The organism is Pseudonocardia lutea (assembly GCF_042658055.1).
Classification (GTDB): domain Bacteria; phylum Actinomycetota; class Actinomycetes; order Mycobacteriales; family Pseudonocardiaceae; genus Pseudonocardia; species Pseudonocardia lutea.
The window spans coordinates 1-55733 of the sequence record NZ_JBHSQK010000005.1; the positions used below are offsets into that span (position 1 = coordinate 1).

57 protein-coding genes (1 of these 57 running past the window's edge) are annotated in these 55733 nt (G+C 74.0%); 27 read left to right on the top strand and 30 right to left on the bottom strand.

Annotated elements, in window-relative coordinates; all coding sequences use genetic code 11:
- Both ACFQH9_RS01295 and ACFQH9_RS01300 read right to left on the bottom strand, forming a co-directional pair.
- Nucleotides 1–1205, bottom strand: a 1205-nt coding sequence (locus ACFQH9_RS01295; protein ID WP_379563261.1) for a helicase-related protein, incomplete at its 3' end; no start/stop codon positions are given.
- Between the two features lie 162 nt (nt 1206–1367).
- Nucleotides 1368–1730 carry a DUF3040 domain-containing protein gene (locus ACFQH9_RS01300; RefSeq protein WP_379563263.1) on the bottom strand — a complete coding sequence of 121 codons (363 nt, stop codon included), beginning with the start codon at nt 1728–1730 and terminating at the stop codon, nt 1368–1370.
- Nucleotides 1731–1881: 151 nt separating this feature from the next.
- On the opposite strand from ACFQH9_RS01300, the gene ACFQH9_RS01305 reads away from it, so the two are divergent.
- Together ACFQH9_RS01305 and ACFQH9_RS01310 are read left to right on the top strand one after the other, a co-directional pair.
- Nucleotides 1882–3075 carry an acyl-CoA dehydrogenase family protein gene (locus ACFQH9_RS01305; protein ID WP_379563265.1) on the top strand — a complete coding sequence of 398 codons (1194 nt, stop codon included), beginning with the start codon at nt 1882–1884 and terminating at the stop codon, nt 3073–3075.
- On the top strand, nt 3068–4333 hold the full coding sequence (locus tag ACFQH9_RS01310; RefSeq protein WP_379563267.1) for an acyl-CoA dehydrogenase family protein: 1266 nt from the start codon (nt 3068–3070) through the stop codon (nt 4331–4333). The genes ACFQH9_RS01305 and ACFQH9_RS01310 overlap by 8 nt, the downstream gene beginning before the upstream one ends.
- Here ACFQH9_RS01310 and ACFQH9_RS01315 read toward each other — a convergent pair.
- Nucleotides 4315–4545, bottom strand: coding sequence for a hypothetical protein (locus tag ACFQH9_RS01315; protein ID WP_379563269.1), 231 nt, complete (start codon nt 4543–4545; stop codon nt 4315–4317). The two genes, ACFQH9_RS01310 and ACFQH9_RS01315, sit on opposite strands and share 19 nt — an antisense overlap.
- A gap of 11 nt (nt 4546–4556) precedes the next feature.
- The gene (locus tag ACFQH9_RS01320; RefSeq protein ID WP_379563271.1) at nt 4557–5696 is read right to left on the bottom strand and encodes an inorganic phosphate transporter; all 1140 of its coding nucleotides are present in this window, start codon (nt 5694–5696) and stop codon (nt 4557–4559) included.
- Nucleotides 5697–5978: 282 nt separating this feature from the next.
- Between ACFQH9_RS01320 and ACFQH9_RS01325 the strand changes: the two genes are divergently transcribed.
- From ACFQH9_RS01325 to ACFQH9_RS01335, 3 genes are all read left to right on the top strand, one after another.
- A complete protein-coding gene (locus tag ACFQH9_RS01325; protein WP_379563273.1) occupies nt 5979–6446 on the top strand; it encodes a DUF1059 domain-containing protein in 468 nt (155 codons plus the stop codon).
- Nucleotides 6447–6514: 68 nt separating this feature from the next.
- Nucleotides 6515–7534 carry an NAD(P)-dependent alcohol dehydrogenase gene (locus ACFQH9_RS01330; RefSeq protein ID WP_379563275.1) on the top strand — a complete coding sequence of 340 codons (1020 nt, stop codon included), beginning with the start codon at nt 6515–6517 and terminating at the stop codon, nt 7532–7534.
- Between the two features lie 17 nt (nt 7535–7551).
- Nucleotides 7552–8160, top strand: a complete 609-nt coding sequence (locus tag ACFQH9_RS01335; RefSeq protein ID WP_379563277.1) for a TetR/AcrR family transcriptional regulator — start codon at nt 7552–7554, stop codon at nt 8158–8160.
- Here ACFQH9_RS01335 and ACFQH9_RS01340 read toward each other — a convergent pair.
- Genes ACFQH9_RS01340 through ACFQH9_RS01355 form a run of 4 tightly spaced genes read right to left on the bottom strand, consistent with a single transcriptional unit; the run spans nt 8130 to nt 12668 of the window.
- Complete coding sequence (locus ACFQH9_RS01340) at nt 8130–9131, bottom strand: TIGR03842 family LLM class F420-dependent oxidoreductase (protein WP_379563279.1); 1002 nt, start codon at nt 9129–9131, stop codon at nt 8130–8132. The two genes, ACFQH9_RS01335 and ACFQH9_RS01340, sit on opposite strands and share 31 nt — an antisense overlap.
- A gap of 14 nt (nt 9132–9145) precedes the next feature.
- On the bottom strand, nt 9146–10537 hold the full coding sequence (gene hydA / locus ACFQH9_RS01345) for a dihydropyrimidinase (protein WP_379563281.1): 1392 nt from the start codon (nt 10535–10537) through the stop codon (nt 9146–9148).
- Nucleotides 10534–11829: an aspartate aminotransferase family protein gene (locus tag ACFQH9_RS01350; RefSeq protein WP_379563283.1), complete on the bottom strand. Its 1296-nt coding sequence runs from the start codon at nt 11827–11829 to the stop codon at nt 10534–10536. The genes hydA and ACFQH9_RS01350 overlap by 4 nt, the downstream gene beginning before the upstream one ends.
- Nucleotides 11826–12668, bottom strand: a complete 843-nt coding sequence (locus ACFQH9_RS01355) for a nitrilase-related carbon-nitrogen hydrolase (protein ID WP_379563285.1) — start codon at nt 12666–12668, stop codon at nt 11826–11828. Before ACFQH9_RS01355 ends, ACFQH9_RS01350 begins: the two co-directional genes overlap by 4 nt.
- A 403-nt stretch (nt 12669–13071) precedes the next feature.
- Here ACFQH9_RS01355 and ACFQH9_RS01360 point away from each other — a divergent pair, with 403 nt between their 5' ends.
- The 9 genes from ACFQH9_RS01360 (at nt 13072) to ACFQH9_RS01400 (ending at nt 22702) form a co-directional block, all read left to right on the top strand.
- Nucleotides 13072–13674, top strand: coding sequence for an ABC transporter permease (locus ACFQH9_RS01360; RefSeq protein WP_465269508.1), 603 nt, complete (start codon nt 13072–13074; stop codon nt 13672–13674).
- Between the two features lie 111 nt (nt 13675–13785).
- Nucleotides 13786–14583, top strand: coding sequence for an ABC transporter ATP-binding protein (locus ACFQH9_RS01365; RefSeq protein WP_379563289.1), 798 nt, complete (start codon nt 13786–13788; stop codon nt 14581–14583).
- A complete protein-coding gene (locus ACFQH9_RS01370; RefSeq protein WP_379563291.1) occupies nt 14580–15407 on the top strand; it encodes an ABC transporter permease in 828 nt (275 codons plus the stop codon). Before ACFQH9_RS01365 ends, ACFQH9_RS01370 begins: the two co-directional genes overlap by 4 nt.
- Entirely contained in the window at nt 15404–16561 is a 1158-nt protein-coding gene (locus tag ACFQH9_RS01375; RefSeq protein ID WP_379563293.1) for an ABC transporter substrate-binding protein, read from the top strand. Before ACFQH9_RS01370 ends, ACFQH9_RS01375 begins: the two co-directional genes overlap by 4 nt.
- Nucleotides 16562–17259: 698 nt before the next feature.
- Nucleotides 17260–18405 (top strand): thiolase family protein, encoded by a 1146-nt coding sequence (locus ACFQH9_RS01380; protein ID WP_379563295.1) that lies wholly within the window; start codon nt 17260–17262, stop codon nt 18403–18405.
- 80 nt (nt 18406–18485) lie between these two features.
- Nucleotides 18486–19247: a 3-hydroxyacyl-CoA dehydrogenase gene (locus tag ACFQH9_RS01385; protein ID WP_379563297.1), complete on the top strand. Its 762-nt coding sequence runs from the start codon at nt 18486–18488 to the stop codon at nt 19245–19247.
- 12 nt (nt 19248–19259) lie between these two features.
- The gene (locus tag ACFQH9_RS01390) at nt 19260–20411 is read left to right on the top strand and encodes an acyl-CoA dehydrogenase family protein (RefSeq protein WP_379563299.1); all 1152 of its coding nucleotides are present in this window, start codon (nt 19260–19262) and stop codon (nt 20409–20411) included.
- Nucleotides 20412–20427: 16 nt separating this feature from the next.
- Nucleotides 20428–21051, top strand: coding sequence for a TetR/AcrR family transcriptional regulator (locus ACFQH9_RS01395; RefSeq protein WP_379563301.1), 624 nt, complete (start codon nt 20428–20430; stop codon nt 21049–21051).
- A 277-nt stretch (nt 21052–21328) separates the two neighbouring features.
- A complete protein-coding gene (locus ACFQH9_RS01400; protein ID WP_379563303.1) occupies nt 21329–22702 on the top strand; it encodes a lysine N(6)-hydroxylase/L-ornithine N(5)-oxygenase family protein in 1374 nt (457 codons plus the stop codon).
- Between the two features lie 158 nt (nt 22703–22860).
- Here ACFQH9_RS01400 and ACFQH9_RS01405 read toward each other — a convergent pair whose 3' ends face one another.
- Entirely contained in the window at nt 22861–23856 is a 996-nt protein-coding gene (locus ACFQH9_RS01405) for an ABC transporter substrate-binding protein (RefSeq protein ID WP_379563305.1), read from the bottom strand.
- Nucleotides 23857–24222: 366 nt separating this feature from the next.
- Between ACFQH9_RS01405 and ACFQH9_RS01410 the strand changes: the two genes are divergently transcribed.
- Nucleotides 24223–24825, top strand: coding sequence for a cysteine hydrolase family protein (locus ACFQH9_RS01410; RefSeq protein WP_379563307.1), 603 nt, complete (start codon nt 24223–24225; stop codon nt 24823–24825).
- Here the strand turns inward: ACFQH9_RS01410 and ACFQH9_RS01415 are convergent.
- The 7 genes from ACFQH9_RS01415 to ACFQH9_RS01445 form a co-directional block, all read right to left on the bottom strand.
- Nucleotides 24822–26255, bottom strand: a complete 1434-nt coding sequence (locus ACFQH9_RS01415; RefSeq protein ID WP_379563309.1) for a pyridoxal phosphate-dependent decarboxylase family protein — start codon at nt 26253–26255, stop codon at nt 24822–24824. The two genes, ACFQH9_RS01410 and ACFQH9_RS01415, sit on opposite strands and share 4 nt — an antisense overlap.
- A gap of 51 nt (nt 26256–26306) precedes the next feature.
- Complete coding sequence (locus ACFQH9_RS01420) at nt 26307–27884, bottom strand: long-chain-fatty-acid--CoA ligase (RefSeq protein ID WP_379563311.1); 1578 nt, start codon at nt 27882–27884, stop codon at nt 26307–26309.
- A 184-nt stretch (nt 27885–28068) separates the two neighbouring features.
- The gene (locus tag ACFQH9_RS01425; RefSeq protein ID WP_379563313.1) at nt 28069–29607 is read right to left on the bottom strand and encodes an acyl-CoA synthetase; all 1539 of its coding nucleotides are present in this window, start codon (nt 29605–29607) and stop codon (nt 28069–28071) included.
- 172 nt (nt 29608–29779) lie between these two features.
- Nucleotides 29780–29971, bottom strand: coding sequence for a hypothetical protein (locus ACFQH9_RS01430; RefSeq protein WP_379563315.1), 192 nt, complete (start codon nt 29969–29971; stop codon nt 29780–29782).
- A 269-nt stretch (nt 29972–30240) separates the two neighbouring features.
- Nucleotides 30241–30579 (bottom strand): histone-like nucleoid-structuring protein Lsr2, encoded by a 339-nt coding sequence (locus ACFQH9_RS01435; RefSeq protein ID WP_379563317.1) that lies wholly within the window; start codon nt 30577–30579, stop codon nt 30241–30243.
- A gap of 299 nt (nt 30580–30878) precedes the next feature.
- Nucleotides 30879–32030, bottom strand: a complete 1152-nt coding sequence (locus ACFQH9_RS01440) for an MBL fold metallo-hydrolase (protein ID WP_379563319.1) — start codon at nt 32028–32030, stop codon at nt 30879–30881.
- 389 nt (nt 32031–32419) lie between these two features.
- On the bottom strand, nt 32420–33334 hold the full coding sequence (locus ACFQH9_RS01445) for a TIGR03620 family F420-dependent LLM class oxidoreductase (protein ID WP_379563321.1): 915 nt from the start codon (nt 33332–33334) through the stop codon (nt 32420–32422).
- A 23-nt stretch (nt 33335–33357) separates the two neighbouring features.
- Between ACFQH9_RS01445 and ACFQH9_RS01450 the strand changes: the two genes are divergently transcribed.
- The 3 genes from ACFQH9_RS01450 to ACFQH9_RS01460 all read left to right on the top strand — a co-directional run bounded on the left by ACFQH9_RS01450 (nt 33358) and on the right by ACFQH9_RS01460 (nt 36283).
- Nucleotides 33358–34131, top strand: a complete 774-nt coding sequence (locus tag ACFQH9_RS01450; protein WP_379563323.1) for an enoyl-CoA hydratase-related protein — start codon at nt 33358–33360, stop codon at nt 34129–34131.
- Between the two features lie 10 nt (nt 34132–34141).
- On the top strand, nt 34142–34618 hold the full coding sequence (locus tag ACFQH9_RS01455) for a MarR family transcriptional regulator (protein ID WP_379563325.1): 477 nt from the start codon (nt 34142–34144) through the stop codon (nt 34616–34618).
- A gap of 105 nt (nt 34619–34723) precedes the next feature.
- On the top strand, nt 34724–36283 hold the full coding sequence (locus ACFQH9_RS01460) for an acyl--CoA ligase family protein (protein WP_379563711.1): 1560 nt from the start codon (nt 34724–34726) through the stop codon (nt 36281–36283).
- A gap of 68 nt (nt 36284–36351) precedes the next feature.
- Here ACFQH9_RS01460 and ACFQH9_RS01465 read toward each other — a convergent pair whose 3' ends face one another.
- Complete coding sequence (locus tag ACFQH9_RS01465) at nt 36352–37569, bottom strand: L,D-transpeptidase (RefSeq protein WP_379563327.1); 1218 nt, start codon at nt 37567–37569, stop codon at nt 36352–36354.
- A 316-nt stretch (nt 37570–37885) separates the two neighbouring features.
- The gene (locus ACFQH9_RS01470; RefSeq protein WP_379563329.1) at nt 37886–39385 is read right to left on the bottom strand and encodes a carboxyl transferase domain-containing protein; all 1500 of its coding nucleotides are present in this window, start codon (nt 39383–39385) and stop codon (nt 37886–37888) included.
- 226 nt (nt 39386–39611) lie between these two features.
- On the opposite strand from ACFQH9_RS01470, the gene ACFQH9_RS01475 reads away from it, so the two are divergent.
- Nucleotides 39612–40892, top strand: coding sequence for an MFS transporter (locus tag ACFQH9_RS01475; RefSeq protein WP_379563331.1), 1281 nt, complete (start codon nt 39612–39614; stop codon nt 40890–40892).
- A gap of 19 nt (nt 40893–40911) precedes the next feature.
- Nucleotides 40912–42132 carry a cysteine desulfurase-like protein gene (locus ACFQH9_RS01480; protein ID WP_379563333.1) on the top strand — a complete coding sequence of 407 codons (1221 nt, stop codon included), beginning with the start codon at nt 40912–40914 and terminating at the stop codon, nt 42130–42132.
- A 175-nt stretch (nt 42133–42307) separates the two neighbouring features.
- Here the strand turns inward: ACFQH9_RS01480 and ACFQH9_RS01485 are convergent, their stop codons facing one another.
- Entirely contained in the window at nt 42308–42973 is a 666-nt protein-coding gene (locus ACFQH9_RS01485) for a response regulator transcription factor (RefSeq protein WP_379563335.1), read from the bottom strand.
- A 13-nt stretch (nt 42974–42986) separates the two neighbouring features.
- Nucleotides 42987–44174, bottom strand: a complete 1188-nt coding sequence (locus ACFQH9_RS01490; protein ID WP_379563337.1) for a sensor histidine kinase — start codon at nt 44172–44174, stop codon at nt 42987–42989.
- Nucleotides 44175–44366: 192 nt separating this feature from the next.
- Here ACFQH9_RS01490 and ACFQH9_RS01495 point away from each other — a divergent pair, with 192 nt between their 5' ends.
- A complete protein-coding gene (locus tag ACFQH9_RS01495; protein WP_379563339.1) occupies nt 44367–44789 on the top strand; it encodes a DUF1707 SHOCT-like domain-containing protein in 423 nt (140 codons plus the stop codon).
- Between the two features lie 26 nt (nt 44790–44815).
- On the opposite strand, the gene ACFQH9_RS01500 is transcribed toward ACFQH9_RS01495, so the two are convergent.
- Complete coding sequence (locus ACFQH9_RS01500) at nt 44816–45454, bottom strand: class II aldolase/adducin family protein (RefSeq protein ID WP_379563713.1); 639 nt, start codon at nt 45452–45454, stop codon at nt 44816–44818.
- A gap of 269 nt (nt 45455–45723) precedes the next feature.
- On the opposite strand from ACFQH9_RS01500, the gene ACFQH9_RS01505 reads away from it, so the two are divergent.
- Both ACFQH9_RS01505 and ACFQH9_RS01510 read left to right on the top strand, forming a co-directional pair.
- The gene (locus tag ACFQH9_RS01505) at nt 45724–46587 is read left to right on the top strand and encodes a L,D-transpeptidase (RefSeq protein WP_379563341.1); all 864 of its coding nucleotides are present in this window, start codon (nt 45724–45726) and stop codon (nt 46585–46587) included.
- Nucleotides 46588–46610: 23 nt separating this feature from the next.
- A complete protein-coding gene (locus tag ACFQH9_RS01510; RefSeq protein WP_379563343.1) occupies nt 46611–47459 on the top strand; it encodes a hypothetical protein in 849 nt (282 codons plus the stop codon).
- A gap of 72 nt (nt 47460–47531) precedes the next feature.
- Here the strand turns inward: ACFQH9_RS01510 and ACFQH9_RS01515 are convergent, their stop codons facing one another.
- Nucleotides 47532–48476, bottom strand: coding sequence for a DNA polymerase domain-containing protein (locus ACFQH9_RS01515; protein ID WP_379563345.1), 945 nt, complete (start codon nt 48474–48476; stop codon nt 47532–47534).
- A gap of 59 nt (nt 48477–48535) precedes the next feature.
- The gene (locus ACFQH9_RS01520; RefSeq protein ID WP_379563347.1) at nt 48536–49111 is read right to left on the bottom strand and encodes a type 1 glutamine amidotransferase domain-containing protein; all 576 of its coding nucleotides are present in this window, start codon (nt 49109–49111) and stop codon (nt 48536–48538) included.
- Between the two features lie 179 nt (nt 49112–49290).
- Here ACFQH9_RS01520 and ACFQH9_RS01525 point away from each other — a divergent pair, with 179 nt between their 5' ends.
- Nucleotides 49291–49674 carry a hypothetical protein gene (locus ACFQH9_RS01525; protein WP_379563349.1) on the top strand — a complete coding sequence of 128 codons (384 nt, stop codon included), beginning with the start codon at nt 49291–49293 and terminating at the stop codon, nt 49672–49674.
- Between the two features lie 18 nt (nt 49675–49692).
- On the opposite strand, the gene ACFQH9_RS01530 is transcribed toward ACFQH9_RS01525, so the two are convergent.
- From ACFQH9_RS01530 to ACFQH9_RS01550, 5 genes are all read right to left on the bottom strand, one after another.
- Nucleotides 49693–51045: a sodium:proton exchanger gene (locus ACFQH9_RS01530; RefSeq protein ID WP_379563351.1), complete on the bottom strand. Its 1353-nt coding sequence runs from the start codon at nt 51043–51045 to the stop codon at nt 49693–49695.
- On the bottom strand, nt 51045–51536 hold the full coding sequence (locus ACFQH9_RS01535) for a universal stress protein (RefSeq protein ID WP_379563353.1): 492 nt from the start codon (nt 51534–51536) through the stop codon (nt 51045–51047). The genes ACFQH9_RS01530 and ACFQH9_RS01535 overlap by 1 nt, the downstream gene beginning before the upstream one ends.
- A gap of 95 nt (nt 51537–51631) precedes the next feature.
- A complete protein-coding gene (locus ACFQH9_RS01540) occupies nt 51632–51832 on the bottom strand; it encodes a hypothetical protein (RefSeq protein WP_379563355.1) in 201 nt (66 codons plus the stop codon).
- A complete protein-coding gene (locus ACFQH9_RS01545; protein WP_379563357.1) occupies nt 51829–52263 on the bottom strand; it encodes a DUF5313 family protein in 435 nt (144 codons plus the stop codon). The genes ACFQH9_RS01540 and ACFQH9_RS01545 overlap by 4 nt, the downstream gene beginning before the upstream one ends.
- A 42-nt stretch (nt 52264–52305) precedes the next feature.
- A complete protein-coding gene (locus tag ACFQH9_RS01550; RefSeq protein WP_379563359.1) occupies nt 52306–52737 on the bottom strand; it encodes an ATP-binding protein in 432 nt (143 codons plus the stop codon).
- Nucleotides 52738–52970: 233 nt separating this feature from the next.
- On the opposite strand from ACFQH9_RS01550, the gene ACFQH9_RS01555 reads away from it, so the two are divergent.
- The 3 genes from ACFQH9_RS01555 to ACFQH9_RS01565 all read left to right on the top strand — a co-directional run bounded on the left by ACFQH9_RS01555 (nt 52971) and on the right by ACFQH9_RS01565 (nt 54492).
- Nucleotides 52971–53507, top strand: coding sequence for a DUF6328 family protein (locus ACFQH9_RS01555; protein ID WP_379563361.1), 537 nt, complete (start codon nt 52971–52973; stop codon nt 53505–53507).
- Nucleotides 53508–53568: 61 nt separating this feature from the next.
- Nucleotides 53569–54060: an SRPBCC family protein gene (locus ACFQH9_RS01560; protein ID WP_379563363.1), complete on the top strand. Its 492-nt coding sequence runs from the start codon at nt 53569–53571 to the stop codon at nt 54058–54060.
- A gap of 102 nt (nt 54061–54162) precedes the next feature.
- Nucleotides 54163–54492 carry a DUF4235 domain-containing protein gene (locus ACFQH9_RS01565; RefSeq protein WP_379563365.1) on the top strand — a complete coding sequence of 110 codons (330 nt, stop codon included), beginning with the start codon at nt 54163–54165 and terminating at the stop codon, nt 54490–54492.
- Between the two features lie 39 nt (nt 54493–54531).
- On the opposite strand, the gene ACFQH9_RS01570 is transcribed toward ACFQH9_RS01565, so the two are convergent.
- Together ACFQH9_RS01570 and ACFQH9_RS01575 are read right to left on the bottom strand one after the other, a co-directional pair.
- Nucleotides 54532–55020: a beta-class carbonic anhydrase gene (locus tag ACFQH9_RS01570; protein WP_379563367.1), complete on the bottom strand. Its 489-nt coding sequence runs from the start codon at nt 55018–55020 to the stop codon at nt 54532–54534.
- A gap of 256 nt (nt 55021–55276) precedes the next feature.
- Nucleotides 55277–55733: the final stretch of a cation:proton antiporter domain-containing protein gene (locus tag ACFQH9_RS01575; protein ID WP_379563369.1), read on the bottom strand. The gene runs 860 nt beyond the window's last position; only the last 457 of its 1317 coding nucleotides appear in the window; its start codon lies off the right edge, out of view; its stop codon occupies nt 55277–55279.

The window sequence follows — 55733 nt, forward strand, 5'->3', positions numbered from 1 at the left end:
ACCGCCCCGAGCGCCCGCAGCACCTCGCGGCCGGCCGCCAGCGGGCCCTCCGGCGGGGCGTCCCACCAGCGCAGGCCGGAGCCGTCGGGCGTGCCCCAGGCGGCGAGGTCGAGGGCGAGGCGGGTCAGGTCGGCGGTACGGATCTCCGGCTCCGGGAACGGGGTCAGCACCTGCCCCTCGGCCCAGCAGCGGTACGCCTCGCCCGGCGCCTCCCGCCCCGCGCGGCCCGCCCGCTGCTCGGCCACGGCGGCCGACTCCGGGATCGTGACCAGCCCGGCGAGGCCGCGGCGGTGGTCGACCCGGGGCACCCGCGCCAGCCCCGAGTCGACGACGGCGCGCACGCCGGGCACGGTCAGGCTCGACTCGGCGATCGAGGTCGCCAGTACCACCCGCCGTCCGACGCCGTGCAGGGCGGCGTCCTGTTCGGCCGGTTGCAACCGCCCGTGCAGGGGCAGCACCGGAACCCCGAGCCCGGCCAGGGCGGCCTCGGTGCGGCGGATCTCCGGCACCCCGGGCAGGAAGGCGAGCACCGCCCCGTCGGTCCGGTCGAGCGCCGCGCGGACCCCGCGCGCCACGCACGCCTCGATCCGCTCGCCCCGCTGCGGCGGCAGGTGCCGGACCGCGACCGGATGCGTCCGGGCCTCGACCTCGACGACCGGGGCGGGCTCCGTGCCGCCCAGGAGCGCCGCGAGCCGGCCGGCCGCGACGGTGGCCGACGCGGCGAGCAGCGGCAGGTCCGGACGGAGCCCCTCCCGCGCGTCGAGCAGCAGGGTGAGCAGCAGGTCGGCGTCGAGGTGCCGCTCGTGGCACTCGTCGAGCACCACCGCCCCGATCCCCGGCAGCTCGGGATCGCGGGCCAGCCGGCGCAGCAGCAGCCCGGAGGTCACCACCTCGACGCGGGTCTCGGCCGAGGTGCGCGAGTCACCGCGCACGGAGTAGCCGACGCGGCCGCCGACCTCCTCGCCGAGCAGCGCGGCCATCCGCCGTGCGGCGGCCCGGGTCGCCACCCGCCGGGGCTCGGCGACGACCACCCGGCCGTCGACGGCGTCGGCCAGCGCGAGCGGGACGAGGGTGGTCTTGCCGGTGCCCGGCGGCGCGACGAGGACGGCGGTGCCGTGCGCGGTGAGCGTGCCGGTGACCGCGGGGAGCGCCGCCCGGACGGGCAGGTCGGGGAGCACGCCGGGATCGGCGACGAGGGCGGGCACGACCCGCAGTGTGCCCGCAGGGCCGGTGAGCGACGGCGGCGGGCACGGCGGGGCCGGGAGCGGGCGACCTGGTCGCGGGCACACGGCGGGGCAGGAGCGGGCGCCCGCGTGCGCCGGTCTCCGCGGTGGGCCGGGGCGGCCCGCCGGTTCGGGTGGGTCCGGTCAGACCTCGGTGCCGCTGTCGGCGCGGCGTCGGGTGGTGGCCTCCACCGCGGCGCGGGCGCGGGCGAGGTTGCGGCCGACCAGGGCGAGGATGCCGACGGTGCCGCCGATGCTCAGCAGCACGGCCAACGCCCCGCCGGCGCCGTCCACCCCGGCGGCCACGACCACCATGACCAGGGCGATCACGGCGAAGACGGCGCGGGCGGTGCGGAGCTCGGCGGGCGCGGCGTGGGCGGCGCCGCCGGTGTCGCTGAAGCGGTGGTCGAGATCGGGGAACTGGCCGACCAGGCGGCGCTCGAGCTCCTCGAGCTGCTGGCGTTCGGCATCGGTCAGGCGCGGGGGACGGGACTCCGGGACGCTCACCCCTCCTGCATACCCCTGACGTGCGGATCCCGACACTCCAAGGGTGCTGCGACCCCCGGCCGGTCGGTGAACAGCCGTCCGCGCGGGGCGAGCGGCCCGGGAGGGAGGAGGGCCCTATCTTAACGAGCGTTCATCACATATCGTTCGCGGCATGAGCACCGCTGCCGACTCGTCCCGGGTCGCGGACGCCGCGCGGAAGGTCGTGCAGGAGCACGACCCGACGAGCGTCCCGACGCGGGAGTTCCTCGCCGCCTGTTTCGATGCCGGCCTCTCCTGGGTCCACTTCCCCGAGGGCCTCGGCGGCCTCGGCGTCTCCCGCGGCCTGCAGGCCGTGGCGGACGGCATCCTGCAGGACGCGGGCGGACCGGTCCCGTTCGCCCTGAACCCCATCGGCTACGGCATGGCCGCGCCGACGCTGCGCGAGCACGCCCAGACGGACGAGCTCAAGCGCGAGTGGCTGCGCCCGCTCGCGACCACCGAGCACATCTGGTGCCAGCTGTTCTCCGAGCCCGGCGCCGGTTCCGACCTGGCCGGGCTGGCCACCTCCGCCGTCCGCGACGGCGACGACTGGGTGGTCAACGGGCAGAAGGTGTGGACCTCGCTGGCGCACGAGGCGGGGTGGGCGCTGCTGCTGGCCCGCACCGACCCGGACGCGCCGAAGCACAAGGGCCTGAGCTACTTCGTCGTCGACATGAAGGGGCCGGGCGTCGAGACCCGGCCGCTGCGGCAGATGACCGGCCAGGCCGAGTTCAACGAGGTCTACCTGTCCGACGTCCGCATCCCCGACGCCCACCGGCTCGGGGCGGTCGGCGACGGCTGGCGGGTCGCGATGACCACGCTGATGAACGAGCGCAGCTCGATCGGCGCGAGCGGCAGCCGCCGCGGCACCGGCACGATCGCCGACGCGGTCGCGCTCTGGGCCGCGCGCCCCGACCTGCACACCCCGGTGCTCGAGGACCGGCTGGCGAAGCTGTGGCTGCGGGCCGAGGCCCAGCGGCTGACCTCCGAGCGCTCCCGCGCCACCGCCACGGTCGGCGGTCCGGGCCCGGAGGGCTCGGTGGGCAAGCTCGTCGGCGCCGAGCTGAACCAGCAGGTCTACGAGTTCTGCATGGACCTCCTCGGGCCCGAGGGGATCCTGTACCACGACTACACGATGCGGGACATGGAGCGCACGGACGACTGGCGCGGCCCGCTGCAGCAGCGCTTCCTGCGCAGCCGCGCCAACACCATCGAGGGCGGCACCTCCGAGGTGCTGCGCAACATCCTCGGCGAGCGGGTGCTGGGCCTGCCCGGCGACCTGCGCGCCGACGCCGGCAAGCCCTGGAAGGAGATCCCCCGTGGCTGACCAGCAGGAGGCCCGCCCCTTCGTCTTCTCGGAGGAGCAGCGGGAGCTGCGTTCCGCGGTGCGGAGGTTCGCGGCGGACAACGCCGACGAGCAGACGGTCCGGCGGCTGATGGAGTCCGAGCCCGGGTTCGACCCCAAGGCGTGGACGCGGCTGGGCTCCGAGCTCGGCGTGCTGGGGCTCTCGGTGCCGGAGGAGCAGGGCGGGGTCGGCGGCACGCTCGTCGACCAGGCCGTCGCGGTCGAGGAGCTGGGGGCGGCGCTGTACCCGGGCCCGGTGTTCGGCACGGTCCTCCTGGCGATCCCCGCGCTCGTCGCCGCCTCGGACGGCCCGGTGCGCTCGGAGCTGCTCGGCCCGCTCGTGGAGGGCACCCGGACCGCCGCGGTCGCCGTCGCCGACCGCGCGGGCGGGTTCGACGCCTCCGCGGTGGCCGTGGAGGCCACCCGCGCGGGCGACGACTGGACGCTGTCCGGCACCGTCGAGCGCGTGGTCGACGCGGCCGCCGCCGACGACCTGCTGGTGGCCGCCACCGGCCCGGACGGCGTGGCGCTGTTCGCCGTCGACGCGGCCGCGAACGGGGTGGAGCGGACGCCGCTGACCACCCTGGACCTGACCCGCCGGCAGGCCACGGTGCGCCTCACCGACGCCCCGGCCCGGCTGCTCGCCGGCCCGGACGAGGCGGAGCGGGTGATCGGGCACGCGCTCGTCGTGGGCTCGGTGCTGCTGGCCGCGGAGCAGGTCGGCGCCTCGCAGCACCTGCTCGACCTCACCGTGGAGTACGCGAAGGGGCGGCTGCAGTTCGGCCGGCCGATCGGCTCGTTCCAGGCCGTGAAGCACCGCCTGGCGGACATGCTGGTGGACCTCGAGCACGCCCGCTCGGCGGCCTACCACGCGGCGTGGGCGCTCGGTGACGGCTCGGACGACCCGGCGCTGGCCGCCAGCATCGCCCAGGGCACCGCGTCGGAGGCCTTCGCGCGCATCGCCGCCGACACCGTCCAGCTGCACGGCGGCATCGGCTTCACCTGGGAGTACCAGGCGCAGCTGTACTACAAGCGGGCCGTCACCGACGCCGCCCTGCTGGGCAGCGCCGAGCAGCACCGGGCGCGGATCGCCCGGCTGGTGCTGGACACCGCGTCGGGCGACGACTCCCCGCAGGTCCAGCCCGATCAGCCCGAACGCGACGCCGGTGACCAGCAGCTCCACGACGTCCCAGAACGAGCGCNTCCGGGGAGCGGAGCGGGTCACGACACGATGACGTAGAGCCCGTAGCCGACGATCAGCGCGGTGGCGGCCAGGCACAGCCCGGCGACGACGGTGCCGGCGGCCGGGCTCAGCCCCCGGCGTCCGACGACGGCGGGCTGGCTCCGGGCGGACAGCCCGACCAGGGCGAACGCGACCAGCGCGATGACGGCGACCCCGACGACCAGCGACGCGACCACGACGGTGCCGAGGGCACCCCAGGCGATGCTCATGCGTTCCTCCCTCAGGCCGCGAGCCGCACCGGCTGCGCGGCCGGCTGCGGGGCGGGGACGTCGTTGACGTTCTCGGCGGTGACCGGCCTGCGCCTGGACGCCGCGTAGATCCCGGCGGCCACGGCCACGCCGACGACCGCCACCACCACGGTGCCGACGGTGCCGCTCGACGCGACCCACGCCGCCGCGGCGCCGACGATCCCGGCCGCGGGCAGGGTCAGGATCCAGGCGATCGCCATCTGGCCGGCGACCCCCCAGCGCACCCCGGCGAGCCGGCGCCCGGCGCCCGCGCCGAAGATCGCGCCGGTCGCGACCTGGGTGGTGGACAGCGCGAAGCCCAGGTGCGAGGAGGCGAGGATGACGGCGGTCGCGGAGGTCTCGGCCGCGAAGCCCTGCGGCGACTCGATCTCGCTGACCCGCTTGCCGAGCGTGCGGATGATCCGCCAGCCGCCGAGGTAGGTGCCGAGCGCGATCGCGAGGCCGGCCGAGGCGATCACCCAGAACGGCGGACCGGAGTTCGGCGCCAGCACGCCGGCGGTGATCAGCGTCAGCGTGATCACTCCCATGGTCTTCTGCGCGTCGTTGGTGCCGTGGGCCAGCGCGACCATGGACGCGGACACGATCTGCCCGGCCTTGAAACCCTTCGTCACCGTGCCGCGGTCGGCGCGGGCGGTGGCGCGGTAGCCGATGTAGGTGCCGATCAGGGCGACCAGCCCCGCCAGCACGGGGGAGATCAGCGCCGGGATGACGACCTTGGTGAGGACGGTGCCGAAGTGGACGGCGCCGACGCCGGCCGCGACCAGCGAGGCACCGATCAGCCCGCCGAACAGGGCGTGCGAGGAGCTCGAGGGCATCCCCAGCAGCCAGGTCAGCAGGTTCCACACGATCGCGCCGACGAGCCCGGCGAAGATGACCACCGGGGTGATCTTCGCCTCGTCGATCATGCCGCTGGAGATCGTCTTGGCGACCTCCACGGACAGGAAGGCGCCGACCAGGTTGAGCACGCCGGCCACGGCGACGGCGACCTTGGGCCGCAGGGCCCCCGTGGCGATGGAGGTGGCCATCGCGTTCGCGGTGTCGTGGAAGCCGTTGGTGAAATCGAAGATCAACGCGGTCACCACGACCACGATGACGATGAGGGACAGATCCATGACCCCGCCGCTTCTCCAGAGGTATTGCCGGACGAAACGGTAGGTTCACCGGATGAACGGAGGGTGAACGGACGGCGAAACCGAGACGCGGCGGCTGCGCCGTCGATCACCCCCGCCAGGTCCGCCGTTGCTCCTTCCGGAGGTCCGGACACGGCCGGACGGCTCCGTCCGGAACTACGTACAGACGGCGCCACCGGCCCGGTGTGCAGTGAGGCCCCCCGCGCGCCGCGCGAGCCGGACCGGGAGGACGCCATGGCGAGGATGACGGTCGACTGTCGCACCATGCCGAGCGACTCGAACTGCACCCTGACGATCGCGGGCGAGCCGGAGGAGGTGCTGCGCGCCGCCGTCGCGCACGCGGTCGACGTGCACGGCCACACGGACGACGAGGAGCTGCGGGACGGCATCCGGGGGGCGATGACGCCGGCCGCCGAGCCGCTGGAGGTCGCCGAGGGCGGTTTCGTCCAGGTCATCGAGTTCGACGCGGACGACATCGGGCGGTTCGCGGAGCTCGAGGCGGAGTGGCTGGAGGGCATCGGCGACGCGCGCACGGCGGGCTGGTCCGTGATGACGGTCGACCGGGACCGGCCCGGCCGGTACGTGCAGTTCGTCGGCTTCCCGGACTACGAGGCCGCGATGCGCAACTCGAAGCACCCCGCCACGCAGCGGATCGCCGAGCAGCTGACGGCCCTGGCGAAGGGCGAGCCGACCTTCCGCAACCTCGACGTCACGCGGGTCATGGCGCCCTGAGCGCCGGGCCTACCGGTCCGCGTCCGCTCCGGGGCGACGGATCCCGGTCCGGCGGGCACCCTGGGGACATGCCTGCCTCGATGCGGACCGCGGTGCTGCGGCGGATCGGCGAGATCGTGCTTGAGGAGCGGCCGGTCCCCGAGCCCGGCCCCGGCGAGGTGCTGGTCCGGGTGGCCGCGGTCGGGGTGTGCGGCTCGGACGTGCACTACTACGAGCACGGCCGGATCGGCGACTTCGTGGTCGAGGCGCCGCTGGTGCTCGGGCACGAGCCGTCCGGCGAGGTCGTCGCGCTGGGGGAGGGGGTGACCCGGGTCGGGCGGGGCACGCGGGTGTCGATCGAGCCGGGCCGCCCGGACTTCACCTGCGCACAGTGCCTCGCGGGCCGCTACAACCTCTGCCCGCGGATGGAGTTCTTCGCGACGCCCCCGGTCGACGGCGCCCTCGCCGAGTACGTCGTGGTCCACGAGGCCTTCGCCCATCCCGTGCCGGACTCCCTCGACGACGACCGGGCGGCCCTCCTCGAACCGCTCTCCGTCGGGGTGTGGGCCGCGCGCAAGGGCGGGGTCGGCCCCGGCAGCCGCGTGCTGGTCAACGGCGCCGGTCCGATCGGGCTGGTCGCCACCCAGGTCGCATTGGCGGCGGGCGCCGCCAAGGTCGTCGTCGCCGACGTGAACGCGCACCGCCTGGAGGTGGCCGCCGGGCTGGGCGCGACGGCCACCGTGGACGTGTCCCGCTCGCACCTGGACGGGCTCGAGCCGGAGGTGCTGCTGGAGTGCTCCGGACACCCCGGCGCCACCCGCGCGGCGCTGGAGGTGCTGGCGCCGGCGGGCCGCGCGGTGCTGGTCGGCAGCGGATCGGCCGACCTCGCGCTGCCGCTCGGCTCCCTGCAGCGCAGGGAGATCGAGCTGACCGCCACCTTCCGCTACGCCAACACCTGGCCCGCGGCGATCGCGCTCGCCGCCTCCGGCCGGGTCGATCTCGACGCGCTCGTCACGGGCCACTACGGGCTGGCCGACACGGAGGCGGCCCTCACGGCTCCGAGCCGTGACCGTACCGCGATCAAGTCGGTGATCCGTCCCGGCGACTGAGCTGCGAGAATGCCGGTGTGGACGTGCGTACGCGGATACTCGACGCCGCGGTCGAGTGCCTCGCCGCCACGGGGTTCGACGGCACGTCGCTGAGCGCCGTCGCCGGGCGGGCCGGGGTCTCGCGGCCCACGGTGTACCGGCACTTCGGCTCGCGCGAGCAGCTCGTGGAGTCGGCCCTGCTGCGGCTGTCCGAGCAGATCGTGGAGCGGATCTGGGAGAGCGCACGCGGGGCGGGCTCGGCGGCCGAGCTCGTCGTGGAGACCACGCTGCGCGCCCGCTACGAGTTCCGCACCCAGCCGGCGCTGGCCCCCGTCGCCTTCCCGGACCGGTCGACGTTCGCGCTGGCCAGGGCCAGCCTGTCGGCCGAGGCGCTGGCGATGACGAAGCGGTTCCTCAGCCCGGTGCTCCGGTTCCAGCCGGAGCTGGAGGCCGAGCTCGACGAGATCGCCGAGACCGTCATCCGGTTCCTGCTGTCCCTGGTGTGGTTCGACGGCGACGCCGCGGACGAGGACGCCCTGCGCGGCTACCTGCACCGCCGGCTGGTCCCCGCGCTCGGCATCCGGCCGGCCGCGGACGGGCCCGGGGACCGGCGCGCTCACACCCGCCCGATGACCTCCGCCCCGTAGGCCTCGATCGTCGCCCCCCGGTCGTCGTGCATGGCGTAGACCGCGAACTGGTCCACGCCGAGCGCGGCCAGCTCGGCGAGCCGCTCCCGCTGCGCCGCGGGCGGCCCGAGCAGGCAGAACCGGTCGACGACCTCGTCGGGCACGAAGTCGGTCGAGCGGTTGCCGGCCCGGCCGTGGTGGCTGTAGTCGTAGCCCGCGCGGCCCCTGATGTAGCCGGTGAGCTCGGCCGGCACCGCCGCGGAGGTCTCGCCGTAGCGGGTCACCAGGTCGGCGACGTGGTTGCCCACCATGCCGCCGAACCAGCGCGTCTGGTCGCGGGCGTGCGCCAGGTCCTCGGTGACGTACGCGGGCGCGGCCACGCACATGGTGATCGCGTCGGGGTCGCGGCCCGCGTCGGCGGCGGCGGCGCGCACGGTCTTGACCGTCCACTCCACGAGGTACGGGTCGGCCAGCTGGAGCACGAACCCGTCGGCGCACCGCCCGGCCAGCGCGAGCGCCTTCGGCCCGTACCCCGCGACCCAGACCGGGACGGCCGGCGCGCCCTCGCGCACCCACGGGATCCGGACCTGGGTGCCGCCCAGGTCGACCGCTTGCCCGGCCGTGAGCCCGCGGATCACCGCGATCGACTCCTCGAGCCGGGCCAGCGTGGTCGGCGGCCGGCCCTGCACCCGCATCGCCGAGTCCCCGCGCCCGATGCCGCAGATCGTGCGCGGGCCGAACATGTCGTCGAGCGTGGCGAACAGCGAGGCGAGCACGGTCCGGTCCCGGGTGCCCGGGTTGGTGACCATCGGCCCGACGACCAGCCGGGAGGTCCGTTCGAGGATCCGGCTGTAGATCACGAACGGCTCCTGCCACAGCACGTGGGAGTCGAAGGTCCAGCCGTGGGTGAACCCGAGCCCCTCGGCCCGGGCCATGAGGTCGACGACCGTCGACGCCGGCGGGTCCGTCTGCAGCACCAGGCCGATGTCCATCGCCCTCACTCCGATCAGCGCAGGTACTGGCAGGTGTCGCGGGGCAGGAACGTGCCGTGCCCGGGTGAGCCGAGGTACTCGCCGCCCGCGATGATCACCTTGCCGCGGGAGAGCACGGTCTCGACCCTGCCGGTGGTGGTCCGGCCCTCGTAGCAGGAGTAGTCGACGGCCATGTGGTGCGTGGCCGCCGAGTGCGTGTGTTCCGCGGTCGGGTCGTAGATCACGATGTCGGCGTCGGACCCGGGCGCGATCGTGCCCTTGCGGGGGTAGAGGCCGAACATCCGCGCCGGGGTGGCGCACGCGAGCTCGATCCACCGCCGCCGCGAGATGTGCCCGTCGACGACGCCCTGGTGCAGCAGGTCCATGCGGGTCTCGACCCCCGGCAGCCCGTTCGGGATCTTCGTGAAGTCCCCGCGCCCCAGCTCCTTCTGCCCCTTGAAGCAGAAGGGGCAGTGGTCGGTGGAGACCACCGAGAGGTCGTCGTTGCGCAGCCCCCGCCACAACGCGGCCTGGTGCTCGGCCGGCCGCAACGGCGTGGAGCACACGTACTTGGCCCCCTCGAAGTCCGGCCGCGCCAGGTCCTCCGTGGACAGGAACAGGTACTGCGGGCAGGTCTCGGCGAAGGCGTTGACGCCGGTCTCGCGGGCGTGCGCGATCTCCGCGAGCGCCTGCTGGGCGGACAGGTGCACCACGTACAGCGGCGCGCCGGCGACCCGGGCGAGCTGGATGGCGCGGTAGGTCGCCTCGGCCTCGAGCAGCGCGTGCCGGACGTCGCCGTGGTAGCGCGGGTCGGTCTGCCCGCGCGCGAGCGCCTGCTCCGCCAGCACGTCGATCGCGATGCCGTTCTCCGCGTGCATCATGATCAACCCGCCGGTCTCGCCGGCCTTCTGCATGGCGCGCAGGATCTTCCCGTCGTCGCTGTAGAAGACGCCGGGGTAGGCCATGAACAGCTTGAAGCTGGTCACGCCCTCGCCGACGAGCACCTCCATCTCCTTGAGCGAGGACTCGGTGACGTCGGCCAGGATCATGTGGAAGCCGTAGTCGATCGCGCACTTCCCGGCCGCCTTCTCGTGCCAGGCGTCCAGGCCCTCGCGCAGCGACCGGCCGACGGACTGGATCGGGAAGTCGATGATCGTGGTCGTGCCGCCCCAGGCCGCCGCGCGGGTGCCGGTCTCGAAGGTGTCCGCGGCGAACGTCCCGCCGAAGGGCATCTCCATGTGGGTGTGCGCGTCGACCCCGCCCGGGATCACGTACCGGCCCGCCGCGTCGAGCTCGGTGTCCGCGCGGAGGTCCAGCGCCCCGGGCGCGGCGAGCGCGACGACCGTCTCGCCGTCGACCAGGACGTCCGCGACCATCTCGTCGGCGGCGGTGACCACCGTCCCGCCGCGGATCGCCAGGGTGCTCACGACGCCTCCTCGGGGGTCGCCGCGGACAGGGCGTCGACCAGGATCGCCAGCCCCTCCTCGGCCTCCTCGACCGTGAGCGACAGCGGGGGAGCGATGCGCAGGACGTTGCCGTGCAGGCCGCCCTTGCCGACCAGCAGCCCGCGCTCCCGGCAGCCCTCCAGCACCGCCGCGGCGAGCGCCGGCGCGGGCCGGCCGGGTGTCCCGGAGCCCGGTTCGACCAGCTCGACGCCGATCATCAGGCCCTTGCCCCGGACGTCGCCGACGATCGGCGACGGGTGCGCCCTCAGCCCGTCGAGCAGGATCGGACCGACCTTGGCCGCGTTGCCCTGCAGGTCGTGCTCGCGCAGGTGCCGCAGGTTCGCCAGCGCCCCCGCCGAGGTGATCGGGCTGCCGCCGAAGGTGGAGATCGAGTTCGCGGGCAGGCCGTCCATGACGGACGCGGGCGCGATCACCCCGCCCATCGACAGCCCGTTCCCGACGCCCTTGGCGAAGGTGACGATGTCGGGGGTGCCCCCGTGGGCCTGCCAGCCCCAGAAGTGCTCGCCGGTCCGCCCCCATCCGGTCTGCACCTCGTCGGAGATCCAGAGGATGTCCCGGGCCCGCAGCACCTCGGCGAAGGCGCCCAGCACGCCGTCGGGCCCGGAGGTGAAGCCGCCGACACCCTGGATCGGCTCGGCGATCAGCGCCGCCACCCGCCCGTCCGTCTGGTCGAGCACGTCGGTCAGGTCGGCGACGCAGGCCCGCACGAAGTCCTCGTCGGACAGGTGCGCGAAGGGCGACCGGTACCGCTGTCCACCGTGGACGTAGTAGGTCTGGAAGGGCGAGAGCGAGGTCGGCGACCAGGAGCTGTTGCCGGTGATCCCGATCGTGGAGAAGGACCGCCCGTGGTAGCTGTTGCGCAGCGCCAGGATCTGGTTCGCTCCGTTGCGGGCGCTGGCCAGCAGCAGCGCGGCGTCGTTGGCCTCGGTGCCGCTGGTGGTGAGGAAGACCTTGGCGTCGGGGATCCCGGAGACCTCGGCGATCTCCTCGCACAGCTCCACCATCGGCCGGTTCAGGTAGAGCGTCGAGGAGTGGATGATCTTCGCGGCCTGCGCGGCGACGGCCTCGGTGACCGCCGGCAGCGCGTGCTCGGTCATGGTGGTGAGGATGCCGCCGAAGAAGTCCAGGTAGCGGTTCCCGTCGGCGTCCCAGACGTGCCGGCCGGCGCCGTGGTCGAGCTCGATCGGCTCGGCGTAGTAGAGCGCCAGCCAGCTGGGCAGGACCGCGCGGGTGCGGTCGTACAGCTCGCTCACGACTCCACCAGCGGGCCGTACGCGTCGGGCCGGCGGTCGCGGTAGAAGGCCCACAGCTGCCGGACCTCCTCGATCATGTCCAGGTCGAGGTCCCGGACGAGCAGCTCCTCCTCCGTGCCGGACGCGACGTCGCCGACGAACTGCCCGCGCGGGTCGACGAAGTAGCTGGTGCCGTAGAAGTCGTTGTCCCCGTACTCCTCCACGCCGACCCGGTTGATCGCGGCGACGAAGTACTCGTTGGCCACCGCGGCCGCCGGCTGCTCGAGCTGCCAGAGGTACGCGGAGAGCCCGCGGCTGGTCGCACTGGGGTTGAACACGATCTCCGCGCCGGCCAGCCCGAGCGCCCGCCAGCCCTCGGGGAAGTGCCGGTCGTAGCAGATGTAGACGCCGACCTTGCCGACCGCCGTGTCGAACACCGGCCAGCCGAGGTTGCCGGGCTTGAAGTAGTACTTCTCCCAGAAGCCCCTGACCTGTGGGATGTGGTGCTTGCGGTACTTGCCCAGCACGGTGCCGTCGGCGTCGATCACCGCGGCGGTGTTGTAGTAGTTGCCGGCGCTCTCGATCTCGAAGACCGGTACCACCAGCACCATGCCGGTCTCCCGCGCCAGCGCCTGCATCCGCTGCACCGTCGGCCCGTCCGGCACCGGCTCGGCCCAGCGGTAGTGCTCGGCCTCCTGGACCTGGCAGAAGTACGGGGCGTTGAAGACCTCCTGGAAGCCCATGACCCGGGCGCCCTGCTCGGCGGCGGCGCGGGCGTAGGACTCGTGCACGTCGATCATGGACGCGGTGTCGCCGGTCCATTTGGCCTGCAGGATCGCGGCCCGGACGGTACGTGCCATGGAAGCCCCCCTTCGCGCGGAACGTGAAGCGGTCACCTTGCTGCCGGGACGGCCCGCCGCGCAAGGGGCATCGGCACCGCGACCCGGGACCGTCACCTCCGGTACGCGGCCTGTCACCCCGTTGCCGAGTCGTGACCGAGCGGGGCCGGCTGGGGGCACTGGGAACCTGTCGGTAACGCCGCCGTCATGCCAACCTCTCAGGATTCGCCTTCGTCCGGATCACGCGGACGAGCGAGGGGGTGCCATGCGGAGCACGGGGAGGACACGGCTGCGGGCCGCGGGGTCGGCCGTCGCGGCCTTCGTCCTGCTGGTCGTGCTGTGGGAGCTGGCCAAGCTGGTGCTGCCCGCCGGCGGCGTGACCATCGGCGGCACCCGGCTCCTGCCGCGCACCGACGACGCCGCGATGCCGCACGTGTGGACGGTGCTGGCGAGGCTGGGCGCGCCGGAGGTCGCGGGGGCGGCGGAGCCGCGCTCGGTGGGCGCCGCGATCGCGTCCGGGGCGCTGTTCACGCTCGGCCTCGCGCTGGGCGGGCTGGTGCTCGGCGGGCTCGCGGGGATGCTGCTCGCCCTGCTCATGCAACGGTTCGCGGTGGCCGAGAAGGCGGTGCTGCCCTACGTGATCGCCTCGCAGACCGTCCCGCTCATCGCGATCGCGCCGCTGGTCGCGGGGTGGGGCGGGAAGATCGCCATCGCCGGCTGGGCCTGGGAGCCCTGGGCCAGCGTCATGGTCATCTCCTCCTACCTGGCCTTCTTCCCGATCTCGGTCGGGATGCTGCGGGGGCTCACCTCGCCGCGGAAGGCGGACGTCGAGATGTTCCGCAGCCTGGCCGCCGGCTGGTGGACCACGTTGCTGCGGCTGCGGCTGCCCGCGTCCGTCCCGCACCTGGTCCCGGCCGTGCGCCTGGCGGCGGGGCGNCGTCGGGGCGATCGTCGCGGAGATCTCCACCGGGACCCGCGGCGGGATCGGACGATTGATCATCGAGTACGCCCAGTCCGCCACCGGTGATCCCTCGCAGATGTACGCCGCGATCCTCGGCGCGGCCGTCCTGGGCCTGGTGGCCGCGGGCGCGGTCGGCCTGCTGGAGCTGGCGCTGCGCCGCTACCGCGGAGCGGTCGCGTGACCGCCGTCGAGCTGCAGGGGGTCGACAAGACCTTCGGGTCGGTGCGCGCGCTCGCCGGCGTCGACCTGACCGTCGGCGACGGCGAGTTCGTGTCGCTGATCGGCCCGTCCGGCTGCGGCAAGTCGACCCTGCTGCGGGTGGTCGCGGACCTCGAGGAACCCACCGCCGGGACCGTCGCGGTCACCGGCTCGAGCGCCCGGCAGGCCCGGCTCGACCAGCGCTACGGCATCGCGTTCCAGCAGGCCGGCCTGCTCGACTGGCGCACGGTCGCCGAGAACGTCGAGCTGCCGTTGCAGGTCCACGGGGTCGGGAAGGCGGAGCGGCGGCGCCGGGCGGTGGAGCTGCTCGAGCTCGTCGGGCTCGCGGAGTTCGCCGGGTCCCGGCCGGCCGAGCTGTCCGGCGGGATGCAGCAGCGGGTCGCGATCGCCCGCGCGCTCGCGCCGAGCCCGCGGCTGCTGCTGATGGACGAGCCGTTCGGGGCCCTCGACGAGATGACCCGCGAGCGGATGCAGGCCGAGCTGCTGCGGATCGCGGGGGAGACCGGGGCGGCGGTGCTGTTCGTGACGCACTCGATCCCCGAGGCCGTCGTCCTCTCGGACCGGGTCGTCGTGATGTCGCCGCGGCCGGGGCGGATCACCGAGGTCGTCGGCGGGCGGCGGCCCCCGGTGGCCGGGGACGACCTGGTGCCCGACGCCGTGGAGGACGTCCGCGAGTCCGGTGCCTTCTTCGAGGCCGTCACCGCGGTGCGGGAGGCGCTGCGCAAGGGGGCCGCGATCGACGGGCAGCCGGGATGAGCGCGGGGCACGAGCCCGCGGCGGGCGGGGTCGGGGCGGTCACCGGGCCGGGCCGGCGGTTCCGGGGGGTGTCGGTCGTCGTCGCGCCGGTGCTCTTCGGGATCGCGGTCCTGGTGGTCTGGCAGCTGGTCGTCACGGTCGGCGGGCTGCCGGCCTTCCTGCTGCCCGCGCCGACGGCGATCGCCGAGCAGATCGGCGCCCAGCTCCCGGTGATCCTCGAGACGACCCTGGTCACCGGCGGGAACGCCCTGGTCGGGCTGGTCCTCGGGTTCGCCCTCGGGGTGCTGCTCGCGATCCTCGCCGCCGGTGTGCGGGTGGTGGCGGACCTGCTCACGCCCGTGGTGCTGGCCGCGAGCGCGATCCCGATCGTCGCGCTGGCGCCGGTCTTCACCACGATGTTCGGCTCCACCACCGAGATCCCGCGCCGGCTCGTCGTGACGGTCGTGGTCGTGGTGCCCGTGTACGTCTCGACCGCCCGCGGGCTCCGTCAGGTCCGCCCGGTGCACGACCAGTTGATGATCGCCCTGGCGGCCACCCGTCGTCAGTACACCCGGTTCGTCCGGCTGCCCGGCGCGGTCCCGTACGTGATGACCGGGCTGCGGTTGGCCGCACCCGCCGCGGTGATCGCCGCGATCGTCGCCGAGTACTTCGGCGGGCTGCAGAACGGGCTGGGCAGCCGCATCTCCTCGGCCGCCGCCAACACCGCCTACGCCCGTGCGTGGGCCTTCGTCGCCGCCTCGATCGTCCTGGGGCTGCTGTTCTTCCTCGCCGGGCTGCTCGCCGAGCGGCTCGTGACACGCAACCGACCCGGAGGTGGCCCGTGAGAAGACCCCGTTTCGGCCGGACCCTGGCCGCGATCGGCGCCGTCGCGGCGGTCGCGCTCGCCGCCTGCTCCACCACACCCGCGGGACAGCAGGCCTCGGGTGGTGCCACGACCGCGGCCGGCGGGCTGCAGCCGGTGACCCTGCAGCTGCAGTGGTTCACGCAGGGCCAGTTCGCCGGCTACTTCGCGGCGATCGACCAGGGCTACTACCGTGAGAAGGGGCTCGACGTCCGGATCAAGGAGGGCGGCGTCGACATCGTCCCGCAGACGGTGCTGGCACAGGGGCAGGCGGACTACGCGATCGCGTGGGTGCCCAAGGCCCTGGCCTCCCGCGAGCAGGGCGCGGCGATCACGGACGTCGCGCAGATCTTCCAGCGCTCCGGAACCCGGCAGGTGGCGTTCGCGACCAAGGGCATCACCGAGCCCACGCAGTTCGCCGGGAAGAAGATCGGCAACTGGGGCTTCGGCAACGAGTTCGAGCTGTTCGCGGGCATGACCAAGGCCGGCCTGAAGCCCTCCGACGTCACGCTCGTGCAGCAGCAGTTCGACATGCAGGCGCTGCTCTCGGGCGAGATCGACGCGGCGCAGGCCATGTCGTACAACGAGTACGCGCAGGTGCTGGAGGCGCAGAACCCGGCGACCGGGCAGCTGTACCAGCCGTCGGACTTCACGGTCGTCGACTGGAACACCGACGGTACCGCGATGCTGCAGGACGCGATCTGGGCGAGCACGGACAAGCTCTCCGACCCGGCCTACCAGGACCGGACGGTGCGGTTCGTCGCGGCGTCGATCAAGGGCTGGGCGTACTGCCGGGACAACGTCGCCGCCTGCCGCGACATCGTGGTCAAGGCCGGCTCCAAGCTCGGCGCCAGCCACCAGCTGTGGCAGGTCAACGAGGTCAACAAGCTGATCTGGCCCTCGCCGGCCGCGGGCGCGGGCACGATCGACCCGGCGGCGTGGGCGCAGACGGTGAACGTGGCCCGCACCGCGGTCAACGCGGACGGCCAGACGGTGCTGACCAAGGACCCCGACCCGCAGGCCTACACCAACGACTACGTGACGAAGGCGATCGACATGCTCAAGGGCGAGGGGGTGGACGTCGTGGGCACGAACTACCGGCCCGAGACCGTCACCCTGAACCCCGGCGGCAACTAGCCTAGCCACACCCCGACGAGGCGCCCGGGCCACGAGGCCCGNGCGGCCGCCCGCCCGCGAGTCGGGAGTTCCGGCCCGGGGAGTCGGGAGTTCTGGCACCGCGAGTCGGGAGTTCTGGCACCGCGGGTCGGGAGTTCTCGGACGCCCTCCACCTGTGATCGGCGTCCGTGTGCCTCCCACACCCACTGCGGCACCGCCGCACACCGCGTCGCCGTGCCCCACACCCCGTCGACGGGGTGTGGCTCGCTCCCTGGGATGTGCGAGCCGGCGGACGGACGAGGGGAGAGCCGCGGCCCGGTCCGCGCTCCCGCACCTGCCGCTGCCCGGCGCGCGCGATGCCGGCACACCCGACGGGGCGCCGCACGGGCCGTCGACGGCGTGTGTCGCGATCGCGTCAGGTGTGCCGGCGGGCCAGGGCAGGTGTGTCGCGACCCCGCGGTGGCGCGGGGTGTCGAACGGTCACGTCCGCGGATCGACCGGCCGACCGGTGGCGCGGGCCCCGGAGCTGCCCGAGCGCCTCGTCCACCCCGATCGCACTGACCTGGCGATCTGAACGAGTGTTCTGTTCGCCACACCGTCGGGGCGGTCAGAACTGACTGTTTCGCTGCTACGGTGCGGAACAAGGCGACGGCGCTCCCGCGCGGGCACCGTCGGCAGCAGTCCGCTGCGACCTCACCCGCGAGACAAGGAGCTCGACCGTGCGTGATGCAGTCATCGTCGAAGCCGTGCGCACCCCCGTCGGCAAGCGCAACGGGTCGCTGTCCGGCGTCCACCCCGCCGACCTGTCGGCCCACGTCCTGACGTCGCTCACCGAGCGTGCCGGCGTCGACCCGGCCGCGATCGACGACGTGATCTGGGGCTGCGTGTCGCAGGTCGGCGAGCAGACCCTCGACATCGCCCGTACCGCCGCCCTCGCCGCCGGCTTCCCGGAGACCGTCACCGGCGTGACCGTCGACCGCCAGTGCGGCTCCTCCCAGCAGTCCGTGCACTTCGCCGCCGCGGGCCTGATCGCGGGACAGTACGACGTCGTCGTCGCCGGCGGCGTCGAGTCGATGTCCCGCGTCCCGATGGGTTCCTCGTCCAACGGCCAGAACCCGCTCGGCGAGAAGTTCCTGGCCCGCTACAACGGGGTGTTCCCGAACCAGGGCATCGGCGCGGAGATGATCGCCGAGCAGTGGGGCTTCTCCCGCACCGAGCTCGACGAGTTCGCCCTCGCCAGCCACGAGAAGGCCGCGGCGGCGCAGAACGAGGGCCGCTTCGACGCCCAGATCGCTCCGGTCACGCTGCCGGACGGCACCGTCGTCAGCAAGGACGAGGGCATCCGCCCCGGCGGCACGGTCGAGGGCCTGGCCAAGCTGAAGACCGTCTTCAAGGAGGACGGCGTCATCCACGCGGGCAACGCCTCGCAGATCTCGGACGGCTCGGCCGCGCTGCTGATGACCACCTCGGAGAAGGCCGCCGAGCTGGGCCTGACCCCGATCGCCCGCGTGCACACGGCGGTCCTGGCCGGGGCCGACCCGGTGATCATGCTGACCGCGCCCATCCCGGCCACGCAGAAGGCCCTGCAGAGGTCCGGCCTGAAGCTGGACGAGATCGGCACCTTCGAGGTCAACGAGGCCTTCGCCCCGGTGCCCCTGGCGTGGCTGAAGGACATCGGCGCCGACGTCAAGGCGCTCAACCCCGACGGCGGCGCGATCGCCCTGGGCCACCCGCTGGGCGGCTCCGGCGCGCGGATCATGACCACGATGATCCACCACATGCGCGACAACGGGATCCGCTACGGCCTGCAGACGATGTGCGAGGGCGGCGGCCAGGCCAACGCCACCATCCTCGAGCTGCTCTGACCCACTCCCCCGAGGGCGCGGCGCCGGCCGGGCGCCGCGCCCTCGTCACTTCCCCCACCGAGCTGGAGGTTCCTCACCCCATGGACATCACCGGACAGGTCGCGCTCGTCACCGGCGGCGCCTCCGGTCTCGGCCTGGCCACCGCCGAGACCCTGCTCGACGCCGGCGCGTCGGTCGTCATCGTCGACCTGCCGTCGTCGCAGGGCGCCGAGATCGCGGAGAAGCTGGGCGACAAGGTCGTCTTCGCCGCCGCGGACGTCACCGACGAGGCCCAGGTGACCGCGGCCCTCGACAAGGCCGCCGAGCTGGGCACGCTGCGCGTCGCCGTCAACTGCGCCGGCATCGGCAACGCGATCAAGACCGTCGGCAAGCAGGGCGCCTTCCCGCTCGACGCGTTCACCAAGGTCGTCACGGTCAACCTGATCGGCACGTTCAACGTGATCCGGCTGGCCGCGGAGCGGATGGTGCAGAACGAGCCGGTCGACGGCGAGCGCGGCGTCATCGTCAACACGGCGTCCGTCGCGGCCTTCGAGGGCCAGATCGGGCAGGCGGCCTACTCGGCGTCGAAGGGCGGCGTCGTCGGCATGACCCTGCCGATCGCCCGCGACCTCGCGAGCGCGCAGATCCGGGTCAACACCATCGCGCCCGGGCTGTTCGAGACCCCGCTGCTGGGCGGGCTGCCCGAGGAGGCCAAGGAGTCGCTGGGCAAGCAGGTTCCGCACCCGGCCCGGCTGGGCAAGCCGAGCGAGTACGGTCTGCTCGCCGCCCACATCGTCGCCAACCCGATGCTGAACGGCGAGGTCATCCGCCTCGACGGCGCCATCCGCATGGCGCCCCGCTAGGAGGTCCGCACCATGAAGCGCACCCTCTACGAGAGCGACCACGAGGCCTTCCGGGAGTCGTTCCGGAAGTTCGTCGAGGTCGAGATCGCCCCGCACGACGAGCAGTGGAACCGGGACAGCATCGTCCCGCGCGAGGTGTTCGCGAAGGCCGGGAAGAACGGCTTCCTCGGCATGGACGTGCCCGATGAGTACGGCGGCGGCGGGGTCAAGGACTTCCGCTTCAACGCCGTGATCATCGAGGAGCTCATGCGCGCCGGGTGCGGCGGCTCGGGCCTCGGCCTGACGCTGCACAACGACATCTGCATGCCCTACTTCCTCACGTACGCGAACGAGGAGCAGAAGAAGCGCTGGCTGCCCGGCATCGTCTCGGGTGACCTGATCACCGCGATCGCGATGACCGAGCCGGGCATCGGCTCGGACCTGGCCTCCATGTCGACGACGGCGCGCCGCGAGGGCGACCACTACGTCGTCAACGGGGCGAAGACCTTCATCACCAACGGGATCAACGCGGACGTCGTGATCACCGCGGTGAAGACCGACCCCACGCAGAAGCACAAGGGCATGTCCCTGCTCGTGCTCGAGCGGGGCATGGAGGGCTTCGAGCGCGGCCGCAACCTCGACAAGCTCGGCCAGCACGCGCAGGACACCGCCGAGCTGTCGTTCACCGACGTCCGGGTGCCGGTCGCCAACCTGCTGGGGGAGTCGGAGGGCCAGGGCTTCACCCAGCTGGTCACCAAGCTCCCGCAGGAGCGGCTGTCGATCGCCGTGGCGGGTGTGGCCGCGGCGGAGGCCGCGCTGACCTGGACGCTGGAGTACGTCAAGGAGCGCAAGGCCTTCGGCCAGCCGATCGGCTCGTTCCAGAACTCCAAGTTCGTGCTCGCCGAGATCGCCACCGAGATCGACCTGGCCTGGCACTACGTCGACGACTGCATCCGCGCGCTCAACGCGGACGAGCTCACCGCCGTCGACGCGAGCAAGGCCAAGTACTGGTGCACCGAGCTGCAGGGCCGGGTCGTCGACCGCTGCCTGCAGCTGCACGGCGGGTACGGGTACATGAACGAGTACCCGATCGCGAAGGCCTACGCCGACGCCCGGATCACCCGCATCTACGGCGGGACCACGGAGATCATGAAGGAGGTCATTGGCCGCTCGCTCGGCCTGTGACCTCGCCTGTGACCTCATGACGGGCACCGAACCCCGGACCCGGGCGCAGCGGACCAGCGACAGCCGCGCCCGGATCCTGGACGCCGCGGTGGCCGCCCTCGTCGAGGGCGGCTACTCCGGCGCCACCACCCTCACCATCCAGGCCGGCGCGGGCGTCTCCCGCGGCCGCCTGCTGCACCACTTCCCCTCGCGCGACCTCCTGCTGGTCGCCGCCGCCGGGCACCTCGCCGCCAAGCGCGTGCAGGACACCGAGGAACGGCTCACGCGGCTGCTCGACGGGGAGGGCACCCACGACGTCCGCGCCCGGGCCGACCGCGTCGTCGAGCTGTTGTGGGAGAGCTTCTCCGAGCCCCACTTCTGGGCCGCGATCGAGCTGTGGACGGCCGCACGGTCCAATCGGGACATCGCCGGGGCGCTGCGGCCGACCGAGCGCGGCCTGGGCGCCGCGATCCGCGAGTCCATGGCGCGCATGTTCGGCGACGAGCTCGCCGGGCACCCCCGCTTCCGCCAGCTCCGCGACATCCTGCTCACGAGCATGCGCGGGGCGGCCCTGACCTACGCCTTCGACCCGCGCGACCACGCCACCGATCCGCTGGTCGCGCAGTGGAAGGACCTCGTCCGGACGTTGCTGGCGCTCTGACGCCCGTTCTGCGACGCGACGTCGCCCACCCGGGTTGCTTCTTCGTGGAGAACCCGACTTCTGACGACGTGAACCCGGGCCCGAACGCCGGCGGCGTGCTGGGGACCGTCGGCGCGCACGGTCGGACCAGCGCACCCCTCCACCTCGCGACGCAGCGTGCCGGCGCGCGATCCGGATCACCCACCCGGAGCCGTGAGTCCCGGAGGTAGGAAAGTTAGCCTGCCCTGAGTAAAGAGGCTCGCCGACTGTGCCTGACGCCGGGCACCGAGAGGACACGATGACCGTCGCGCCCCCGCACACCCCCGACCACCCGCGCGCCGAGCGGGCGGCCGACGGCGTGGAGGTGGTCGACGTCGTCGGGATCGGGTTCGGACCGTCGAACCTGGCGCTGGCGGTCGCGCTGGCCGAGCACAACGCCGCCGCCGCGCCGGAGGAGCGGCTGAGCTACCGGTTCGTCGAGCGGCAGGAACGGTTCGGCTGGCACCGCGGAATGCTCCTCGAGGACGCGACGATGCAGATCTCGTACCTCAAGGACCTGGTCACGCTGCGGAACCCGACCAGCCCGTTCACCTTCCTGGCCTACCTGCACGACCGCGGCCGGCTCGTCGACTTCATCAACTACGGCAGCGCCTTCCCGACCCGGCTGGAGTTCCACGACTACCTGGAGTGGGCCGCGGAGCGGTTCGCCGGCGTGGTCGAGTACGGCGCCGAGGTCACCGAGGTCGTGCCGGTCGAGGGAGACGGGACGATCGGGCTCGCCGAGGTCGTCGGCTTCCACGGCGACAGCGGGCCGGTGCGGCTCCGGGCGCGCAACGTCGTGCTGGCCACCGGGCTCACCCCGAACGTCCCGCGCGGGGTCGCCCTCGGGCCTCGGGTCTGGCACAACCGCGACCTGCTGAACCGGGCGCCGCACCTGCGGTCGGCGGCGCGCTGCGCCGTCGTCGGGGCCGGCCAGAGCGCCGCCGAGACCGTCGACTACCTGCACCGGACCTTCCCCGACGCCGAGGTGCACGCGGTGTTCGCGCGCTACGGCTACAGCCCGGCCGACGACAGCTCCTTCGCCAACCGCATCTTCGACCCGGCCGCCGTCGACGACTTCTACGCCGCGCCCGACCCCGTGAAGAAGATGATCATGGGTTACCACGCGAACACGAACTACTCCGTGGTCGATCCGGACCTGATCACCGACCTGTACCGGCGGCACTACCACGAGCGGGTCGCCGGGCGGGAGCGACTGCGCTTCCACAACGTCTCCCGGGTGGCCGACGTCGTCGACGCCGGCGACCGGGTCGAACTGGCCGTGGAGTCCCTGATCGACGGGACGCGGGACGTGCTGACGGCCGACGTCGTCGTCTATGCGACGGGCTACCGGCCCACCGATCCGCTCTGGCTGCTCGACCCCGCGCTCGCCGCGGCCTGCACCCGCGACGACGCCGGGCGCCCCGAGGTCCGCCGCGACTACCGGCTGGCCACGGGTGCGACCCCGCAGGGCCGGCCCGTCGAGGTCGGGCTGTTCGTGCAGGGCGCGACGGAGCACACCCACGGCATCACCTCGACCCTGCTCTCCACGGTCGCGGTGCGGGCGGGGGAGATCGCGGCGGCGCTGGCCGGCGCGACCACCCCCGCACCCGCGCGCGTGCTCACCGCCTGATACAGGCAGTCGTCATGGAGCCATGACGCGCTTCTGGAGACCCGAGGAGCGCGCTATGGAACCACAAAGCGATTTTCGGGGCTCGTGGATCGCGTCACGGAACCAGGTGGCGGTCCTCGGAGATGACCGGGCGCGCCGTGCTCCGTGACGGAGGCGAATCAGCCGAGGACCTCGGTCAGCCTCGGTGCCACCATGTCCGCCGCGTACGGCAGGCTCAGCGGGCTGGAGTAGCCCAGCGCGCCGGCGAACGGGGTGGTGTAGCCGCCCATGTTCACGACCCGGCCCTGCTTCACGGCGTCGAGGTTCTGGAACACCGGGGAGTCGTACTGCGCCTGCGTGCGGCCCAACGAGACGATCACGTCCTGGTCGAGCGGGGTCAGCGTCTCCGGGCTCAGCGTCTCGGTGGTGGCCGGGACGTCGAACCCGAGGCCGGTGAACAGCTGCGCGCGCAGGTCGTCCGTGCCCAGCTTGTACGGGGTCGGGTCGACCATGAAGTCCATCGCGAGCTTCTTGCCGGCGAACGACGGCGCCGCCGCGTCCTCCAGCTTCTGCTCGGTCTCGGCGATCACCTGCTCGGCGCGGTCGCTGCGACCGAGCGCCCGCCCGGTGATCCGGGTCTGCTCCTGCCAGGTCGCGGCGGCGCCCTCGCCGCTGGGCGTCGGCGGGGCGACGGTCGGGGCGATGGCGGAGAGCCGCTCGTAGGTCGGCTGGTCGATGTACGAGTACACGCCGAGGATCAGGTCCGGCTTCAGCCCGGCGATCGTCTCCAGCGGCAGCTCGCTCGACGCGAGCGCGACGGGCTGCGCACCGTTCTTGGCCTGCGTGGCCCAGGGCCGGTTCTGCCAGTCGAACCCGCCGAAGAACTCGCGCTCGGCCAGCGGCACCACGCCGAGGGCCAGCGCGAAGTCGCCCTCGTTGAACCCGATGGTGACGACTCGGGTCGGCTCGACCGGGATCGTCGTCTCGCCGTAGGCGTGCGTGAGGGTCACCGGGAAGGCGTTCCGCGCCGCCGCGGACGGCGAAGGTGCGGTGGTCGAGGGGGCCTGCGGCGGGCTCGAACACGCGGCGGCCACGAGCGCGGTCAGGGCGGCCGCGGCGAGCGCCCGCAGAGCGGTGCGCCCGGCGCGGCGGCCCGGGCGGGGAGCGTACGACATGCAGGGTCCTTCCGGGTACGACGATCATCGACCCGGTGAGGTTTGCCTAACCAACGTGGCCGTGTCAATTCGGGGTGATGTGTCCGATTCCCCACCGGTTCGCGCATCGGATGCCTCGGCGGTGCTGCGTCCACGCCGCCCCAGCCGCACGTACACCCCGTCCGCGGCGACGAGCGCCTCGTGCGACCACACCGACCCGCACCGGCACCAGCGGCTCGCGGAAGGCTTTCCTCACCCCCCGACGATCCCGGGCGCGGATCGTGCCCGTCGCGTCGTCGGCCGCGCCCTGTCCGTTCGGGTCTTCTGCGGCTCCGGTCCCCGTCGGTAGCGTCGGGTGCCCCTGCCCGTCGACGTGCGAGGAGCGTCATGTCCGATCTCACGACCCTGCGCGCGGTGAGCGGTCTGCCGGCCGACCCGCCGGCGTTGTCCGCCTCCACCCTGGTCCTGATCGACTGCCAGAACACCTACACACGCGGCCTGATGGAGCTCGAGGGCGTGCAGGCGGCCCTCGACCAGGCCGAGGAGCTGCTCGACCGGGCGCGCGCCGCCGGCATCCCGGTCGTGCACGTCCAGCACGACGCCGGGCCCGGCTCCCCGTACGACGTCCGGGAGGAGATCGGTGCGATCGTCGACCGGGTCGCCCCGCGGGCCGGCGAGGCGACGGTCGTCAAGCACTACCCCAACTCCTTCACCGGGACGGAGCTGGACACGCTGCTCAAGCAGCACCCGGGCCGCCCCCTGCTGCTCGCGGGGTTCATGACCCACATGTGCGTCAACTCCACCGCCCGCGGTGCCTTCAGCCTGGGCTACGCGCCCACGGTGGTCGGCGGCGCCACCGCCACCGCGGCGCTGCCGGGCCCGGCGGGCGGGCCGGAGGTCCCGGCCGCGGCGCTCCAGGCCGCGAGCCTCGCCTCCGTCGCCGACCTGTTCGGGGTGGTCGTGGCGGACCAGGCGGAGATCCCGGACTAGATCCCGGACGAGGAGGCGGTCAGCTCCTTCCACAGCGTCTCGAGGTGCTCCGGGCCGGTGCCGAGGGCGCCGATCGCGACGCGGATCGCGTAGCGGCCGTCGACCGTGGTGTGGGTGAGGAAGGCCCGCCCGCCGGCGTTGACCCGCTCGAGCAGGGCGCGGCCGGCGGCGTCGTCGGGCTCGTCGTCCGGGCCGAGGACGTGCAGGCAGACCAGGGCGAGCGAGGGCGGTGCGGCCAGCGCGAACCGCGGGTCCGCCTCGACCCACGCGGCCAGGTCGCGGGCCAGGGCCACGTGCCCGCGGATCGCGTCCCGCAGGCCCTCGAGCCCGGCCCCGTTCACCACGGACCAGAGCTTGAGCGCGCGGAAACGGCGGCCGAGCGGCACCTGCCAGTCCCGGTAGTCGACCACCTGGCCGGACTCCGAGGCGGCGTTGCGCAGGTATTCCGGGGTGATCGACAGCGCCGCGGGCAGCGCGGTGCCGTCCCGGACCCAGAGGAACGACGCGTCGAACGCCGTGGCCAGCCACTTGTGCGCGTCCGTGCAGACCGAGTCGGCGAGCTCGGCGCCGTCGAGCACGTGCCGGAACTCCGGGCAGAGCGCGGCCACGCCCGCCCACGCCGCGTCGACGTGCACCCACGCGCCGCCCGCCACCTCGCAGACCTTGCGCACGGGGTCGATCGCGCCGGTGCCGGTGGTCCCGACCGTCGGGCACACGAGCACCGGCCGCAGCCCGGCCGCCCGGTCCTCGGCGAGCATCACGGCCAGCGCGTCGGCGGACATCGCCCGCGTGCCGGGGGAGAAGGGCACGGTGCGCAGGGCCCGGGCGCCGAGCCCGGCGACCCGGACCGCCTTGGCCAGCGACGAGTGCGTCTCGGCGGTGACGTAGACCCGTTCGGTGCCGTCGACGCCCGTCTCCCGCCAGTCCAGCGACGCCCGGTGCAGCGCGGCGAGCAGCGCCACCAGCGCCGCCGACGAGGCCGAGTCCTGCAGCGACCCGCCGCCCCCGCCCGCGAACGTGAACGCCTCGCCCAGGCCGAGCGCGCGGGCGAAGCCGTCGACGAGGACCTGCTCGACCTCGGTGCCCGCGGGCGAGGTGGACCAGAGCATCCCCTGGGCGCCGAGGCCCCCGGAGGCGAGGTCGCCGAGCAGCGACAGCAGCGAGGCCTGGGCGGGGAAGTAGCCGTAGAACCCCGGGTGCTGCCAGTGCAGCGACCCGGGCACCACGACGGCGTCGAGCAGGCCGGTCAGGGCGGCGCCGAGGTCGTCGGCGGGCTCGTCGGGCAGGTCCGCGGGCAGGGCCGCGCGGATCTCGCCGGGCCGCACCGCGGGCCGGACGGGCAGCTCCGCCAGCCCGGCGCGATGTGCGGCCACCCAGTCGACCAGCGCGTGGCCGAGCCTGCGGAACTCCTCGGGATCGAGATCGGGCACCCCGGCAACCTAGGTCGTGACCGGGGGAAGCNGCGATCGCCGGCACGGGTCTCAGACGGCGGGCTGGGACACCAGCGAGCCGGCCTGGTTCTGCTCGCGCAGCGCGGTCTTGAGGACCTTGCCCGAGGGGTTGCGGGGCAGGGCGTCGACGATCGCGACCCGGCGCGGCCGCTTGTACCCGGCGAGGTGCTCCTTGCAGTAGGCCTCGATGGACTCCGTGGTCGGCGGGTTCGCGGGGTCGGCGGGCACCACCACGGCCAGCGGCGTCTCGCCCCACTTGGTGTCCGGCACACCGATCAGCGCGACGTCGCCGATGCCCGGGTGCGCCGCCAGGACGTTCTCCACCTCGGCGCAGTAGATGTTCTCGCCACCCGAGATGATCATGTCCTTCTTGCGGTCGACCACGTAGAAGTAGCCGTCCTCGTCCTGCCGGACGAGGTCGCCGGAGTGGAACCAGCCGCCGCGGAAGGCCTCGGCGGTCTCCTCGGGCTTGTTCCAGTAGCCGCTCATGATCAGCGGGCCGCGGTAGACGATCTCGCCGATCTCGCCCGGCGCGACGTCGTTCATCTCGTCGTCGACGACCCGGACCTCGACGTTGGCCATCGGGGTGCCGACGGAGCCGATCTTGCGGATCGAGTCCTCGCCGCGCAGCAGGGTGGTGACCGGGCTGCACTCGGTCTGCCCGAAGGAGGTGGTGACCTGGGCCTGCGGGAAGGTGTCGATCATCGTCTGCAGCAGGGTGGTGGACGCGGGCGCCGCGCCCCAGGAGATCCGGGTCAGCGCCGAGAGGTCGCGGTCGGCGATCCCCGGCACCGCGCAGATCGCGGCCCACTGGGCCGGGACGCAGAAGCACGAGGTGACCTTCTCGCGCTCCAGGATGTCCAGGGTCTCGACCGGGTCGAAGTTCCCGGACCGCGGGATGACGACCGTGCCGCCCGCCGTGATCGCGATGTGCGCCCCCGCGACCCCGGCGATGTGGAACAGGGGCGCGGCGGACATCGACACGCCGTGCCCGCCCGTGCCGCCCAGCGTGGCGATGTTCGAGTAGGAGTGCAGGTAGAGGTTGCGGTGGCTGAGCATCGCGCCCTTGGGCCGCCCGGTGGTGCCGGACGTGTACATGATGAACGCGGTGTCGTCGTCCGAGTTCGGCAGCTCGACGTAGTCCGGCGACGCCGCGGCGAGCACCTCCTCCAGGTCGCCGCCGATCGTGACCACCTGCCGGACGCCCGGCGCCTTCTCCAGCGCCTTCTCCAGCGTGGGGGCCAGGCCCGCGTCGACGATCACGGACACGGCGCCGGAGTCCGTGAGGGCGTAGGCGACCTCGTCGGCGACGAGCCGGAAGTTGATCGGCACGCAGATCGCGCCCGCCCGGACCGGCGCAATGTAGGCCTCGAGCAGGTCGGCGCTGTTCAGCCCCAGGACCGCGACGCGGTCGCCGGGGATCACCCCGCCGGCGGTGAGGGCGTTCGCGAGCCGGGTGATCCGGGCGTCGGATTCGGCGTAGGTCCGTCGGACGCCGGCCCCGGCGTCGACGAACAGCAGGGTCTCGGGGGTCACGCGCGCCCAGCGCGCGACGATGTCGCTGAAGCTCATGCCACGGCCGACGATGGCGCCTGACTGCGTCGTCATGGCGCACAGCCTGCCCAATTGAGCGAACGTTCGGCAAGGTCCGATCGGGCCGGAGCCGGACCGATGAGGTCAGCGACGCGGAGGGACCGGGCCCGCGCCCCCGACCCCTCCGCGCCGGTGCCCGCCGGTGCTCGTCGGTGCCCGTCGGTGCCCGTCAGTGCCCGTCAGCGCTCGTCGGTGCCCGTCAGTGCGCGTAGCGGTTCCGCAGCTCCTGCTTGACCAGCTTGCCCGTCGGGGTGCGGGGCAGGAAGTCGGTGAAGTCGACGCTGCGCGGCGCCTTGTAGTGCGCGATGCGCTCGCGCACGAAGGCGATCAGCTCGCGCTCCAGCTCGGGACCGGCGTGCACGCCCGGTGCGGGCTGCACGATCGCCTTGACGGACTCGCCCATCTCCGGGTCCGGCACGCCGATCACCGCCGCGTCGAGCACCGCGGGGTGGGTGACCAGCACGTCCTCGACCTCGCGCGGGTAGATGTTCACCCCGCCCGAGATGATCATGAACGCCTTGCGGTCGGTGAGGAAGAGGTAGCCGTCCTCGTCGAGGTAGCCCAGGTCGCCGGTGGTGGTCCAGGAAGGGTGGTCGGGGTGGGTGGCACCGGCCGTCTTCTCCGGGTCGTTGTGGTACTCGAAGGGCCGCTCGTCCCGCTCGAAGTAGATGGTGCCGACCTCGTAGGGGGCGAGGACCTTGCCGTCGTCGTCGCAGATCCGCACCACGCCCAGACCGGCCCGGCCGACGGTGCCCGGCCGCTCCAGCCACTCGTGGGAGTCGACGAACGTGATGCCGTTGGCCTCGGTGGCGGCGTAGTACTCGTAGAGCACGGGGCCCCACCAGTCGATCATCGCCTGCTTGACCTCGGGCGGGCACGGCGCGGCCGCGTGGATCGCCACCCGCAGGGACGAGTGGTCGTACCTGCGGCGGACCTCCTCGGGCAGCTTGAGCAGGCGCACGAACATCGTCGGCACCCACTGGCTGTGGGTGACCCGGAAGCGCTCGATCGCGGCCAGCGCCGCCTCGGGGTCGAACCGCTCCATGACGACGACCGTGCCGCCGATCGCCTGGACCGTGGCGCAGAAGCGCAGCGGGGCCGCGTGGTACAGCGGCGCGGGGGAGAGGTAGACGGTTTCGGTGTCGAAGCCGTACATCGGGCCGAACAGGTCGATGTAGGTGTCGCCCGGCTCGTCGACCGCGGAGTCCGGCAGCGTCGGCTTGATGCCCTTCGGCCGGCCGGTGGTGCCGGAGGAGTAGAGCATGTCCGCGCCGCGCGGCTGCGCGGGCAGCGGCTCGGCGGACACGCCCGCGAGCGCCTCGTCGTAGTCGGTGTAGGCGTCCGAACCGGGGATCGGCCCGCCGAAGGCGAGCCGCGTGCCGACCGAGACGTGGTCGCCCACGGCCGCGGCCAGCCCGGCCACCCCCGCGGACACGATCAGGGCCTTGGCCCCGCAGTCCGTGACGATGTAGGCCGCCTCCGGCGCGGAGAGATGGTGGTTGACCATCGTGATGTAGAGGCCGGAGCGGCGGGCCGCCCAGTAGATCTCGAAGACCCGCGGCGTGTTCTCGGTGACGACGGCGATCACGTCGCCGCGCCGCAGCCCCGCCTCGTGCAGGAACCGGGCCAGGCGGGCGGAACCCTCCTCGAGCCGGCGGAAGGTCAGCGTCTCGCCGCTGCCCGCCATCACCACCGCGGGCTTGTCGGGGGTCGTGATGGCGTGCGTGCCCGGATACATGTCCGTCCTCTTCCTCGGTCGACGTCCGGCGGTCGGAAGTCCCGATCCTGGCAGACGATCGACGGGGGCGGACGCAGATGAGGCGGACGTCGCGGACCTTGCGGACGTCGCGGACGGGCGGCGGGGAACGGCGGGGAGCGCGGGTGCCGCCCGGCGCGGGAGCCGGCCGCGGCTACGCGGAGGCGGCGGGCCGCGCCCCGCTCTCGACGGAGGGTGCGCCGGAGCCGGCGCAGCGCTGCGCGGACACGACGGTGCCGCGCGCGGAGAACCGGTTGTGCAGGCGCAGGGTGGACTCGGGGGTGACGTGCTTCAGCCGCGCGCAGACGGGACACGTTCCGTAGCCATCGGTGACCTTCGCGTTCACGTCTCGTGCCTCTCCTCGGGGGCCGCTCACCGGATCGGGGTACCGGGGCGGGTCGGGCGAGTCTACCGGTGGACGGAACGTGGCGGGATCACCATGAGGAGTGGGGTGGGCCGATCGGCGGCGTGGGATGCCGGCGGGAAGCGGAGCGGAAGTCGGTGCCGAGCGCGCCGTAACGGGTCCTGGTGCGCGGGAAATGGCGGCGCCGTCACGGTTCGGTGACGAATGGCGACCCCTTGTCGCCGAACCGTGACGCGTGTTCCGGGGCGAGGTCAGTGTGCCGCGTGGTACGCCTCGAGAACATTCGACGGGATGCGCCCGCGCTCCGAGATCTTCATCCCCTGGGCCGCCGCCCATTCCCGAATCGCCTGGTTCTGCTGGCGGTCGGAAACGGGCCGCGAGGCCGGCGCGGACGAGCCGCCGGAGGCGCGCCGCCCGGAGGCCCGGCGGGCCGCCGCAATGTAGGGCGCCAGCGCCTCGCGCAGCTTCTCGGAATTCTTGGCCGACAGGTCGATCTCGTAGGACTTCCCGTCGACGGAGAACTCCACCTGCTCCTCCGCCTCGCTGCCGTCCAGGTCGTCGATCAGCGTGATCGTGGTCTGCTTCGCCACGGCCCCTCAGCCCCTCTGCTCTCCGAGCTCCTGCCCCTCACCGGGCTCCACGCGGGCAGGAAGCATCCCCCGGCGGGTGGCCGGGTGCTTTCCGGGAGCGGGCTGGATCGGCGTGCGGAACAGGAGAATGCGTTCGGTACAGACGATAAAGGAAGGCGCCGCGGAAAGTCGATTCGGGTCCCCTGTTCCGCGGGTCCGCGGCGCACGCATCACTCCTTCGGAGGAATGCGCCGGATAGCGGCGAAGCGCCCGGCCGCGGAACCGGGGCGGCCGCCGCGGAACGGCCCGAATGGCGCCGTTCAGGCCACGGGCGTCCACCAGTCCGCGGTCGGCGGCGGGCCGGTCAGGTCGATTCGCCGGCCGGGAACGGGCAGGGCCAGCGGGATTCCGGCCGTTTCGGCGGCGGCTCGCAACCGGGTCACGGGCTCCGACCAGGGATGGAAGCCGAGATTGAAGGTCGCCCAGTGCACGGGGAGCAGTACGCCGCCCCGGAGATCGCGGTGGGCGGCCACGCATTCCTCCGGATTCATGTGGATGTCCGGCCACAGGTCCGCGTAGGCGCCGATCGGCAGCATCGTGAGAGCGAACGGCCCCCAGCGCTCGCCCGCCCGGGCGAAGGCGGCCGTGTAGCCGGTGTCGCCGCCGAAGTAGGCCCGGTGCCGCGGTCCGGCGACGGCCCACGAGGACCAGAGGGTGGTGTCGCGCTGCAGCCCGCGACCCGAGAAGTGCCGCGCCTCGGCGCAGGTGAGGGTCAGCCCGGCCACCTCGACCGTGCCGTCCCAGTCCAGCTCGACGATCCGGCTCTCGGGCACACCCCATGCCCGCAGGTGCGCGCCGATGCCGAGGGGCACCACGAACGGGGCGGAGCGGTGCCGCGGGTCCGCGACCAGCGCCCGGACGGTGGGCAGGTCGAGGTGGTCGTAGTGGTCGTGCGAGATCAGCACCGCGTCCACGGGCGGGAGTGCCGTGAGCGGGACGGGTGCAGGGTGCAGCCGCTTCGGCCCCACCAGCCGGGAGGGCGAGACGCGCTCGCCCCACACCGGGTCGGCCAGCACCCGTCGCCCGTCGATCTCGAGCAGGACGCTGGAGTGCCCGAACCAGGTCACGGCCAGGTCCGCGGCCCCGGCCGTCCCCGCGGGGCCGGGTCCCTCCGCCGGGGCGGCGAGCGGGACGGGCCGGCTCGGGCGCCCGGCCCGCCTCGCGACGACGGCGCGCAGCGCGGCCGGCACGGTGCCGGACGGCAGCGCGGTGCCCGGCTCGGTGTTGCGGAAGCGGCCCTCGCGGGCGTGCGGCGACCCGTCGGCGGCCCGGCGCAGCTCCTCGGGCGAGGCGCCCATGGCGCGCGGGATGCCCCACGCGGCCGCGCCGGCCGCGGCGAGGCCGCCGGTGGCGGCGAGGGCGAGGGCGGTCAGCACCCCGGTGCGGAGGGGGAGCGCGGTCGTGCGGGCCACGCTCCCAGACTACGAGCGCGGCGGCCGGGAGATCGGCCGACGGTCTCAGCCCGCTCCCAGCCACGGGGCCCCAGTCCCTGCCCTCAGGTCGCCATGATCATCACTTCAGGACCGGAACGGTCGATCGCCGACCTTCCTCGTCCAGAAATGATGATCATGCCGAGCGAGAGGGTGGACCGGGTCCGCGACGATCGCCGTCCCGGCCACTTCCCGGCCACCGGCGGCCGGGACAGGTCCGTGGCGGCGATCACGGCGGATTCACCGGTCCCCGGTCATGATCACCACTTCTGGACCGGGACGGTCGGATCTCGACCGTCCCGGTCCCCGTCGGACGATCACGAACGCCCGCGCCGGCCCACGGCGCGTGTCCCGGGCCGGCCGAGCGCCCGTCAGCTCGTGCGCAGGGCGGTGAGGGGCTCCGCCAGCTCGCGCCACTGGTCCTCCGGCACGCCGCGCTTCTCCACGGGCAGGGCCTGCACGGCGACGTGGTCGGCGCCCGCGTCGAGGTGGGCCTGCACCCGGCGCACCACGGTGTCGACGTCGCCCCAGGCGACCAGGGCGTCGACGAAGGCGTCGGACCCGCCGTCGGCGAGGTCGGACTCGTCGAACCCGAGGGTCTTGATGTTGTTCACGTAGTTGGGCTGGGCCAGGTAGGTCGCGGTGTAGCGGCGGCCGATCTCGCGGGCCCTGACCGGGTCGGTCTCCAGCAGGACGGCCTGTTCGGGGCAGAGCAGTGGTCCCGTGCCGAGGGTCTCGCGGGCCCGGGCGGTGTGTTCGGGCGTGACGAAGTAGGGGTGCGCCCCGTCGGTCCGCTCGCCGGAGAGCTCCAGCATCCGCGGCCGCAGCGCGGCGAGGACGTACCGGACCGGGGTCGTCGGCCGCTGCGCCGTGTACGGGGCCTTGTCGATGCCGTCGAGGTACTCGCGCATCGCGGTGAGCGGCTTGTCGTACTGGTGCCCGCGCAGCCCGCTGACCAGGTTCTGGTGGCTCACGCCGAGCCCGATCAGGACCCGTTCCGGATGGGCCTCGGTGAGCGCCTTCGTCGCGCACGAGGTGGCCACCGCGTCGCGCGCCCAGATGTTCGCGATGCCGGTCGCGCCGATCAGCCGCTCGGTCGCCGACAGCAGCATCGACAGGTGGACGAAGGGGTCCCGGCCGGCCACCTCGGGGATCCAGAGGGCGCCGTAGCCCAGGGACTCCAGCTCGGCCGCCAGCTCCCGGGCCCGCGCCGCGGGGACGACGTCGAGCGCGCCGGTCCACAGGCCGACGGCGGGCAGGGCGAAACGTGATCTCGTGTCCGTCACCCTCCGGACCCTAGGCTCCGGGCGTGAGCACCTCTACTGCGACGGAGCACCGGGTCTCGACCGAGCGGCGCGGGCGGGTCCTGCTGATCCGGATGGAGCGGGCGGCCAAGCGCAACGCCGTCGACGCGGCCATGACCGCCGCGCTCGACGCCGCGCTCGACGAGCTCGAGGACGATCCGGACCTGTGGTGCGGCGTGCTCACCGGCGGCCCGACGGTCTTCTGCGCGGGCACGGACCTCGCGGGCGGGGCGGGCGAACCGACCGCGCGGGGCGGCAACTACGGCGTCGTGAAGCGCGAGCGGTCCACGCCGCTCGTCGCGGCGGTCGAGGGCGTCGCCTACGGCGGCGGGTTCGAGATCGTGCTGGCCTGCGACCTGGTGGTGGCGGGCCGGTCGGCACGGTTCGGGCTGCCCGAGGTGGCCCGCGGGCTGGTCGCCAACTGCGGGGCGCTGTTCCGGGCGCCGCGCCCGCTGCCGCTCAACGTCGCCAAGCAGATGCTGCTCACCGGGCAGCCGCTCGGCGCGGACCGGGCGTACGCGCTGGGCCTGGTCGCCGACGTCGTCGACGACGGGGGCGCCGAGGCCGCCGCCCTCGCCCTCGCCGAGCAGGTGTGCGCCAACGCCCCGGTCGCGGTGCGGGCCACGCTGCGGGCGGTCGAGACCGTCGCCGGCGAACCCGACGAGCGCGGCTGGGCGGCCACCCGCGAGGCGACGGAGGCGGTGCTCGCCTCGGCCGACCGGCAGGAGGGCGTGGCCGCCTTCCTGGAGAAGCGCGAGCCGCGGTGGACCGGTCGGTAACCTGGCGATCATGACGGACGGGGCACGGCGGGACGAGCTGGTCCGGCTGCTCCAGGCCTACGCCACCGAGTCCGCGCGGCTCGCCCAGGCCTTCTCCGAGCAGCACGGGCTGCACACCACCGACCTGCACGCGCTGATCGCCGTGCTCAACGCCGACCGGGTCGGGGAGCCGCTCACCGCGGGCCGGCTCGGCGCCCACCTCGGACTGTCCTCCGGGGCGACGACGGCGCTGGTCGACCGGCTGGAGCGGCACGACTACGTCCGCCGGGACCGGGACGAGCGGGACCGCCGCCGGGTGGTGCTGCGCTACGGCGCCGCCGCGGCCGGGATCGGCCAGGCCTTCTTCGGGCCGCTCGGGGCGGGCATGGACGCGATGCTGGCGGGCTACTCGGAGGCCGAGCTGGCCGCCGTCGCCCGGTTCCTGTCCGGGGTCACGGAGCTGGTGGCGCAGCGGCGCCGGGAGGTCCGCCCGCTCGCGCCCTCGTGACGGGTCCCGGTATGTGCGACTTCCCGTTGCGCACGGACACCGCGGCGGGTGAGGCTCACCACCGTGAGCGACGCCGCCGACACCCCCGCACCCGATCCGGCCCTCCTGGACGCCCTGTCGTTCGAGCCGTTGACCCCCACCGCGTACCTGGACCGCGCCGCCGCGGCGCACGGCGACCGGATCGGGGTCGTCGACGGCGACCGCCGCTGGACGTACGCGGAGCTGCACGAACGGTGCACCCGGCTGGCGGGTGGGCTGGCGCCGCTGAGCGACGGCCGGCCGGTGGCGGTGCTGGCGCCGAACACGCACGTGCTGCTGGAGGCGAACTTCGGGGTGCCGTGGGCGGGGGTGCCGCTGGTCGCGGTGAACACCCGGCTGTCGGCCGGCGAGGTGGCCTACATCCTGCAGCACTCGAAGTCCGCCGTGCTGATCCACGATCCCTCCTTCGACGCCCTGGTCGACGACGTGTTCGCCGCACTCGACGCCCCGCCGCGGCGGATCCGGGCGGGGGAGGAGTACGAGGCCCTGCTCGCCGGGGCCGAGCCGCTGCACCGCACGCCCGCGGACGAGCGGGCGCTGTTGTCGATCAACTACACGTCGGGGACGACGGGGCGGCCCAAGGGCGTCATGTACCACCACCGGGGTGCCTACCTGCAGGCCGTGGCGATGGTGGGGCACACCGGGTTGTCGCCGTCGGCGGTGCACCTGTGGACGCTGCCGATGTTCCACTGCAACGGCTGGTGCTTCCCGTGGGCGGTGACCGCGGCGGCGGCCACGCACGTGTGCCTGCCGAAGGTGGACCCGGCGGAGGTGTGGCGGCTGATCCGCGAGGAGGGCGTGACGCACCTCAACGGGGCGCCGACGGTGCTGTCGATGATCGCGTACGCGAAGGACGCGGCGCCGCTGCCGGAGGGCCACACCGTGCGGATCGCAACGGGCGGGGCGCCGCCGTCGCCGGCGATCCTGCGGCGGATGGGCGAGCTGGGCTTCGACGTCACGCACCTCTACGGGCTGACCGAGACCTACGGGCCGGCGATGCTGTGCGACTGGCGCCCGGAGTGGGACTCCCTCGACACCGAGGCGCAGGCCCGGCTGAAGGCGCGCCAGGGCGTCGGGAACATGATCTCGTGCGCGGTCCGGGTGATCGGCGAGGACGGGGCCGACGTCCCGGCGGACGGCACGACCACCGGGCAGATCGCGTTGCGCGGCAACAACCTGATGCTCGGCTACCTCGACGACCCGGAGGCGACGGCCGCGGCCGCGCCGGACGGCTGGTTCCGGACCGGGGACATCGGCGTCGTGCATCCCGACGGCTACGTGGAGCTGCGGGACCGCTCGAAGGACGTGATCATCTCGGGCGGGGAGAACATCGCGTCGGTCGAGGTCGAGCAGGCCATCATGGACCATCCGGCGGTGCTCGAGGTGGCGGTGATCGCGGTGCCGGACGAGCGGTGGGGCGAGGTCCCGGCGGCGTACGTGACGCTGCAGGAGGGCGCCTCGGCCACCGAGCAGGAGATCGTCGAGCACGTGCGCGGGCGGCTGGCGCGGTTCAAGGCGCCCAAGTCCGTGACCTTCGGCGAGCTGCCCAAGACCTCGACCGGCAAGATCCAGAAGTTCGTCCTGCGCGAGAAGGCGTGGGCCGGGGTGGAGCGCCGCATCCAGTGAGTCGCATCCGGTGAGCGCACGGCGCTCTCGCTCGGACCCGGTGAGCGAGAGCGCCGTTCGTGCAGAACTCAGGCGGTGAGCTTGCTCATCGCCTTCCACTCGTCCCAGGGCACGGCCCAGTCGTAGACGTCGCCGTCCCGGGCCGACAGCGGGACGCTGCTGCCGGTCACCTCGACGGGGTCGCCGTACAGGGCCGTGTCGAAGTAGGCCTTGGCGTTCTTGATCGACAGGTTGATGCAGCCGTGCGAGATGTTCCGGCGGCCCTGCGCGGACTGCGAGGCCGGGTTGGCGTGGATGAACTCACCGTTGTTGGAGATCCGCACCGCCCAGTACTCCGGCATGTTCACGTAGCCGTAGTCCGGGTTGGACATGAGGACCTTCTCGGACTTCGCCATCACGATGTGGATCCCGCTGCGGGTGACCCGGCGCGGGTCGGTCTCCAGGCCGTAGCTGGCGGGCAGGTCCATGATCTGCTGTCCGTCCCGGACGACGAGGATGCGGTGGCTGTCCTCGTCCGCCTTGACGATCTGGCTGCGGCCGATGGTGAAGTGGGTCGTGAGGTCGGCGGAGCCGTAGCCGGCGCTGCCCAGGTCCTTGCCGTACAGCGGCGCGTTCACCGCCACCTGGGTGCCGACCGGCCAGTACTCCTTGGGCCGCCAGTGCACGCGCGAGCCCATGGCGTCGTCCGGCAGCCAGGCCCAGGCGCCCTCGACCGGGGTCGACGTCGTGACCTGCAGCCCGCGCTCGACCTCGGCCTTCGCGTCGTCGGACAGGTCGCGGTCGAACCGGATCTCGATCGGCGCCGCGATGCCGACCGTGGCGCCCTCGCCGATGTTGGTCGAGGCCTTGACCAGCCGCTTCGGCGCGACGGTGGCGAAGGAGCCGGCGAGCGGCGTGACGGTGCCGTCCGGGGCGACCATGGAGCCGCTCCAGGTGTAGGTCTCGCGGTAGGCGAGCGGGGCGGTGGCGGTCCACTGCGCCCGGTCGCCGGAGTAGGTGCCGGGCAGGGCCTCGCCGTCCGAGTCGGTGAGCGCGACGTCCCGCAGGGTGCCGGCGGTGGCGGACGCGCGGGCGGCGCCGAGGGGGTGGACGTCCGCGGTGCCGGCGGCGGGCTGCAGGTCGAGCCGCGGGACGATCGTCGCCGGGGCCTGGGCCGGATCCGCGACGTGGCTGCTCCGCGGGTCGGCGTTCGCGCTGGCACAGGCGGCCACGAGCCCGGCGGAGACCCCGACTGCGACCGCCCCGACCAGGATCCGCCGCACGGCCCGCCACTGCACGGATTTCACGCTTCCCCCTCGCGTCACACCTACCCCACGATCATCATGCCCACCGTCGGTGAAGATCCGGAGCGGAGGGTGATTGCGATTCGATTGCGGGACGCGAACCACCCGAACGGCCCAGAGAACGGGACGTCCCCATTCCGTACCTGTCGTCCGGATCCGAATCACCCGCTCGGGAGGGGCGTCACCAGCACCCGCGCGCGGCAGGGGTGGCGCGCCCAACCATGATCGCTCCCAGTGGCCCTTCCCGGCCACCCACGGCCGAAATGTGCCGCATTCGGCGATCGACCTCGCGCGGACGAGGCCCGACCGGTCGGCGGGATCAGCGGAGGCCGAGCGTGCGGTAGCGGCGGCGCCGGCGCACCAGGCGGTCGACGGGGGAGAGGGGGAGGAGGGCGCGCAGCTCGGACTCGACCGCGTCGGCGACCCGGCGGGCGAAGGCGTCGGGCTCGTCCGCGGCGTCGGGCCGCTCGTCGACGATCGTGTCGACCGCGCCGGCCCGCAGCAGGTCCACGGCGCGGACGTGCTGCCGGGCCGCCACCTCCGCCGCCTTCTCCGGGGTGCCGTGCACGATCGTGCTCGCGCCCTCCGGCGGCAGCGGGGTGAGCCAGCCGTGCCGCGCGGCGATCACCCGGTCCGTCGGCAGCAGGGCGAGCGCGGCTCCGCCCGTGCCCTGCCCCAGCAGCACCGAGACCGTCGGCACGGGCAGCTCGGTCAGCTCGCCGAGGCACCGCGCGATCTCGCCGGCGAGCCCGCCCTCCTCGGCCTCCACCGACAGCGCGGCCCCGGTCGTGTCGATCACCGAGACCACGGGCAGCCCCAGCTCGGCCGCCAGGCGCATGCCGCGCCGGGCGGTCCGCAGCGCACCCGGCCCGAGCGGTTCCGCCGCCTGCGCCCGCCGGTCCTGTCCCAGCAGCACGCACGCCACGCTGCCGAACCGCACCAGCGCGAGCAGCAGGCCGCGCCCGGCCTCGCCCTCGCCGGTCCCCGCCAGCGGGACGACGTCCGTGGCCGCCAGCCGCAGCACGTCGCGGACCCCCGGCCGCTCCGGTCTCCGGGACCGCCGGATGGAGGCCCAGGCGTCCTCCTCGGGGCCCGACGGCTCCGCGCGCGACCGCGCCGCGGGCGGCAGCCGCATCGGGTCGACGGGGTCGAGCATCGCGAGCACCCGCGCCGCGACCCCGGCGAGCCGCTCCGGCGGCAGCACCGCGTCGACGATCCCGTGCCGGTGCAGGTTCTCGGCCTTCTGCACGCCCGCGGGGAACTCGTCGCCGTACAGCGCCGAGTACACCTTCGGCCCCAGGAACCCGACGAGCGCGCCGGGCTCGGCCACGGTCACGTTGCCGAGCGAGCCCCACGACGCGAACACCCCGCCCGTCGTCGGGTGCCGCAGGTAGACGAGGTACGGCAGGCCCGCGGCCTTGTGCGCGGTGACCGCCGCGGAGATCGCCGCCATGCGCAGGAAGGCGATCGCGCCCTCCTGCATCCGGGTCCCGCCCGAGGCCGTCGCGGCCAGCAGCGGCAGGCGCTCGTCCGTCGCCCGCTCGATCGCCCGGATCAGCCGCTCGGCCGTGGCCACCCCGATCGAGCCGGCGAGGAACGCGAACTCGCTGCACACCACCGCGACCCGGCGGCCCGCGATCCGGCCCTCGCCGGTGACCACGGCCTCGTCGACGCCGCCGCGCTCGCGCGCCGCGGCGAGCTCCGCCCGGTAGTCCGGGGTGTCGGCGACCTCGGGCACCGGGGCGGGGGTGGTGTCCCAGGAGCGGAAGGTGCCGTCGTCGAGCACGGTCTCGAGCAGCTGGCGCGAACGGGGCGTCACGCACCGAGCCTGCCATCCCGCGCCCGCCCGGGCGGTCCGATCGCCACCCTCGGGTGACCGCTGACAGCCCGCGCACCGGAGGTGCTCACGGGCGGTACACCGCCGCCCGCCCTCGCCGGTTCCCGAGCGTGGCGCCAGACCCTGCAGGGGTCACCCGGTCGACGTACCCTTTCGCGCACATCGTGCCCGGCTGCACTGATCACGCGGCGGATACCCAGGAGTACCGATGACCGAGACCGGCCAGCAGACCAGCACCGGAACCCGGCACAGACTGCCGGTCAGAACACTCGTGGCGGCCTCCATCGGCAACGCGATCGAGTGGTACGACTGGACCATCTACGCGACGTTCTCGATCTACTTCGCGACCCAGATCTTCCCGCCCGGCAACGAGGCGCTGGCCCTGATCAGCACGCTGGCCACCTACGCCCTGGCCTTCTTCTTCCGGCCGCTGGGCGGCTTCCTGCTCGGCCGCTTCGCCGACGTCCGCGGCCGGCGCACCGCGATTATGCTGACCATCCTGCTCATGGCGGGCGGCTCGCTGGTGATCGCGATCCTCCCGACCTTCGCGATGGTGGGCTGGCTCGCCCCGGTCCTGCTGCTGCTCGCCCGCATCGCCCAGGGCATGTCGCTGGGCGGCGAGGTGTCCAACGCGTCGGCCTACCTGGGCGAGGTCGCCCCGCCGCCGCACCGCGGCCGCTACTCGTCGTTCTTCTACATCTCGACCGGCGGGGCCGTGCTGATCGCGAGCGTGCTCGGCGTGATCCTCTCCGGCTCGCTGTCGGAGGACCAGGTCTCCTCCTGGGGTTGGCGGATCCCGTTCGTCGTCGGCGGCCTGCTCGGGCTCCTCGGGCTCTGGCTGCGCCGGGCGATGCCGGAGACCGAGCAGTACGAGACCAACAAGGACAAGGCGCAGACGATCCGCAACCCGCTGCTGCTCACGCTGCGCGAGCACCCGAAGGCCGTCGGCCAGCTCGTCGGCTTCACCCTGCTCTCGACGCTCTGCTACTACACCTTCTTCTCCGCCCTGACCCCGTACGCCACGAAGTCCCGCGGGGCCGACCCGTTCGACGTCTTCCTCGCCCTGGCGATCGCGACGGCGCTGTTCGTCCTGCTGCAGTACCCGATGGGCGCGCTGTCGGACCGGTTCGGGCGCAAGCCGCAGCTGCTCTTCTGGTCCGCGGCGACCGCGATCCTGATCGTGCCGCTGTCCGCCCTGGTCCGGCCCGGGATCGTCGGGCTGCTCGTGGTGTTCTGCGTGGGCCTCGGGCTGTACACGATGATGACCTCGATCGCGCCGGCGATCATGAGCGAGCTGTTCCCGACCGAGGTGCGCGGCCTGGGCATCGGTGCCTGGTACAACCTCACGGTCGCGCTCTTCGGCGGCACCGCCCCGCTGATGATCCAGTGGCTGGGTGGGGCGTTCTTCTGGTACGTCGCCGCCGGCGCCGTCCTCGCGTTCCTGACGATCCTGACGCTGCCCGAGACGAAGGGCACCGTCCTGCGCTAGCCGTGCCAGGGTGGGAGACGTGAGCAATCCCGGGCGTTACGACGTCGCCGCACTCCGCAGCCAGTTCCCCGCCCTCAAGGCGGGGGCGGCGCACTTCGACGGGCCCGGCGGCTCGCAGACGCCCGAGCCGGTGGCCCGGGGCGTCTACGAGGCGCTGACCTGTCCGGTCGCCAACCGCGGCACCGTCACCAAGGCCGAGCGGCACGCGGACGGGATCGTGCTGCGGGCGCGCGCCGCCCTGGGGGACCTGCTCGACGCCGACCCGCGCGGGATCGTGTTCGGGCGCAGCATGACCCAGCTGACCTTCGACCTCGCGCGCACCCTGTCCGCGACCTGGGGGCCGGAGGACGAGGTCGTCGTGACCCGGCTGGACCACGACGCGAACATCCGGCCCTGGGTGCTCGCCGCGGAGGCGGTGGGCGCGACGGTCCGCTGGGCCGACTTCGACCCGGACACCGCCGAGCTCACCGCCGCCGACGTGGCGGCCGTGCTGTCGCGCCGCACCCGCCTGGTGGCCGTGACGGGGGCGTCGAACCTGGTCGGCACGATCCCGCCGGTCGCCGAGATCACCGCGCTGGCGCACGAGGCCGGGGCGCTGACGATGGTCGACGGCGTGCACCTCACCGCGCACGAGGCCGTCGACGTCTCCGAGCTCGGCGCGGACTTCTTCGCCTGCTCGCCCTACAAGTTCCTCGGCCCGCACTGCGGGGTGCTCGCCGCCCGGCCGGAGCTGCTGGAGGAGCTGCGCCCGGCGAAGCTCGCCCCCTCCACGGACGTCGTCCCGGAGCGGTTCGAGCTGGGCACGCTGCCCTACGAGCTGCTGGCCGGCACCACCGCTGCCGTCGACTTCCTCGCCGGGCTGACGGGTTCGCCCGCCGACCGCCGCACCGCCCTGCTCGAGGCGATGGCGGCGATCCGGGCGCACGAGGAGCCGCTGCGGGTGCGGATCGAGCAGGCCCTCGCCGAGCTGCCCGGCGTCCTCGTGCGGTCGCGGGCGGCGCACCGGACCCCGACCCTGCTCGTCGAGTTCACCGACCGGAACCCGGCCGACGCCTACCGCTACCTCGCCGAGCGGAAGATCAACGCTCCGGCGAGCTCCTTCTACGCCCTCGAGGCCAGCCGGCGCCTCGGCCTGGGCGACACGGGCTCGCTGCGGATCGGGCTGTCCCCCTACACCGACGACACGGACGTCGACCGCCTCCTCGACGGCCTGGCCTCGTTCACCGCGCTCCGCCGGTGAGCGCCACCGCCCTCAGGGAGAGCGGACGCCACTCACGACCGAGCCGATCCGGGCGGGTGCGGCGGGGATCACGGGACGCCGGCGCGGTGCTGCTCGCCGACGCCCTCGGCGCCCGGCGGCTGGTCGGTGTGTCTCGCTCACCAGGGGTGAGCGGGAGCGCAGTTCGCCCAGCTCCTCAGGCGAGCCAACCCGGCCGGACCAGGCCGGTCTCGTAGCCGAGGACGACGAGCTGGGCACGGTCCCGCACGCCCAGCTTCACCATCGACCGGCTGACGTGCGTCTTCGCCGTGGCCGGGCTGACCACCAGCCGCTCGGCGATCTCGTCGTTGGACAGCCCGGCCGCGACCAGCGCGAGCACCTCGCGCTCGCGGCCGGTGAGGGCGTCGAGCCGGCGGTCGGGCGCCGGGGGACGGGACCGCGCCGCGAACTCCTCGACCAGCCGGCGGGTGACGCCGGGGGAGAGCAACGCCTCGCCCGCGTGCACCACCCGCACCGCGTGCAGCAGCTCGGCCGGCTCGGTGTCCTTGACCAGGAACCCGCTGGCCCCGGAGCGCAGGGCCTCGAAGATGTAGGCGTCCTCGGCGAAGGTCGTCAGCACGACGACCCGGACGCCGGACAGGCGCGGATCCGCCACGATGTCGCGGGTCGCGGCCAGCCCGTCCCGCCCCGGCATCCGGATGTCCATGAGCACGACGTCCGGGGACGTGTCGCGGCAGACCCGCAACGCGGCGTCCCCGTCCTCGGCCTCGCCGACGACCTCGAGGTCCGGCGCCGAGCCGAGCAGCGCCCGGAACCCGGCCCGGACCAGCGCCTGGTCGTCCGCCAGCACGACCCTGATCACGCGGTCTCCTCGATCATCCGGCTTCCTCCTCGTCCCGGCGCCCCACCGCCGCGCCGCGGCGGCCGGGCAGCGGCAGCACGGCCTCCACCCGGAAACCGCCGCCGGGAGCCCGGCCGTGGGCCAGCGTGCCCCCCAGCGCGGTCGCCCGCTCGCGCATCCCGACCAGCCCCGTCCCGCCCGCGCCGGGCCGCGCGGGCGGGCCCGTGCCGTCGTCGTCGACGACGAGCCGGAGCGCGCCCTCCCGCTCGGTCACCCGCACGAACGCGCGCCGGGCCCCGGCGTGCTTGCGCACGTTGGTGAGCGCCTCCTGCACGATCCGGTAGGCGGCGAGGTCGACGCTCGGGGGCAGCTCCGGCGCCGACACCGCGGTCTCGACGGTCAGCCCCGCCGCCTCGTTGTCCGCGACGAGCCGGTCCAGCATGGCGAGCCCGGCGGTCGGGGCGCGGGGCGGCTCCTCGTCGATCCCGCGCAGGACGCCGAGGGTGGAGCGCATCTCGCGCAGCAGGTCACGGCTGGCGTCCTTGATCGTGGCCAGCGCACGGCGTGCCTGCTCGGGGTCCTCGTCGAGCAGGTAGAGGGCCACGCCGGCCTGCACGTTGATCAGGGAGACGTGGTGGCCGAGCACGTCGTGCAGCTCGCGGGCGATGCGCAGCCGCTCCTCGCCGGCCTGCCGGCGCGCCGTCTCCTCACGGGCGGCGCGGGCCTGCGCGCGACGCTCGGTGCGGGCGCGCCACAGCTCGCACCCGGCGACGTACGCGGCCAGCCACGCCAGCCAGCCGACCCGGCCCTCGAGTCCCGCGGGCCCGCCCCGCCACGCGACCTGGATCGCCAGCCCGGCGAGCACGGCGACGGCCGTGGTGACGTAGGCGACCCGCCGGTGGCCCCGCAGGATCGCCTCGGCCAGCGCGACCAGCGACGGCACCACGACCGGACCGAACGGGTAGCCGAGGCCGAGGTAGACCAGCAGCACGGCCACGCAGCCGATCAGCACCGCGGGCGGATGGGCCCGGCGCACCACGAGCAGCAGCGGACCGAGCACGAGGAGGGCGATCCCGAGCGCGTCGACGGGGCGCGCGGTCGGGACGAAGCGGGACGCGTTGAGCGCGGCGACCACGCCCACGACCAGCCAGGCGGCCGGGGTCAGCACGGTGTGCGGCACGCTCTGCCACGAGCGCCGCACCAGCCCGCCGACCCAGGACACACCCGAACCCTAGAGCGGCGGCGGCCCCGGCCGCGTCGGTCCGCGGCGGACCCGCGGCGTACTCCCCGGGGCGTACGTCGGCGGCCCACGGCCCGCCCGCCGGGGCAGCGCAGGTCCCGCCCGCGGTGCGACGCGCGCCGAGCCGGCCCCCGGCACCGTGGTGGCACACCACGAGAACCACTGGGGGACATCATGAGCGAGAACACCGTGCACACCGGGACCGGGGCCCCGGACCTGCGGCTGTCCGACGCCGACCGGGAGGCCGTCGCCGACCGGATCCGCGCGGCCGCCGCCGAGGGCCGGCTGACCCTCGAGGAGGCCGACGAGCGCCAGCAGGCCGCCTACGCGGCGAAGGTCGAGGCCGACCTCGCGCCGCTGACCGCGGACCTGCCGGCCCCGCCGCCCGCCCCGCCGGGCCGCCGTGAGCTGACGCCGGACGCCCGGCGCCGGCTGCTGATCCACGTCGGGATCGCGCTCGCCGTGGTCGCGATCGTGCTGGTGCGCTGGGTGGCCGGCCCCGTGTCCTTCTTCTGGCCGGGCGGCCCGATCTTCTGGATCGCGGTCAGCGTCGCGGGGCACTACTGGTTCGCGACCCGCCGCGCCCGCACCACCTGACCGGTCGCCGGCGCGACTATCGCCGCTCACCGGGGCGGTTGCCCGTAGGTCCACAGCTGCTCGCCGACGGCCGCGAGCTCGTCGTCGGGGAGCAGCGCGGGCTCCCCGAGCAGCCGCGCCTGGTGGTAGAGCCGGCACAGCCACTCCAGCGTCACGGCCCGGTCGTAGGCCCGCGCGAGCGTGTCGCCGCAGGTCGTGGCGCCGTGGTTGCGCAGCAGGACCGCGTCGCGCCCCGTCATCGCCCGCACGCTCGCCTCCGCCAGCTCGGCCGACCCGTACCGCGCATAGGGGGCGACGCGCACCGGCCCGCCCAGCTGCATGACCAGGTAGTGGATGCCGGGCAGCTCGTCGACCAGGGTGGACAGCGCCGTCGCGTAGAGCGGGTGGGTGTGGACGACGGCCCGCGCCCGGGTCCCGGCGTAGACCGCCAGGTGCATGGGCAGTTCGGAGGAGGGGAGCGGGCCCTGCTCCACCGCACGGCCCGCGAGGTCGACCACGCACACGCCCGCCGGGGTGAGCTCGCCGTAGTCCACGCCGGTCGGCGTGATCGCGATCAGGTCGCCCCGCCGCTCGCTCACGTTGCCCGAGGTGCCCACGGTCAGTCCCGCCGCGGCCATCCGCCGGCAGCACTCCACGATCCGCACCCGCTCGTCCGCCAGCAGCACACCGTCTCCTGTCACGCTCCGTCATCCCGCTCGGAGCGATCGTAACCGTGAGTGGTACGGCAGGTGGACCGTTCGGCGCGTCCGGTGCCGGACGAACGGCGGGACACGACCGTCGGCCGCGTGATCGAGTCCGTCCGTCGGGACGCAGTGCGATCAGGGTAGGACGCGTCGTCACCTGATCGTGGAGCCGTCGTTCATCCGATCGTGCACAACGCGTCGGACGTCTCCCCGGTCCCCGCCCCCGCCCGCAACCGGTCGTGGGGCGCGTGATGACCAACCACACCCTGCCCCCGCGGACCCGCCGGCGTGCCGAGCGCCGTGGCCCCTCCCGCTCCGGGCTGGTCCTCCGGGCCGGCGTCGGCGTGGTCGCCGTGCTGGCGATCGTGCTGGTCGGGCTGCTCGTCGGTGGCGCCCCGTCGCCGGCGGCCCGGCAGGGCGGTGGCGCGGGCCCGGCCCCGTCCGCCGCGGCCGTCGACCCGGCCGCGCTGCAGGAGAGCACCACCTACACCACCCTGCAGGGCACGGTGCCCGACCCCGCGCCGCAGGAGACCACGGACGGCCGGGTCGCCCACCCGGTCCGCGAGACGCTGGTCCACGACGCCCCCGGCGGCACCCCGATCGCCCGGATGCCGGTGACGCAGATCGGCGACACGTGGCTGCCGGTGATCGCCCGGCAGGGCGAGTGGGCGCAGGTCCTGCTGCCTTCGCGGCCCAGCTCCTCGACGGGGTGGCTGCCGCTGGCCGACCTCGACGTGAAGACCACGCCGTACCGCGTCGCCGTGCACCTGGGCTCTATGACGCTGGCCCTGTACGAGGACGGCGCGAAGCTCGCGGAGTGGACGGTCGGCATCGGCAAGCCCTCCGCGCCGACCCCGGCCGGCCGGACCTTCCTGCTCGGCGCGTTCACCGACGACGAGCAGCAGTACTCGCCGGTGATCCTGCCGCTGGGCACGCACAGCCCCACGCACGACACCTTCGGCGGCGGCCCGGGGACCGTCGCCATCCACACCTGGCCGACGGACGACGTGTTCGGCACCGCCACCAGCGACGGCTGCATCCGCGTCCCCGCGGACGCGTTGCGCCAGCTCACCGAGGTGCCGCTCGGCACGCTCGTGACGATCGACGAAGCATGACCGGCAAGGAAGGGACCCGACGCGTGAAGACCTCGAAGTTCGCCGGCGCCGGCGCCGCCGCGGTGGGTGCCGCCACCGCCGCGGCGATGCTGCTGCTGGGCTCCACCGCTGCCTCCGCCGAGCCCGACGTGACCTCCTCGGCGTACGTCGTCGAGACGGACGGCCTGCTGTCGGTCAGCCCGAGCCCCTACGCCGAGTCCCGGGACGGCGAGCACGACCGGCAGAGCGTCGCGGACGTCTCCGCCCTGCCGCTGCGCGGCAAGCCCGGGATCGGGCTGTCCGCGCTGGTGGCGGAGGCCGAGGGGCACCGGGCCGAGGCCACCGTGGCGAAGGTGGACCTGCTCGGGATCCTGCGCGCCGACACGATGCGGACCTGGTGCGACGGTGCGGACGGCGGCTCGGCCGGCGTCGACCTGCTCGACGCGGCCGTCCTCGGCACCCCGGTGAACGTGCCGCTGGAGGGCCAGAAGCTCCCGATCTCCCCGCTGCTGGAGATCACGCTCAACCAGCAGGACCGCGACGACGACTCGATCACGGTCACCGGCTTCACCCTGACCCTGCTGCCCGGCCAGGACCGGCGACGGGAGCTGAACGACAAGGAGAAGGAGGTGGCGCCCGACCTGATCGGCCTGGTCCGGGGCTCCCTGCCGGACCTGTCGCAGACCCCGCTGCGGACCGTCGACGACCTGCTCACCGCGCTCTCGCCGAAGGGCGACCTGTTGAGGATCACCGTCGGCTCGGCGACCTGTTCCCTGGAGCAGGAGCACGAGAAGGAGAAGGCGGCCGAGCCCGTGGTCAGGAAGCACCAGCCCGAGCCGGGCGAGGCGCCGCGGCCCGAGATCGTGCAGAAGAACCTGCCCGTCACGGGCTGACGGGCCGGACGGGGGTCGGGGGCCGGGGCTGCGCGTCGGGGGACGCGGCCCGGCCCGTTCCCGTTCCCGGCGTCAGCCCTCGCGGGCCGCCCGCTTGCGCCGCTTGCCCTCGTGCATCGCCTGCACCCGGGCGACGGGGATCGCGTGACCCTCCTCCACCAGGTCGGCCGGCAGCTCCTGCGGCGCGGGCAACGCCTCGGTCCAGGAGGGCCGGTCCGCCAGCAGGTCGGGCGCGGTGCGGAGGGTGAAGTCGGTGGGGGAGACGGTGTCCAGCTCCGCCCACTCGAGGGGGAACGACACCGGCAGGCCGGGGCGGATGCGCGGACTGTAGGCGGCGACGACGGTCGCGCCGCCCGCGCGGGTGGAGTCGACGAAGACCTTGCCCTCGCGCTCCTCGCGGAGGAAGGCGGTGGTCGCGAGGGCGGGATCGAGCTTCTCGGTCCGCGCGGCGAGGGCACGGGTGGCGGCCGCCGCGTCGTCGAACGGGACGGGGGCGAGCGGGACGACGACGTGGACGCCCTTGGAGCCGCTCGTCTTGACCGCTCCGGCGAGCCCGGCGCCGGCGAGCGCCTCGCGCACCAGGTGGGCGACCGCGACGACGGCCCGGAAGCCCGCACCCTCGGGCGGGTCGAGGTCGAGCACGAGCTGGGAGGCCTGCTCCGCCCCGACCGTGAACAGGGCCGGGTGGTACTCCACGGCCCGCTGGTTGGCCAGCCACAGCAGGGTGCGCCGGTCGTCGCAGAGCGCGTACCGGACCTCGCGACCGGTCTGCGAGCGGATCACCGTGCTGCGCACCCAGTCGGGGGTGTAGCGGGGGAGGTTCTTCTGCATGAACGGTTCCTGGCCCGGCCGCACCCGGATCACCGAGAGCGGCCGGTCGGCCAGGACGGGGACCATCCGGTCCGCGACGGCGTCGAGGTAGTCGACCAGGTCCCGCTTGGTCGCGGGCTCCCCGTCGACGAGGGCGGAGTCCAGGCTCGAGAGCGCGACGCCCGCGCGTTCCTCGCCCGCCGTCACGTCGGCCTGCTCATGAGCACTCCGTCATGCAGGCATCATGGCCCGGCACGGGGCCGGGGTCACGCGGTGGCGCCCTCCGGGTGGACGGAGTGCTCCCCCTCGGCGAACTCCTCGACGATCTTCGCGCAGAAGGCCTCGAGGTCCCCGGGGTTGCGGCTGCTGACGAGGCCCTGGTCGGTCACGACCTCCTCGTCCACCGGGTTCCCGCCCGCGTTGCGGATGTCGGTCCGCAGGCTCGGGAACGAGGTCAGCGTGCGGCTCTTGACCAGGTCCGCCTCGACGAGGGTCCAGGGCCCGTGGCAGATCACGCCCACCGGCTTGCCGGCGGCGAACACGTCCTTCACGAACGTCAGGACGTCCTGGTCCATGCGCAGCCGGTCGGCGTTGACGGTACCGCCCGGCATGATCAGCGCGTCGTAGTCCGACGCCGAGACCTGCGAGGCGAGCTTGTCGACCGGGTAGGTCGCGCTCGGCGAGATGTCGGAGTTCATCGACTGGATGGCGCCCTCGGAGATCGACACGATCTCGGTGGTGGCGCCGGCGTCCTCGACCGCCTTGCGCGGCTCGGTCAGCTCGACCTCCTCGACGCCGTCGGTCGCGAGGATCGCGACGCGCTTGCCGTCCAGTGCACCCATCGTGGTTCTCCTTCCCGGGCCGCGGTCGGCACGGCCCCGTGATCGGCGATACCCGGACGGGCGCGCCCTACACGGTGCGCACGCCGCGGCGATGTGTCATCGTGCGGATCAGGCACGTTGAGCAGGCAGCGTCGCAGCCGCCCCGCGCGAGGCGCGGGACCACCGACGAAGGGGTCGACGTGCGCACGTCCACCGAACCCGTGATGGCGCTGCTGCGGGTCAAGGCGCCGGCCGACACGGATCCGCACGTGCTGGAGGCCGCACTCACCCGCGCGATCTGCACGGACGCCGAGCGCCCGGTCACGGCCGAGCTCGAGTGGGTCCCGGCCTGGCGGTCGCCGGGTTCGGGGGCGAAGCGGCGGTTCGCGTTCGTCGCCGTGCTGCGCGGGCCGGAGCAGGTGGGCGCCGACGAGCTCGCCGCGACCGTCGAGCGCGCGGCCAGGCGCGCGTTGAAGCGGATGTTCGGCAAGGCGACCGCGGCGAAGGCGCGCCCCGCGGCGGACCCGGAGGTCGCGACCTTCTGGTGCGCCTTCCGCGGCACCCCGCACAAGGTCATCGCCTGAGGGTCGGCTCCCCGGCGGTCAGGCCGGCTCCTCGGCCAGCCGGTGCGGGTCGGTCCGCACCCCGTCGCGCAGCAGCCGGGGCAGCTCCCGGCGGTGCCGGACCAGCTGCACCATCCCGAGCAGCGCGTACACGCCGGACAGCACCAGCGACACGGTGTGCACGGTCTCCGTGGGCAGGGAGATCGACGTCCCGAACTGGATCGCGAACAACAGCACGAGCGCGACCGCGCCGCGCCAGCTCAGCCCGAGCGTCACCAGGAGGCTGACCGCGAAGAAGGACTGCGTGCCCGTCAGCAGCAGCTCGACCCGCTGCTGGTCGTCGAGCGGCAGGCCGTGCAGCGAGCCCGACGCGAGGGCGAACACCAGCGGCAGCGTCCCGACCAGCAGCGTCCACTGGTTGACCTTGCTGGAGAGCAGCGTGCCGAGGGAGTCGCCCGCCCGCAGGCGCTTGGCGTAGAGGCAGGCGACGATCAGCTCGGGGGCCTCGCTCGCCAGCGGCGCCACCCACTGGACCAGCACGAACCGGTCGACGCCGAACTCGGTGCCGGTCTGCACCAGGCCGTCGGCGAAGTGCTCGGCGGTGGCCAGGATGATCAGCGCGGCGATCGCGAAGAGCACCCCGTAGCTCCAGCGCCGGGAGGTCGCGGGCCGCTCGGCGACCCACTTCGCGCTGCCGTGCAGGTCGGGTTCCTCCGCGGGGCCCTGGGCCAGCCGGATCGCGTAGGCGACGAAGATCGCGACGAGGACGACGGTGTCGACCAGGGTGAGCGTGCTGCGCAGGGGCAGGGTCAGCGAGTAGACGGTCGCGGCCCCGAGGAACACCACCTCGGCGGACAGGGTGCGCGGCAGCCGCACGCCGGCCCGGTCCCCCTCGGCGCGGCTCCGGTCGCCGGACCGGTTCCGGCGGGCCGCGAGCATCGCGACCAGCACGACCAGCGGCCAGCCGATGCCCACCAGCACCCGGTTCGCCCCGGTCATGTTGGCCAGGGCGAGCGAGCAGGGGTTGCTGCCGCCGGCATCCGGCACGCACGCGCCCTGCTCGGCGAAGATCTCGCCCGCCCGCATGGTGAAGACGAAGTCCACCGCGTACTCGGGCAGCACGGCGAGCAGCGCCAGGATCGCGAGCGCGAGGCCCGCGCTCATGTCGACCTGCGCGGCCTCCCCGGCCCAGGACAGCACGAACGCGGCGCCGACGATCGCGAGCCCGTAGACGGCGACCGCGGCGGGCGCAGGCAGCTCGGGGTGCGGGAGCCCGAGGAGGGCCGCGGCACCGAGGTAGAGGCCGGGCAGGGCCACCAGGACCGCGGCGGCCAGGGGGAGCGGCGGCCGGCGGGAGCCGGTGCGGGCGGGGGTGTCCGCGGACCGGGCCATCAGCGCCCGGCCACCGGGACGAGCACGACCGGGCAACGCGCGTACTCGGTGCAGCGGCGCGCGACGTCGTCGAGCCGGCCGCCGACGTGCCCCAGCACCAGCAGCTGGGCGGCCGTAGCGTGCCCGAGCAGCACGGTCGCGGGATCGCCGCGCTCGACCACGGTGCGGACCTCGACGTCCGTGCCGGTGGCCCGGACGGCTTCGTGGAGCCGGCCCTCGCTGTCCTCGTCGAGCAGGACGACGTCGACCACCGCGCCCCGCGTCCGGGCCTCGCCCACCGCCCAGCGCAGGGCGGCGCGGGACTGCGGCGAGCCGTCGAGCCCGACCACCAGCGCGGCGTCGGGCGTGTCCGGCGCCGGTGCCGGCGCGGTCTCCGGCGGCGTGTCGGGGCGCAGGGCGTCGTGGGTGTCGCGCGGGTGGAACCCGGTCCGGGGGTCGTGCTCCTCCCGGCGCCCCGGGACGTTGCCCGGGTCCGACAGGGTCGGGATCATCGCGCTCTCCTTCGACGGGCCGGGCGGGGACGGCTCGGGACGGCTCGGGACGGCTCGGGACGGCTCGGGACGGCTCGGACGGCTCGGGGGACGGCTCAGCCGGACGGTTCGGAGCCCGAGCCCTCCGTCGCGCCCGTGCCGTCGGCCTCCGGCAGGACGTCCTGCCCGTCGCCCGGGCGAGAGGCGTCCTGGTCGCGGCGCTGGTCGACGCGGTGCCCGAGCACCTTCTCCTCGAGCTCGTCCACGGCCTCCTCGGTGTGGGTCGGGTGGGTGGCGTCGTCGGGACGCTCGGTCATCGGGTGCCTCCGTTCGGTGCGGTGGGGATGTGGTGCGGGCGCGTCGGCCCGCGGCGGTCGGTGCCGGGCCCGGGTCCGGGGCGGCCCCGGCGGCGGCGCTCGCGGCGGGTCGCGGCCGCGGTGCCCTCGGGGTACCCGGCCTTGATGGCCCGGTGTTCCGCGGCGGGCTCGACGAAGGCCAGCGAGTACACGAGGCCGATCACCGCGCCCATCACGACGGCGGTGACCCGGATCCCGACCGAGCCCGGGACGAGCAGGTAGAGGGCGACACCGAAGGGGGCGATCTGCACGACGGCGCGGACCAGGTGCCGGAGCACCCAGGTGGGGGCGGTGACGTCGTGCAGCACCCAGGTCCGGTGCCGGGCGGGCAGGCCCGCACCGAAGGCGTAGGCCAGCCAGCGCAGGGGCCCGGGACGCACGATCTCGGTCATCGCACCGGGTACCCGGTGCGGGCGCCGCGAACCCCGGCCGGCTCAGGCCGCGAGCTCGGCACGGACGGTCTTCCCGGGGCGGCCGGCGTCCGGCTCGCCGTGCACCTCGTACCCCCAGTCCCGGCACACGGCCTGCACCACGAGCAACCCGCGTCCGCGCGAGGAGCGCGGGTCCATGCGGCGCGGTTCCGGCGGCGTGGCGCAGCCGTCCCGGACGGACACGTGCAACACCCCGGGCTCGCGGTGCAGCGTGATCTCGAAGGGGGTGCCCGCGTGGTCGACCACGTTCGCCACCAGCTCGGTCACCACGAGCAGGACGTCGTCGGCGTCGTCGCCCTCCACGTGCCAGGCCTCGAGCACCGGCGCGAGCCGGCGTCGCACGCCGGCGGGCACGTCCGGAGAGGGCCGGTAGCTCCAGCACACGTGGTCGTCGGCGGTGCCGTCCGCCGGCGTCGCCGTCCCGGTCGAGGTCATCCCGCACCCCCTTCCCCGCAGTCACCGACGAGGCCCGCCGTCCTCGTCGAACCGGGCGTACCCCCTCGGTCCCCGGCGCATACGCACCCGACGCGATCGACTCGTGACGATCCGCCCCCCGGCCGACCCGCCATCCCCCGAGCCCCGCCCGGCGCTCACCCGTTCGTGTGAAGTACGAGGATTCGGGTACTGCAGTGCGGTCCGGGAACGCGACGGTGCGGAAGGAGCGGCGCATGTCCACCGCGACGACGGTCACCGACGAGACCGAGGACTGGAACACCCGGCACCGCGCCGAGGGCCCGCTGAACCGCGCGGACCGGAACTTCGCCGAGCTGCTGCAGGAGCTGCGGGTGGTGTTCACCGGCGTGCAGATCCTCTTCGGCTTCCTGCTCACGATGGCGGTGAGCGAGCGGTTCAAGGAGCTCGATGCGGTCCAGCACGGCCTGTTCGTCGCCACGCTCGCCGGCGCCGCCGCGACCTCGACGCTGCTGGTGGCCCCCGTCGCGGCGCACCGCGTCCTCTTCCAGCGCAACCGCAAGCGGGAGCTCGTGCGGGCCGGGCACCGGCTGGCGATGGCGGGGCTCGGCCTCCTGGCCCTGACCCTGGCCTCGGGCCTGATGCTCGTGCTGGACATCGCGGTCGGCCGCCTCGCCGGGATCGTGGGGACGGCGGTGCTGCTGAGCGCCACGCTGGTGTTCTGGGTGCTGGTCCCGCTCCGCCTGCGCCGCGACTCGCGTGCCGCACCGGCGCTGCCCGACCCGCAGGCCTGACCGCGGACATTCCCCGACCGGCGCACGTTTCGGACTCGGCGGCCGGTGCAATCCGACGCGCATGACCACCAACGTTCAGGAGAGCATCGACGTCGAGGTCCCCGTCAGCACCGCCTACAACCAGTGGACGCAGTTCGAGTCGTTCCCGCAGTTCATGGGTGGCGTGGAGCGGATCGAGCAGATCGACGCGACCCGGACGCACTGGGTCACGAAGATCGCCGGCGTGAAGCGCGAGTTCGACGCCGAGATCACCGAGCAGCACCCGGACGAGCGGGTGGCCTGGAAGTCGGTGACCGGCCCGGACCAGGCCGGCGTCGTCACGTTCCACCGGCTCGACGACAAGCACACCCGGGTCACCCTGCAGCTCGACTTCGAGCCCGAGGGCGTCGTCGAGAAGGCCGGGGACGCGCTCGGCATCGTCGGCAAGCAGGCCAAGGGCGACCTCGGCCGGTTCAAGGAGTTCATCGAGTCGCGCGGCACCGAGGAGGGCGCCTGGCGCGGCGACGTGGACCGGGCCCCGCAGCAGGGCGAGGGCATGACCCCGCCCGCCTGACCGTCCCCGGCATCCCGCACCACCTCGGCGGCCCGTCCCCAGTGGACGGGCCGCCGTCGTTCTCGGCGTGTGGCCGGACGCGGCCCCGGGTACGTGCCCGGCATGAGCGGCACGAAGAACGAGCACCGCAAGCCCGCCGAGCTCGGCGACGACCTGCCCGCCCCGCTGAAGCTCGCGTACAAGCCGGTCGGCCTGGTGTCCGGCATGCTCGGCGGCCTGATCGCCGGGCAGGTGTTCGCCCAGGTGTGGAAGCGGGTCTCGAACGAGCCGGAGACCCCCCAGCCGCTGTCGCGCGACTACGGCACCAAGGAGGTCCTGCTCGCCGCCACGCTGCAGGGCGCGATCTTCGGGCTGATCAAGACGGCGGTCGACCGCTACGGCATGAAGGCCTACCACCGGTTCGTCGACAAGCCCCGCCCGGCCACGCGCTGAGCCGCGGCCGGACGGGGGCCGGACAGCGCCGGCGGGAGGTCAGACGACCTCGTCGAGCTTCCCGGTCGCGACGTCGAAGACGAAGCCGCGGACCGAGTCCTTGCGCGGGACGAAGGGGTTGGCCCTGATCCGGGCGAGGGACTGGCGCACGTCCTCGTCCAGGTCGGGGAAGGCCTCCGCCGCCCACTGCGGGCGGAGGCCGGTGTCCTCCTGGATCGACCGCTTGAAGTCGTCGTCGGTGAAGGTCAGCATGCCGCAGTCGGTGTGGTGGACGAGGACGATCTCCTCCGTGCCCAGCAGGCGCTGGCTGATCGCCAGCGAGCGGATCGCGTCGTCGGTGACGACGCCGCCGGCGTTGCGGATGACGTGCGCGTCGCCCTCCTGCAGGCCGAGGATGCGGTGGACGTCGAGGCGCGCGTCCATGCAGGCCACGACGGCGACCTTCTTCGCGGGCGGGAGGGGGAGCGGGCCGGAGAAGCCCTCGGCGTAGCGGGCGTTGTTGGCGAGCAGCTCGTCGGTCACGGACATGGGGGTCTCCAGGACTCGGGGTGGGGTCGCGGGCTCGGTCCCGCGACCGGGACACGAGACGGCCGCGCGGCGCCCGGACTGCCCGCGGCGGGAGCAGGGGCGGCTACGCGGCCCGGAGACAGGACTCGTCGAACTGGCACACGCGACGGCTCGGCCAGAAGAACTCGAGCCGCATGCGCATCACGCGACGAGTCAACCGCACCGGGGGAGGCCGGGACAACCCGCCACATCCCCGGGTGTCACCCGTCCGGGCCGGTCAGGGCGCCGTGCCGCCTCGTCGCCACCGGTTGCCCCACGAGCCCCTCCGGTCGCCCGGCGCGGCCGCCGGACCGGGGCCGCCCGGCCGGGTGGCCTCCGGGAGGTCGCCGCCGACCTCCTCGGGGGCGGGGGAGGCCCGGCCGTAGTGCCGCGCCACCAGTCCCGTCGACAGCCCGTGCACGACGATGCTGGCGACGACCGTGACCACCGTGACGGCGAGCACGAAGTCCTTCTCCGGCCCGGCGAGGTCGAGGAAGGCGAGCATGCCGAACACCAGGGTCGCGATGCCGCGGGGACCCGCCCAGCCCAGGACGAGCCGGTCCTTCGGGCGGATGTCGGTACCGATCAGCGCCAGCACGACGGGCAGCATCCGGGCCACGGTCAGCGCCAGCAGCGCGTACACCACCACCTGCCACGTGATCGCGCCGCCGGCCAGGGTCTGGTTGACGACGGCG

Bases quoted from the DNA above. Each gene is read 5' to 3' on its own strand.
- ACFQH9_RS01355 (WP_379563285.1), bottom strand. From the start codon at position 12,668: ATGGCACGTACCGTCCGGGCCGCGATCCTGCAGGCCAAATGGACCGGC.
- ACFQH9_RS01530 (WP_379563351.1), bottom strand. From the start codon at position 51,045: ATGGCCCGGTCCGCGGACACCCCCGCCCGCACCGGCTCCCGCCGGCCG.
- ACFQH9_RS01420 (WP_379563311.1), bottom strand. From the start codon at position 27,884: ATGACGACGCAGTCAGGCGCCATCGTCGGCCGTGGCATGAGCTTCAGC.
- ACFQH9_RS01540 (WP_379563355.1), bottom strand. From the start codon at position 51,832: ATGACCGAGCGTCCCGACGACGCCACCCACCCGACCCACACCGAGGAG.
- ACFQH9_RS01315 (WP_379563269.1), bottom strand. From the start codon at position 4,545: ATGAGCATCGCCTGGGGTGCCCTCGGCACCGTCGTGGTCGCGTCGCTG.
- ACFQH9_RS01495 (WP_379563339.1), top strand. From the start codon at position 44,367: ATGAGCGAGAACACCGTGCACACCGGGACCGGGGCCCCGGACCTGCGG.
- ACFQH9_RS01425 (WP_379563313.1), bottom strand. From the start codon at position 29,607: ATGTATCCGGGCACGCACGCCATCACGACCCCCGACAAGCCCGCGGTG.
- ACFQH9_RS01385 (WP_379563297.1), top strand. From the start codon at position 18,486: ATGGACATCACCGGACAGGTCGCGCTCGTCACCGGCGGCGCCTCCGGT.
- ACFQH9_RS01340 (WP_379563279.1), bottom strand. From the start codon at position 9,131: ATGGACATCGGCCTGGTGCTGCAGACGGACCCGCCGGCGTCGACGGTC.
- ACFQH9_RS01565 (WP_379563365.1), top strand. From the start codon at position 54,163: ATGAGCGGCACGAAGAACGAGCACCGCAAGCCCGCCGAGCTCGGCGAC.
- ACFQH9_RS01555 (WP_379563361.1), top strand. From the start codon at position 52,971: ATGTCCACCGCGACGACGGTCACCGACGAGACCGAGGACTGGAACACC.
- ACFQH9_RS01370 (WP_379563291.1), top strand. From the start codon at position 14,580: ATGAGCGCGGGGCACGAGCCCGCGGCGGGCGGGGTCGGGGCGGTCACC.
- ACFQH9_RS01545 (WP_379563357.1), bottom strand. From the start codon at position 52,263: ATGACCGAGATCGTGCGTCCCGGGCCCCTGCGCTGGCTGGCCTACGCC.
- ACFQH9_RS01475 (WP_379563331.1), top strand. From the start codon at position 39,612: ATGACCGAGACCGGCCAGCAGACCAGCACCGGAACCCGGCACAGACTG.
- ACFQH9_RS01535 (WP_379563353.1), bottom strand. From the start codon at position 51,536: ATGATCCCGACCCTGTCGGACCCGGGCAACGTCCCGGGGCGCCGGGAG.
- ACFQH9_RS01455 (WP_379563325.1), top strand. From the start codon at position 34,142: ATGACGGACGGGGCACGGCGGGACGAGCTGGTCCGGCTGCTCCAGGCC.
- ACFQH9_RS01505 (WP_379563341.1), top strand. From the start codon at position 45,724: ATGACCAACCACACCCTGCCCCCGCGGACCCGCCGGCGTGCCGAGCGC.
- ACFQH9_RS01320 (WP_379563271.1), bottom strand. From the start codon at position 5,696: ATGGATCTGTCCCTCATCGTCATCGTGGTCGTGGTGACCGCGTTGATC.
- ACFQH9_RS01410 (WP_379563307.1), top strand. From the start codon at position 24,223: ATGTCCGATCTCACGACCCTGCGCGCGGTGAGCGGTCTGCCGGCCGAC.
- ACFQH9_RS01390 (WP_379563299.1), top strand. From the start codon at position 19,260: ATGAAGCGCACCCTCTACGAGAGCGACCACGAGGCCTTCCGGGAGTCG.
- ACFQH9_RS01395 (WP_379563301.1), top strand. From the start codon at position 20,428: ATGACGGGCACCGAACCCCGGACCCGGGCGCAGCGGACCAGCGACAGC.
- ACFQH9_RS01550 (WP_379563359.1), bottom strand. From the start codon at position 52,737: ATGACCTCGACCGGGACGGCGACGCCGGCGGACGGCACCGCCGACGAC.
- ACFQH9_RS01325 (WP_379563273.1), top strand. From the start codon at position 5,979: ATGCCGAGCGACTCGAACTGCACCCTGACGATCGCGGGCGAGCCGGAG.
- ACFQH9_RS01330 (WP_379563275.1), top strand. From the start codon at position 6,515: ATGCCTGCCTCGATGCGGACCGCGGTGCTGCGGCGGATCGGCGAGATC.
- ACFQH9_RS01570 (WP_379563367.1), bottom strand. From the start codon at position 55,020: ATGTCCGTGACCGACGAGCTGCTCGCCAACAACGCCCGCTACGCCGAG.
- ACFQH9_RS01520 (WP_379563347.1), bottom strand. From the start codon at position 49,111: ATGGGTGCACTGGACGGCAAGCGCGTCGCGATCCTCGCGACCGACGGC.
- ACFQH9_RS01560 (WP_379563363.1), top strand. From the start codon at position 53,569: ATGACCACCAACGTTCAGGAGAGCATCGACGTCGAGGTCCCCGTCAGC.
- ACFQH9_RS01405 (WP_379563305.1), bottom strand. From the start codon at position 23,856: ATGTCGTACGCTCCCCGCCCGGGCCGCCGCGCCGGGCGCACCGCTCTG.
- ACFQH9_RS01305 (WP_379563265.1), top strand. From the start codon at position 1,882: ATGAGCACCGCTGCCGACTCGTCCCGGGTCGCGGACGCCGCGCGGAAG.
- ACFQH9_RS01400 (WP_379563303.1), top strand. From the start codon at position 21,329: ATGACCGTCGCGCCCCCGCACACCCCCGACCACCCGCGCGCCGAGCGG.